The sequence below is a fragment of the Salinigranum halophilum genome (genome assembly GCF_007004735.1).
GTDB classification, from domain to species: Archaea; Halobacteriota; Halobacteria; order Halobacteriales; family Haloferacaceae; genus Salinigranum; species Salinigranum halophilum.
Window position 1 is genome coordinate 223,089 of record NZ_SSNL01000005.1, and the last position, 56,060, is coordinate 279,148.

A 56,060-nucleotide genomic window follows, 5' to 3' on the forward strand; every position below is an offset into this window, starting at 1 on the left:
GTCGCGACGCTGGTCGCGAGTGCCGTCGACCGTCGCGAGCGCGAGCGCGAACTGGAGCGGTACGAGACCATCTTCGAGACGCTCAGCGACGGGGTGTACGCCGTGGACCCCGCGGGGGAGTTCACGCTCGTGAACGAAGCGTACGTCGAGATGACGGGAGTACCCCGTTCGGAACTCCTCGGGTCACACGTCTCCCGGCTCGTCGACGAGCGCGTCCAGGCGGCGGCGAAGGAACTCGAGACGGCACTCGTGAGCGGGGCGCGCGAACAGGCCACCCTGGAGGCGGAACTCGCCGACGGCGACGGCGAGACGTTCCCGGCGGAAGCGACGTTCTCGGTCCTGGAGACGGCCGACGGCTACGAGCGGATCGGCGTCGTCCGCGACATCACCGAGCGCAAGCAGTACGAGGCGGCGCTACAGGACCAGCGCGACCGGCTCGAACGGCTCAATCGTCTCGCACTCGGCGTCTTCGACGCCCTCCGCGGAATCATCCGTGCGGAGACGCGCGAGGGCATCGAACAGGCGGTGTGCGAACGGCTCGTCGCGGGCGAACTGTACGACGAGGCCGCGGTCGGTCCGCGAGACTGGTCCTCCGAGGCGGTAACGACGGGGACCGACCGAGCGTGGTCGACGGACGGCTGGCGGGAGGGCGTGCCGCCGCTCGTCGAACGTGTGACCGACGGCACGGACGAGGTGGCGACAGACGAGGGGACGGTCGCGGTGGCGCTGACGTACGACGACCGGGCGTTCGGTGCGCTCGTGCTCCGGGCCGACCGCCCGAACGGGGTCACCGAGTACGAACACGCCCTGCTGACGGAGCTCGGCTCGGCGGTCGGCCTCGCAATCAGCGCCGTCGAGCGCAAGGACGTCCTCGTGAACGACAGTGTCGCCAGGCTCGACTTCGACTCGACGGTCCTCGCCGAGCCGTTCACCGCTGTCGCAGGGGCGGACGCCTCGTTCGAGTACATCGTCGACAGAATCGTCCCCGTCGGTGACGGCAGCTACGTCGTCCACTGCAGCGTCGACGGCATCGCGTCGTCGGAGTTCGTCGCGGCTGCGGAGGCGTTCGAGACCGTCGACGACGCCGAAGTGGTCGACCGCGGCGAGGCCGGGTGCCGGGTCAAACTCCTCACCACCGACGAGTCGGTTGTGACGCAGTTCCGACGGTTCGACGGCCGGGTGCGGTCGTTCAGCGTCGACGACGGCGTGTTGTCGCTGGCAGTCGACGTGCCGCTGGCGAACGTCCGCGACGCCGTCGAGACCGTCACCGAGACGTACCCCGACCTCGACCTGCGGGCACAACGGACGACCCACCGCGACGAGCGAACCACGGCCGAGTTCCGGTCGCTCGTCGACGACAGCCTCACCGAACGGCAGCGCGCCGCGCTCGAACTCGCGTACTTCGGCGGCTACTTCGAGTGGCCGCGGACGACAGACGGCGGGGCACTGTCGGAGACGATGGACATCTCCCCGCCCACGTTCCACAAACACCTCCGCGTCGCGGAGCGACGAGTCCTCGACGCGTTGTACCGCGGCCAGTAAGGCTAATCAGTTTGCCCATCGACTCATTCACGTCCGCGGGCAAGGAACGGACAGGTGACAACGCATCATGTCCTCCACGTCCGGTTCGAACCGGACACAGCTCCCGACGGCCGAGGTCGACCTCACCGCTGATGAACTGTTCAGTGTTCTCTCCGACAGGCGTCGTCGTTGCGTCCTCAGCGCACTCTATCGGGAGGACGACCGGCTGACACGGGAGTCGCTGACGGCGGAGCTCGCTCACGGCACGCAGGACGACCCACGCGAGGCTGCGGTGCACCTCCACCACCTGGTGTTGCCGAAGCTCGAAGGGACGACGCTCGTCTCCTGTCCGAACGACGAACTAGTCGCACTCACAAGCGATGGGTCCTCTGTCGCTACGTGGCTCGACGCAGTCACCTGAGACGCCACCCGCTCGACTCGCGCCGAGCAGACCCGCTGAGACGTCGGCCCTCCACCGGTTCGTCGGACCCACGCGTCCGCCTCGCTCCCATGCAGGAGAGCGGTCGTTTCGAAGTTCTTAACACCGTCACTGGGAAAGTACGGGTAACTCGCTGGCCTGCGGGCACGCCAGTGGGCACCCGTGAACCCGACGAGGGGTACGGGACGAAATGTGACGCGGGAGACGTGACGTCTCCGGGAGGCGGCCTCGCCGCCGACGTTGAATCGCAAGCGCCCGCGGTGAAACATATGGCACGAAGCTTCTACTCACACATCAAGGAGGCCTGGCGGAACCCCAAGGAGGGGAAACTCGCCGAACTCCAGTGGCAGCGAAAGCAAGAATGGCGCGACCAGGGTGCGATCGTCCGTATCGACCGACCCACCCGACTCGACAAGGCACGCGAACTCGGCTACAAGGCCAAGCAGGGCATCACCGTCGTCCGCGTCGCCGTCCGCAAGGGGAACGCCCGCAAGCAGCGGCACAAGGCCGGTCGCCGCTCGAAGCGCCAGGGTGTCAACCGCATCGGTCGTCGCAAGAACATCCAGCGCATCTCCGAGGAGCGCGCCGCACGCAAGCACCCCAACATGCGCGTGCTCAACTCCTACTGGGTCGGCGAAGACGGCTCGCAGAAGTGGCACGAGATCATCCTCGTGGACCCCGAGCACCCCGCCATCCAGAACGACTCCGAGCTCAACTGGATCTGTGACGACAACCACACCGGTCGCGCGTTCCGCGGACTGACCAACGCCGGCAAGTCGAACCGCGGGCTCAACAACCGTGGCAAGGGGACCGAACACGTCCGTCCGAGCCAAGGTGCGAGCCGCCGCCGCGGCAAGTAATCCGCGCCGTCTTCTCCCCCGTTTCTCGTCCGCGTAGTCACGGCTCCGCCCCGCCGAGCGAGCGTGACGGCTGCGAGTATGTGCCTTCTTTACCGGCCACGACCTGGACACGCACATGCCACCGGAGACACGGCTCGTCAGCCCCCAGCGGGTCGGTCCGCCGTTCGCCATCGGGGTGTTGGCCGTGCTCGGGACGATTCCGTTCGTCACAGCGCTGGAACCGCTGGCCGACATCCCACGGTGGCTCGCCGTCGCCGTCATCATCGCCCTCGGCGTCGGCAGCGTCGGACTCGCGACGGTGGCTGGTGCCGCGCTCGCTCGCGACATCGGGTTGCGGACGCTCGCGCCAGAGCGCCTCCCCGGCGACGGCGTCCGCGCGTATCGACTCCCCGTGGTGGTCGGCGTCGGCGTCGCCCTCGTCACACTCGGACTCCACGCGAGTGGCGTCGCACTCGGCGGTGACCCGGCCCTCCTCGACCGGTGGGTCGACGGCGGCTCGCTCGCACTCCTCGCGAGCGTCGCCAGCGCCGTCGTCACCGAACTCGTGCTTCGGTTCGGCGTGGTGACGGTCGTCGTCTGGGTCGCGTGGACGTCGCGGCCGGCGACGGACGGCGGGGTGACGCGACCGAGCGTGTGGGCGGGCGTCCTGGTCGCGGCGACCCTCAGCTCCGCTGTCGCGGTCGCCGTCGCCGTCGCAGCCGGTGGCATCCAGTCTCCCACGGTCGCCGCCGCGGCCGTCGGCCCGTTCGTGGGTGGCGTCGTGTTCGGCATCCTGTACTGGCGGTACGACCTCGCGGCCGCCGTCGTGGCCCACGCTGTCGCGAGCCTGCTGCGGGCGCTCGTCGCCACGGCGCTGTTCTGAGGGGAGTGACGGAGACTTATACGCGCGCACCGCGAATCCAGAGGTATGAGCCTCTCTCTCGATGCGACGCAGCTCGACCGGTACTCGCGGCATATCATCATGGACGAGGTCGGCCCGGAGGGGCAGAAGCGACTCCTCGACGGGAGCGTCCTCGTCGTCGGTGCCGGCGGGCTCGGTGCCCCGGTCATCCAGTACCTCGCCGCGGCGGGCGTCGGCCGCATCGGCGTCGTCGACGACGACGTGGTCGAGCGGTCGAACCTCCAGCGACAGGTCATCCACGCCGACGCCGACGTGGGCGTCCCGAAGGTCGAGAGCGCGCGGGCGTTCGTTGGGCGGCTCAACCCCGACGTCGACGTGGACGCGTACGAGACGCGTCTCGACAGTCGGACGGTGGACGTCGTCGACGACTACGACATCGTCGTCGACGCCTCGGACAACTTCCCGACGCGGTATCTCCTGAACGACTACTGTCAGCTCACGGAGACGCCCCTCGCCCACGGTGCCATCTACAAGTTCGAGGGACAGGCGACGACCATCCATCCGGGCGGTCCCTGCTACCGGTGTCTGTTCCCCGAGGCACCTGAGCCGGGGACGGTGCCCGACTGTGCGACGACGGGTGTGCTGGGCGTGCTCCCGGGGACGGTCGGCTGTATCCAGGCCACCGAGGCGGTGAAGCTCGCCCTCGACGCGGGCGAGACCCTCGACGGGCGGCTCCTCTTCTACGACGCGATGGACATGACGTTCGAGACGGTCCCCTACCAACAGAACCCCGACTGCCCCGTCTGTGGCGACGACCCCATCGAGAGCATCGCGGAGGTCGAGTACACCGGCGGCTGTACCGTGAGTCACTGAGCGGGAACGCCGAGAGAAGGGCGGAGCGGTCGATGCGGGGTGAAGCGCTCAGCGGTCGAAGTCGAACCCCGACCGGGACGCGCGGCGACGACCGCCGTCCGAGCGGGCCATCTGGGTGCCGTCGCCGTCGCCGACGTCGGCCGCCGAGTCGGCCCGCCCACAGAGCTGGTCGACCTTCTCCTGGAGGTCGTCGATGGCGACGGACTGGTGGCCCGTCGCGTCCGTGATGTCGCTGCTCGCGGCCTCGGTCTCCTGTGCGCGTTCGCGGACGGTCTGGATGGTCGTGGTCACCTCTTCGATGTTCGTCGCCTGGCCGTCGGTCGCGCGGGCGACCTCCTGGACGCCGTTCGCCGCGGCGTCAGCCGCCTCGACGATGTCCTCCAGGGAGTCGAGGACGTCCTCGATCTCGCCGGAGGCGACCTCGACCTGTTCGTGTGAGGCCTCGCTCGCGTCGACGGTCTCGTCGGCCTGCGCCTGCAGTTCTTCGATGCTCGTCGCGATCTCCTCGGTGTGCTCGTGGGTCTGGTTCGCCAGCTGTTTGACCTCGTCGGCAACGACCGAGAAGCCGTCACCGGCCTTGCCCGCGCGGGCAGCCTCGATGTTGGCGTTCAGCGCGAGCAGGTTGGTCCGGTCTGCGACCTCGGCGATGACCTCGACGACCTCCTCGATGGCCCCCATCCGGTTTTGCAGTTCGGTGACGCTCGTGAGGAGGTCGTCGGAGATGCCGATGACGTTGTCGGTAGCCACGCGGACGCCCTCACCGGCTTGCTGGCCGTCCTCGGCTGCGGTCCGCACCTGTTCGGCCGCCGAGGCGACCTCGTCGGAGGTGGCGGCGATCTCTTCCATCGACGCCGAGAGGTCCTGCATCTCCTCGGCACCCCGCCCGAGGAGGTCGTTCTGGTCGTGGACCTGCGACTCGATCTCGCCCGCGGCGTCGGCCGCGCGGTGGATGGCGTCCCCCAGCGTGTGCGCCGTCTCGTCGACCTCGGCAGTGAGGGTCTCGAACCGGGCGGCCATCTCGTTGAACTCCTCGAGGACCACCAGCAGGTCGTCCGAGAGGACGCCGCGCTCGTCGACGAACGACGCGCGGTCGGCGAGGTTTCCGTCGCCGACGGAGCGAATCGTCCGCCCGAGTTCGTCGACGAGCGCCTGTGTCTGTCGGCTCGTTTCGACCTCGTCGGTGCGGTCGTGGACCACCTCGACCACGCCGGCCAGTTCGTCCCCGTCGTACAGCGGCATCGCGTTGAAGCTGATGTGCCGGTCGACGCCGTGGCGGTCGGTCATGACGCTGGAGTCGGTGTAGAGGCGGGTGTCCGACGCCATCCGGTCGAGGCCGAACTCGCGGTCGGCGTCCTCGGGGTGGTCGAGGACCTTGTCCGCGAGCGTCTTCGCCCGGCGGCCGTCGGGGTAGAACGCCTCGCTGACGTGCTCGATTCCGATGGCCTGCTCGGCAGAGACGCCGGTCAGCGCTTCGACCGACGAGTTCCAGACGACGACGCGTCCGTCCGCGTCGAGGGCGAACAGCGGCGCGCCGACGCCATCGAGCAGCTGTGCGAGGTCGAACCCCCGTGCGCTCGCGGCGAGCGTCCCCTGCTCGTCCATCTGTATCCCGCCGTCGGGTTCGGCTTCGGGAGCGCCCCCCCACAGAGACACGGCCCACTCCCGCAGTACATCGAACATACAGTGGCTCATCGCGAAGAGGCGCATAAGTCCTCGCCGCTGGTTTTCAAAATTGAAATCTGATGGGCCGGGTTCGGTGGCCTCGTGAGCGCCGACACGGACCGCTCTGCCGGGTGGCAGCAGTGCGGAGGTCCGACGTGGTTCCAATAGATATATACTTCCGAGTCTCCTGGTCTGTCGAGGTCACAAATGGAAGTCAGAGAGGGACTCTCGTACGGCGACGTGCTCGTCGTCCCGAAGCGGTCACCGGTCGACAGCCGAAGCGACGTCGACCTGACGACGAACCTCACTCCGAACATCGAACTCGACGCGCCGGTGCTCTCGGCACCGATGGACACCGTCACCGAGACGGCGACGGCGGTCGCCCTCGACGCCGTCGGCGGACTCGGTGTCGTCCACCGCTTCCTCGACATCGACGAGCAGGCCGACGCAGTGCGTCGGGCCAGCGAGGCGGGCGCACAGGTCGGCGCGGCAGTCGGTATCGACGAGGATTATCACGCACGCACGACGGCGGTGGTCGACGCCGGTGCCGACTGTGTCGTCGTCGACGTCGCCCACGGACATATGGAGCGCTGTCTCGACGCCGTCGCGGAACTCGACGGGACGTTCGACGTCGACATCGTCGCCGGCAACGTCGTCACGGCCGCGGGCGTCACGGACCTCGCCGCCGCGGGCGCGGACGCGGTGAAAGTCGGTGTCGGCCCGGGGTCACACTGCACCACGCGGAAAGTGACGGGGGCCGGGATGCCCCAGTTGACGGCGGTCGACGACTGTGCCGAGGCCGCCGCGGACCTCGACGTCTGCATCGTCGCCGACGGCGGTATCCGCACCTCGGGCGACGCGGTGAAGGCGCTCATGGCCGGAGCCGACACCGTCATGCTAGGGAGTTTCTTCGCTGGCACCGACGAGGCGCCCGGTGCGGTCGTCACGGTCGACGGCCAGCGGTTCAAGCGGACGCGCGGCATGTCGACGACGGCCGCGAACGAGGCTCGCAGCGACAAGGCGGACAACAGCCCCGGCGCCGACGAGGGCGTCGAGGGCCTGACCCCCTACACGGGCCCGCTCGAGCCGAAGACGACCGAGTTCCTCTGGGGCGTCCGTTCCGGGGTGTCGTACTGTGGCGGGCACACGCTCGCGGAGGCGCGCGCGAACGCCGAGTTCGTCCGTGTCTCGCCCAGCGCCGCCGAGCGCGAGGGCGCTCACGGCGTCCGTCTCGAGCCCAGCCGCGGCCGCGAACACGATGGCGTGACCGGCCCCGACGAGAACGCCGACGAGGAGCGCACGAACGGCGAACGCGGCGGCGACGGCGAGAGTGGTGACGACGGCGACGAACCGCTGGCACCGCGTCACTGAACGCGGATTCTCCCGCGCACGCTTCGCCCCCGCACGGCCGAGTGTGTGTCGGGCGGGGCGGTCCCCGCGGTCGGCGGCGGAGCCCCCACACGTAATGGTCCCGGACCCATACCCCGCGGCATGGAGTCGAGATTCGCGGGTGCGCTCGTCGACATGGACGGGACGCTGTATCGCGGTGACACACCCATCGACGGGGCGGCGGAAGCGATCGACACCCTCCGCGAGGCCGGTGTCGAGGTCCAGTTCCTCACCAACAACCCGACGCGGTCGCCCGAGAACTACGTCGAGAAGCTGGCGGGGATGGGTATCGAGGCCGCCCCGGAGAACATCGTCACCGCGGGCGTCGTCACTGCCGACTACCTCGTCCGCGAATACGGGGACGAGCGCGTCTTCGTCGTCGGCGAACCGGACCTCGACGACGTGCTCACCGACGCGGGCCTCGCCGTCACCGACGACCCCGACGAGACGGAGGTGGTCGTCCTCTCGCTCGACACGGGCCTCGACCACGACCTCTTCGTTCGGACTCTGCGAGCCATCACACCCGAGACGCCAATCGTCGCGACGAACCCCGACCGCACCAAGCCCGGCACGGACGGCATCCTCCCCAGCGCGGGACTCGTCATCGGGGCCGTCGAGGGCATGACCGGCCGCGAACCCGACGTCGTCGCGGGCAAGCCCTCCGAGGTCGCCGCCCGGTTCGCGCTCGACCGCCTCGGTGTCCCCGCCGAGCGGTGTCTCCTCGTCGGCGACCGCCTCGACACCGACATCGAGATGGGTGCGCGGACCGGGATGACGACCGTCCTCGTCCGCACGGGCGTCACCGACGACGCGACGCTCGCGGCGTCAGCGGTCGAACCCGACGACGTCCTCGACTCCATCGCGGACATCGAGCGCGTGCTGGGGCGCGAACCGACGGAGTGAGCGCCCACCGTAGTCGAGGGAAACAACCCCACCGGTGGGTATTTACTTCGGCGTGCTGGACGAGAACACATGACAGGAATCACGTACGAGGACTTCCTCGACCTCGGGTACGAGCCGTCCGACAGCGACCTCGTCTGTGAGTTCCACGTCGAACCCGCGGCCGACATGGACATGGAGGCCGCCGCGTCCAGGGTGGCCTCCGAGAGTTCGAACGGGACGTGGGCCGAACTCAACGTCGAGGAGTTCGTCGACCTGAGCGCCACCGCCTGTGCCATCGACGGCTCCCGAGTGACGGTCGCGTACCCCACGGAACTGTTCGACCCGGGAAACATGCCGCAGGTGCTCTCCTGTATCGCGGGGAACATCATGGGGATGAAGGCCGTCGACCGGATCAGGCTCCTCGACTGCACGTGGCCCGCCGGACTCGCCAGGTCGTTCCCCGGCCCGCAGTTCGGGTCCGCGGTCCGACAGGAGGTCTTCGACGCGGGCGACCGGCCCATCCTCGCGACGGTGCCGAAGCCGAAGGTCGGCCTCCCCACGGACGAACACGTCCGCGTCGGCCGGGAGGCGTGGCTGGGCGGCATCGACCTCCTGAAGGACGACGAGAACCTCACCGACCAGTCGTTCAACCCCTTCGACGACCGTCTGACGGAGTCGCTGGCGGCGCGCGACGAGGCGGAGGAGGAGACGGGTGAGACGAAGTCGTACCTCGTCAACATCACGGACGAGACGTCGGCGATGCTCGAACGGGTGGACAGGGCGGCCGAGGAGGGCTGTGAGTACGTGATGGTCGACGTGGTGACGACCGGGTGGGGGGCCGTCCAGACCGTCCGCGACGCCTGTGAGAACCACGGCATCGCCATCCACGCCCACCGCGCGATGCACGCCGCGTTCGACCGCATCGAGGACCACGGCGTGTCGATGCGCGTCGTGGCCCAGGTCGCCCGGCTGTGCGGCGTCGACCAGATTCACACCGGAACCGCCGACCTGGGGAAACTCGCGAACGAGGACACCGTCGGCATCAACGAGTGGCTCTCTTCGGACCTGCACGGGCTGAACGACGTGCTTCCGGTGGCCTCCGGTGGGTTACATCCGGGGCTCGTCCCCGAACTCGTCTCGCGGGTGGGGACGAACGTCTGTATCCAGGCGGGCGGCGGCATCCACGGCCACCCCGGCGGCACCCACGACGGGGCGAAGGCGCTTCGACAGGCGACGGACGCGACGGTCGCCGGGGTTCCGCTCGACGAGTACGCGTCGGACCACCCCGAACTCGCCGTCGCGATGGAGAAGTGGGGGACGGAGACGCCGCGCTGAGGCGGGCTCAGACCCCGTCGACCAGTCGTTCGAGGTGTTCGGGGGGGACCGCACCGCGGGCGGCGTAGCCGTCGTACGCGAACGTCGGCACCCCGGTGACGCCCCGCTGCTGGGCGTCGGTGAACTGCTCGCGGACCGCGGCGTCGAGTTGCTCGTCCGAGAGCGCCGAGCGGACCTCCTCGCCGTCGACGCCGACCTCCTCGGCGAGTTCGACGAGCACCTCGGTGTCGCCGATGTCTCTCCCCTCGGTCCAGAGCGCCTCGAAGACCGCGACGTCGAAGTCGAGCCACGTCTCGTAGGGGTACTGCTCTTTGAGGTAGTACGAGACAGTCTGGGCGGGCAGGGAGTCGATGTCCGTGGCGAGTTCGAGCGTCATCTCCACGTCGTACTGCTCTTGGAGTCGTCGGACGTTCTCTTTCGCTTGCTCGAAGTAGTCGTCGTCCTTGCCGTCGTCGACCGAGTGGTCGATGCTCCCGTCGGAGGTGCGCTTCTGCGAGCGGAGGTCGAACGGTCGCCAGTCGATTTCCAGCGGTTCGTCGCGGGTCTCCTGGTACCGCCGGAGCGACTCCCTCCCCAAGTAACAGAACGGACAGACGTAGTCGGAGTAGACGGTGATGGTCGCTGCCGCGGTGTCCGCGTCGGAGCTCATACACGGCGGTGGGGGACGCACCCGCAAGAGCGTTGTCCGTTCGGGTGACGCTCACGCGGCGACGCCGCGTCTGGGACCTCTCGCCGGGGCCGTCGAGCGTCCGGGTCGAGAGCGACCCACAGCGTTTTAGCGGCCGAGCGCCGGACGTGTCTGTATATGCCGCAAGGGATCGTCGGAGAGTTTCTCTCGCTGAAGGAGGAGACGGACGCGGACCTGTTGGCGATGCAGTGCGGCGACTTCTACGAGTTCTTCGCCGACGACGCGGAGACGGTGGGACGGGAACTCGACCTGAAGGTCTCACAGAAGTCCTCACACGGCTCGTCGTACCCGATGGCGGGCGTCCCGCTCGACGACCTCACGCCCTACCTGAAGGCGCTCGTCGAGCGCGGCTACCGGGTCGCCGTCGCGGAGCAGTACGAGACCGCGGACGGCCACGCGCGTGAGGTGACGCGCGTGGTCACGCCCGGGACCCTGCTGGAGCCCTCCCGCGAGGACGCTCAGTACCTCGCGAGCGTCGTCCGCGACGACGAGACGTACGGCCTGGCCTTCGCGGACGTCACGACCGGCCAGTTCCTCGTGACGAGCGTCGAGGGTGCCGACGCGGCGCACTCGGAGGTGTACCGCTTCGACCCGGTCGAACTCCTCCCGGGTCCCGGCGTGCGGAGCGAGGACGCGTTCCTCCGGCGCGTCCGCGAGAGCGACGTGAACCTCACCACGTTCGAGACGGAGGCGTTCGCGCCCGGGCGGGCCCGCCACGCCCTCCGCGAGCAGTTCGGCGACGTCACAGCGAGCGTCGGCCTCGACGACGAGGTCGCGGTGCGGGCGGCCGGGGCCGTACTCGCGTACGTCACGGAGACGAACACCGCCGTGACGGCGTCGATGACGCGGCTGCGGACGTACGAACCGGCGGACCACCTGACGCTCGACGCGACGACACAGCGGAACCTCGAACTCACGGAGACGATGCACGGTGACCGGGCGGGGTCGCTCGTCGACACCATCGACCACACGGTGACGAGCGCCGGCGGCCGACTCCTGCGCGAGTGGGTGACGCGGCCGCGACGGGACCGAGACGAGCTCCGCCGGCGGCTGGACTGTGTCGAGGCCCTCGCCGCGCACGCCCTGGCCCGCGAACGCCTCCGGGACGCACTCGACGGTGCCTACGACCTCGAACGACTGGCCTCCGGGGCGGCAGGGGGGCGAGCCGACGCGTCGGACCTGCTCGCGATTCGAGACACGCTCGCGCTCGTGCCCTCGCTCGCAGCGGCCATCGAGGAGTCGCCGCTCGTCGACTCGCCGCTCGCCGCGGTGGTCGAGCGACCCGACCGCGAGGCCGCACGGGACCTCCACGCGGAGTTGACGGCCGCGCTCGCGGACGACCCGCCGAAGACGGTGCGGCAAGGAGAGCTGTTCCAGAGGGGATACGACGACGAACTGGACGACCTCATCGAACGCCACACCGAGATACGCGAGTGGCTCGACTCGCTCGCCGCCCGGGAGAAACGCGAACACGGCCTCAGTCACGTCACCGTCGACCGGAACCGGACGGACGGCTACTACATCCAGGTCGGGAAGTCGGTGGCCGACGCGGTGCCCGAACACTACCGGGAGATCAAGACGCTGAAGAACTCCAAGCGGTTCGTCACCGACGAACTCGAGGAGAAAGAGCGGACGGTGCTCAGGGTCGAGGAGGCCCGCGCCGACCTGGAGTACGACCTGTTCTGTGAGCTTCGGAGCCGGGTCGGGGACGCCGCCGAGTTGCTGCAGGACGTCGGGCGGGTGCTGGCAGAACTGGACGTACTGGCCTCGCTGGCGACGCACGCCGCCGGGCAGGACTGGACGCGTCCGACCCTCACGGAGCCGGGCCCACTCAGCATCGAGGCCGGGCGGCACCCGGTCGTCGAAGCGACGACGGAGTTCGTCCCGAACGACCTGTTCATCGACGAGGAGCGGAGCTTCCTCATCGTCACCGGCCCGAACATGTCGGGCAAGTCGACGTACATGCGACAGGCGGCGCTCATCACGCTCCTCGCACAGGTCGGGAGCTTCGTCCCCGCGCGAAGCGCCGAAGTCGGCGTCGTCGACGGCATCTTCACCCGGGTCGGCGCGCTCGACGAACTCGCCCAGGGCCGGTCGACGTTCATGGTGGAGATGCAGGAGCTATCGAACATCCTCCACTCGGCGACCGACGAGTCGCTCGTCATCCTCGACGAGGTGGGACGGGGAACGGCGACGTACGACGGAATCTCCATCGCGTGGGCCGCCACGGAGTATCTGCACAACGAGATTCGGGCGAAAACGCTGTTCGCGACCCACTACCACGAACTCACGTCGCTGGCCGAGCACCTCCCCCGGGTGGCGAACGTCCACGTCGCCGCCGAGGAGCGCGACGGCGACGTGACCTTCCTCCGAACCGTCGAAGAGGGTGCGACCGACCGCTCGTACGGCATTCACGTCGCCGACCTCGCGGGCGTGCCCGCCCCCGTCGTTTCGCGAGCGTCGGAGGTGCTCGACCGACTCCGCGACGAGAAGGCCATCGAGGCCAAGGGCGGGTCCGCCGAGCCCGTGCAGGCCGTCTTCGACCTGGGCAGCGGGAGCTTCACGGCCACCGCCGAGTCGAAGACGACCGAGCCGGCGGCGAACGGCGGCGCGGAGACGACGCCCGTGGCGGGTGCCGAGGTCGCCACGGAGCCGGGGACGGACCCCGCGACGGCGGACGTCCTGCGGGCGCTCCGCGAGACGAACGTGAACGAGACCTCCCCGGTCGAACTCATGGCGCGCGTCCAGGAGTGGCAAGAGCGGCTCGACGACGAGGGGTGACCGCCGCGAGACTCCGAGAGGCACTGGATTGATAAATGCCACTCCCGTCCGTTCACGCAATGAGCCAGACGCGACGGACGGCGCGGCGCAGGCGACGAGGGCCCCGATAATGGGCAAGAACATGTGGGCGAAGGTCGTCCAGCGCGGCATCCTCCTCCGCGAAGCGGACCAGCGCGAGGCGCTCGTCCTCCGGAACCCCGACGGGACGTGGGAGCTCCCCGGCGGGAAGGTCGAGTACGGCGAGACGGCGTTCGACAGCCTCGAGCGCGAAGTGCGCGAGGAGACGGGGCTGTCGGTGACGGCCGCAGAGCCCATCGAGACCACGGTCCGAAAGCTCAAGCGGAAGAAGAAACGCGGCAAGTTCGCCGTCGTCTACCGGTGTGCGTTCGAGGGCGAGACGGTCGAACTCAGCGACGAGCACGTCGGCTTCGCGTGGCGGGACGTGAGGGGACTCGCCGAGACGAACCTCAAGCAGGTCGACGAGTACCGGAGCCTACGGCGGGTGTTGACGGAGCCGAGCACCGAGCCGCGGTGGGAGCGGCCGGCAATCCACGCGGCCGGGTTCGGTCGACGCGGCGAGGTGACGAACGGCGAGGAGACGATGCGGGAGGCCGACGAGACGTGAGCGACGCGGACGACGGCGTGAGCGACGAAGCGACACCCGACCACGACATCCGCGCACTCGACGCACAGACGGTCCAGCGAATCGCGGCCGGTGAGGTAGTCGAGCGGCCCGCTTCGGTGGTGAAAGAACTCGTCGAGAACAGCCTCGACGCCGACGCCTCGCGCGTCTCGGTCGCCGTCGAGGGCGACGGGACGCGCGAGATTCGAGTCAGGGACGACGGCGTCGGGATGACGGAAGCGGCGCTCCGGACGGCCGTCGAGGAGCACACCACCTCCAAGATACGGGACATCGGCGACCTCGAAGCCGGGGTCGGCACCCTCGGCTTCCGCGGCGAGGCGCTCCACACCATCGGGGCCGTCTCGCGGCTGACCATCCGCTCGAAGCCGCGCGGCGGGACCAGAGGGACGGAACTCGTCTACGAGGGCGGCGCGGTCGACTCGGTGCGACCGGCCGGCTGTCCCGAGGGGACCGTCATCGAAGTGTGTGACCTCTTCTTCAACACCCCGGCGCGGCGCAAGTTCCTGAAGACCGAGGCGACGGAGTTCGACCACATCAACACCGTCGTCACGCAGTACGCGCTCGCCAACCCCGACGTGGCGGTGTCGCTCGAACACGACGACCGCGAGGTGTTCGCGACCGAAGGGCGCGGGAGCAGGGAGTCGGCCGTACTGTCGGTGTACGGACGGGCGGTCGCCGAGTCGATGACCGCGGTCGACAACGCGACGACCGGGGCGGGCGACTCGACGGCCCGGGTAGACGTCGAGGGCCTCGTCTCTGACCCCGAGACCACCCGGAGCACGCGGGAGTACCTCTCGACGTTCGTCAACGGGCGGTACGTGACGAGTTCGGTCCTGCGAGAGGCGGTCCTCGACGCCTACGGCGGGCAGTTGGCACCGGACCGCTACCCCTTCGCGGTGCTGTTCGTCGACGTTCCCCCCGAGACCGTCGACGTGAACGTCCACCCACGGAAGATGGAGGTGCGCTTCGACGACGAGGCGCAGGTCCGAGCGGCGGTCCGAGACAGCGTCGAGGCGGCGCTCATCGACTCGGGACTCGTCCGCTCGTCGGCCCCCCGCGGCCGGTCGAAGGCGGAGGAGACGGAGGTCCGGCCGGAATCACCCGACTCGGCAGCGGTCAGCGAGCCCGAACGGCGCGGGGGGCGGACCGACGGCCGCCGTTCGGATGCACGGGAGGAGTCTGTGACCGAGTCGCCACGTGAGTCCAGCGAAGACGGGACAGAACGAACCGAGGATTCCGGACCGGATGCAGCGACGAGTGACCGAGACGGCGCGGCGGCGGAAGTGACCACCGCAGCAGCCGGCGACGCTGCCGACGACACGCCGGCCGACGCGAACGACGAGCAGTCGGGACCGTGGCACCGACGAGAGGCGGTGAGCGATGCCCACGCGACGGCCGAGGCCGACGAGTCGAACGCGGGGGCCGGAGCGGAGTCGACCGAGGCGGCGGAGCAGGCCGACCTGCGGTCGGTGTCGACATCGTCGACGTCGAGTCAGTCCGAGCCGGAGCGCGTCGAGACCGGAGGCGACGACACCGGGGAGGGCGAGACCGACACCGGGCCCGGAGAGTCGACACGAGCCGCGTCGCCGGTGGCGGGAGGGGTGGTCGGCCCCGCGACGCAGCGGACGCTCTCCGGAGACGACGTCGACCTGGACAGGCAGTTCGACCGACTGCCGCGCCTGCAGGTCCTCGGGCAGTTACACGAGACGTACATCGTCGCCGCGAGCGAGGAGGGGCTCGTCCTCGTTGACCAGCACGCCGCGGACGAGCGGGTGCACTACGAGCGGTTGCGGGCCGAGTTGGAAGGTGACACGCCGACGCAGGCGCTGGCCACTCCGGTGGAACTCGAACTCACCGCGCGGGAGGCGGCGCTGTTCGACAGCTACCAGGAGGCGCTCGCGCAGGTCGGCTTCCACGCCGGCCGGGTCGACGAACGCGTCGTGGCGGTCCGGACCGTGCCGGCCGTCTTCGATGCGACGCTCGACCCCGACCGGCTCCGAGACGCGCTCACGGGGTTCGTGACCGACGAGGACGGCGGGGGTCGAGAGACCGTCGACGCGGCCGCCGAGGAACTCGTCGCCGACCTCGCGTGTTACCCGTCGGTCACCGGGAACACCTCGCTCACGGAGGGGAGCGTCGTCGACCTCCTGGAGGCGCTCGACGCCTGCGACAACCCCTACGCGTGTCCGCACGGCCGACCGACGGTCATCCGCATCGACCGCGAGGAGATCGAAGACCGGTTCGAGCGGGATTACCCGGGCCACGCAGGGCGGCGGCGCGAGGAGTGAGTCGGTGGCCGCGCGGGGAGTCGCCCCGGGGCGCGAGCGGCAGCGAACCGGCTGAAAACAGTTAATATCACGAGTTCGCTAGTGCCATCGTGGACAGCCCCTTCGACGTGCTCTCGATCGAACCAGACGCGAGCGAAGCGGAAATCGACCGGGCGTACCGCAAGCGCGTTCTGGAGACCCATCCCGACCAGGGCGGCTCGGCCGTGGAGTTCCAGCGCGTCAGGGCGGCGTACGAACAGGTCAAGTCCGGCGAACTGGTCGACCCCGAGGCCGAGTGGGAGGACCCCGCACCCCCGGCCTCGAACGGACACGACGACGGCTCCGAGGCCGAGGCGGCCGAATCGGCGGACGCGGCCGAATCGGAGGGGGCGGACGAGGCAGCCGGCGTCGACGGGGACGCGGACGCGGACGCGGACGTGGACGGGCGACGGGTCGAGTTCCTCAACTACGACGTCCTCTCGGACCACGGGTGGAGCCTCGACGACGACGACCTCTTCGAGAAGGCGTCGGCGGCGGACCTCGCGCCCGACGACTACGGGCGCGTCCTCGTCAGGCCACGGGAGTCACTCCTGGAGGCCGCCGAGGAGCGCGGCTTCACGTGGCCGTACTCGTGTCGCGGCGGGGCGTGTGCGAACTGTGCCGTCGCGGTCGTCGAGGGGGAGATGGAGATGCCGGCGGGACAGATTCTCACGCCGGAGTTCATCGACCAGGGCATCCGACTGTCGTGTATCAGCGCGCCGACCACCGACGAGGCGAAGGTCGTCTTCAACGTCAAACACCTGCCCGGGCTCGACGAACTCCGCCTCCCACCACGGCAGTTCGACCAGGCGCAGGCCAACGACTGACCCACGGGCGCAATCGCCCGGACTTTTGTACGGGAGCGTCGAAGCCGGGGGTATGACAGACCTCGTGACCTTCGGCGAGACGATGCTTCGACTCTCGCCGCCGCGCGGTGAGCGGCTCGAACGGACCCGTTCGTTCGACGTCCAGGCGGGCGGGGCCGAGAGCAACGTCGCCGTGGCGGCCTCGCTGCTCGGACTCGACTCGGTGTGGCTCTCGAAACTCCCCGACTCACCGCTCGGTCGGCGGGTCGTGCGCGAACTCCGCGGTCACGGCGTCCGGACCGGCGTCGTGTGGGACAAACGCGACGAGAAGCGCCTCGGGACCTACTACCTCGAACACGGCGGCGCGCCGCGCGGGACGGAGGTCATCTACGACCGGGCCGACGCCTCGGTGACGACGGCGACGCCCGAGGAGCTCGCGACGGGCGTCGTCGCGAACGCGGACACCTTCTACACCAGCGGCATCACCCCCGCACTCTCGGAGACGCTCCGAGAGACGACGGCCGCGCTGTTCGAGGTCGCGACGCAGGGCGGGACGACGACGGCGTTCGACCTGAACTACCGGTCGAAGCTGTGGTCGCCCACAGCGGCGAAGGAGACGTACGAGGCGCTCTTGCCCCACGTGGACGTGCTGTTCGCGGCCGAGCGCGACGCCCGCGAGGTCCTCGACCGCGACGGCGACGCGGTCCAGCTCGCACACGGCCTGGCGACGGAGTTCGGCTCCGACACGGTCGTCCTCACCCGCGGGGAGCAGGGCGCGCTGGGCATCCGCGGCGGCGAGGTGTACGAGCAGCCGGTGTTCGAGGCCGACACGTTCGACGCCATCGGCACGGGCGACGCCTTCGTCGGCGGCTTTCTCACCGCTCGGGCCGCGGGAGCCGACGTCGAGCGGTGTCTCACCTACGGCGCGGCGACGGCCTCGCTCAAACGGACCATCGACGGCGACCTCGCGCTGGTCACGCCCGCGGAGGTCGAGGCGGTCATCGCCGAGGACGGCGACAGTATCTCGCGGTAGACGGGGCGCGGGCGTCGCCGCGACGGCGCGGGTCGGCGTCCGAGACGCACGACCACCGCAACCACTTTCCTGCTCTCCGGCGGACTCGGGGTATGCACGTCGCGCTCATCGGTGCGTACGGGAGTGCCGGAACCGCCGTCGCCGGCCGCCTCGTCGACCACCTCGGGGACGAACTCTCGCGGCTGACGCTCGTCGACGATGGCGACCCCGGCGGGGGGCTCTGTATCCTCCGGGGCTGTATGCCGTCGAAGGAGGTCATCTCGGCCGCGGGCCACCGCTACAGCGCCCGCCACGACGACCGGCTGCGCGGGACGACACCGGAGTTGGACCTCGAACGAGTGGTCGAGACGAAGGACGGCCACGTCGAGAACTTCGCGCGCCACCGCCGGGCGGCCGTCCACGACATGGCCGAACGGGAGGGCGTCGAGTTCCGTCACGAGCGGGCGACGTTCGTCGACGACCGGACGCTCAGACTCGCCCCGAGCGGCGACGAACTCACCCCCGACTACGTCGTCGTCGCCACCGGGTCGACCATCAACGTCCCGGACCTGCCCGGCATCGACACGGTCGACCCGCTCACGAGCGCGGACGTCCTCGACGCCACCTCGCTGCCCGAGTCGGGCGTCGTCATGGGGTTCGGGTACATCGGGCTGGAGCTGGTGCCCTACCTGGCCGAAGCCGGCGTCGACCTCACCGTCGTCGAACACGACGCGCGCCCGCTGGACGAGGCCGACCCCGACTTCGGCGACGAGCTGCTCGACATCTACCGCGAGGAGTTCGATATCGAGGTGCTCACCCACGCGTACGAACAGCGGGTCGAGGCGACAGACGAGGGTGTCCGGATGCATCTCGAACACGACGGAGAGGCGGAGACGCGCGAGGCAGCGGCGCTCTTCGTCTTCACGGGGCGGCGGCCGGACGTGGACGGGCTCGGCCTAGAGAACACCGCCGTCGAGCCGGGACGAGGATGGGTCGACGACACGATGCAGGCGCGCGAGGACCCCCGGCTGTTCGTCGTCGGCGACGTGAACGGGAAAGAACCCATCCTCCACGTCGCCAAGGAACAGGGGTTCGTCGCGGCCGACAACATCCTTGCGCACGCGACGGGCACAGAGCTGGTCGAGTACCAGAACGTCCACCACCACGTCGTCTTCTCGGCGGCGGGCGTCTACCCCTACGTCCGCGTCGGCCACTCGGCGGCGTCTGCCACAGAAGCCGGAATCGACCACGTCACGGTCACGCGACGCGCCAGCGACGACGGCGTGTTCAAGACGAAGGCCGCCCCCCGGGGGCTGGCGACGCTCGTCGTCCGCGGCGACGGGACCGTGTTGGGGTATCAGGGGATGCACTATCACGCGGACGTGATGGCGAAGACGATGCAGTTCGCCGTCGAGATGGGGCTCGACGTCCACGAGGTCCCCGACCGGGCGTACCACCCCACGACCCCGGAAATCCTCGACGGACTGTTCCGCGAAGCGAAAGCCGAACTCGCAGAGCGGTAGTCACTAGAGCTCTGATTCGAGCGGTTCGATGTCGACCTGGCGGATGACGAAGAACGCGAGAATGAGCACAGCCAAGAGGAGCGTGAACGACCCCGCCGCGACGAAGGCGTCTTCGATGGAGGCGTACTCACCCGGACGGTAGCTGATGACCTTCCGGGCGATGGCGATGAGCGCCGCGTTGATGACGATGCGGATGACGGGCTCGTTCCGGCTGAAAGCGATTACGGTCTGGAACACCTCGACGATAATCAAGAGGAGGAGGACGGTGTCGATGAGGTCGATGACGGCGTTGGGGTCGGTGAATCGCCCCGAGACGAGCAGTTCGTACAGGGACAGTCCGAGGTCGAAGACGCCGATGGCAAACAGCGCCACCAGGAAGTACGCGGCCCCCATCTCTAGCCACCGCATCACGCGCTCTGACTGGATAGCGAACGACTCGATATCGAGCGGCACGGTCCGAGCGAGGGACCGAACCGTCCAAAGGGTTGTGGCAGCGCGCGGGACGAGGGCGGCCCGCCACGGTCGCAGCGTTCGTCGGGAGGTCAGCGTTCGTCGGCGTCAGGTGACACGTTCGACTGCGCCCCCGGGTCCGACGCTCTCTCCTCGGTCGCGCTCTCGTCACCGTCAGTTGTGGCCGCCGCGTCGTCGACGACCGGGCGGATGCGGACCCGGCGGATACGGTGACCGTCGACGCGCTCGACGTCAAGGGAGACGTCGTCGACGACGACGCTGTCGCCGACGTCGCCGATGCGGCCGAGTTCGGCGTTGATGAGCCCGGCGACGGTCTCGAACTCGCCCTCGGTGACGAGGTCGACGCCGAGGACGTCGTTCACCTCGCCCACGGTCACCTCGCCTTTGACCACGAGACCGTCCGTCGTGGGACGGATGAGCCGTTCCTCGCCCACCTCGAATATCTCCCCGACGATCTCCTCGAGGATGTCCTCGACGGTGAGAATCCCCTCGGTCTCGCCGAACTCGTCGCGGACGATGACCATCGTGACGCGTTCTTTCTGCATCTCGGCGAGGAGGTCGTCGATCTCGCGGCCCTCGGGGACCTGCAGGGTGGGGAGGAGGACGTCGTCGAGCGTGTCACCCTCGCGGCGGGCGCGCTCGGCGTCGCGGATGTCGGCAATCCCGACGACGTGGTCGAGCGTACCCTGGTAGACGGGGACCCGCGTGAGGCGGTTCGTCGCACACACTTCGATGACCTCGTCGAGGGGCGTCTCCACGTCGACGGCGACGAGGTTCACCCGTGGGACCATCACTTCCCGCGCGGTTGTCGAGCCGAGTTCGAAGACGCCCTCGACCATCTCGTGTTCGGTCTCCTCGATCGCGCCGACGCGCTCGCCCGTCTTCAGGAGTGCCTCGATCTCCTCGCGGGTGATGTAGGGGCGCTCGATGTCGCTGCCGCCGCCGGTGAACCGGTTGAGTCCGCGGGAGACGACGTCGAAGAGGGAGACGAGCGGGAAGAGCAGGCGCTCGATGGTCCGGAGCGGGCCCGCGACGCGGAGCGCGAGGCGTTCGGCGTTGGCGACACCGTACGACTTGGGCGTAATCTCGCCGAAGACGAGGACGAGCGCGCTCATACCGAGCGTCGTCGCGACGACGGCGAGTTCGGGCGAGAGCGTCGCCGCCAGGAGGACCGAGGCGATACTCGCCATCGCGATGTTGACCATGTTGTTTCCGACGAGGATGGTGACGAGGAGTCGGTGCGGGTCCTCGCGAAGTCGCTGGAGCACCACGGCGCGCGGGTCGACCTCCTCGTCGGTTTCGAGGAGAGCCGAGAGGCGGTGCCGTTCCATCGAGAAGATGGCGATCTCGCTCCCGGAGAAGAACGCGGAGACGCCGAGGAGCACGACGATGGCGGCTGCGCCGAGGACGGCCGTGGTCGGGGTGAGGACCGTATCGGTCGCCGTCTGTGCGAGCGCACCGGCCGTCGACGCGCGCTCGACGACGAACGGCAAGGCGGCAGTCATGTGTGCTCCACCCGAGTGGGCTGTCGGCGCGGTTGTCGCCGGTGCCCCGTCCGGACGAGGCGAGAAAGACCCGGGGGGCAGTCACGTGTCCGACGGAGAGTCATAGCCGAGGATGGAGCGACGAGCGGTTAGTTCCTATGGGTGACGTGGGTTCGCGCGGGCGACGGCCGGCCGAGACGACGGAGCGGGCCGCTCACCGGTTCTCTTCGAGAGAGAGGTACGACCCTTCCTGTGCGGTCAGCCAGGCTGTCGTCCGCGGGAGGTCCTCCGAGGGGACCCGCGGGAAGATGGTACACTCGTCGGGCGCGTCGTCGTACTCCTCGACGTGACCGCAGAAGTGTCTCACAGTGTCGGCGTCAGCGTCCGGTTCGGGCCCGAGGTCGAGACCGAACGGGGCTGCGTCCCGACTCGCCCCCCCGGTGGAGCCGGCGTCGCAGTCGTTCGTGTCAGACATATACAGTATCCTCGGTCCAGATTTTATCCATGGTCGTTAATGTAGTTTTCCATCGACGGACCGGATTTCAGGGCGAAACCACGTGACAGAGTACCGAAAACCACGATCAGGACGACGCGACGCCTCCGGCGTGGGCGGGACGGCGAGCGACGGACACCGGCGGAACGCGTTAAGTGTCGCCGCAGCGAACAGACGTCCATGCCGCCAGCCGACGACGACCGTACGCGGGAGGAGCGACTCACCACGTTCGACGTCGCCGTCCGCGAGGTGATGCGGCGGGACGTCGAGACCGTCACGCCGGACGCCTCGGCGCGGACGCTGGTCCGACAGCTCCACGAGGCCGACGTCGGGTCCGTCCTCGTCGTCGACAGGACGGGCGCGCCGGTCGGTATCGTCACCGACTCGGACGTCCTCGCGCTCGTCGTCGCCGACAGCCCGCTCGACGAGACGACCGCTGCCGACTGTCTGTCCGCGCCGGTCGTGACGGTCGACGCCGAAGCCGGTATCGAGACGGCCGCCGAGGCCCTCCGCGAACACGGCATCGACCAGGTCCCCGTTCTCGACGACGGTGCGCTCGCCGGCGTCGTCTCGGTCCGGGAGCTCTCGTACTATCTGCCGGGACTGTCGCTGTCGGACGTGACAACGCGAAGCGGCGGGGAGTACGCGTACGAGGACCGCGCCGCGCCTGGCATCGACGTCGGCGACGTCGCCCGGTTCTCGAAGCGGCTCGGCGACGGCGACGTCCGGGCGTTCGCCCGCGCGAGCGGCGACGAGAACCCGCTGCACCTCGACGCCGAGTACGCCGAGACGACCCGATTCGGACACCGAATCGCCCACGGCGTCCTCACGCTCGGTGTCGTGAGCGCCGCGCTCGCCCGGTTGCCCGGGCTCGTCATCTACCTCTCACAGAGCGTCCGGTTCGTCGGCCCGGTCGCGGTCGGGGACCGCGTGACCGCCGTCTGTGAGGTGGTCGACGCCCTCGGCGGGGGCCGGTTCCGGCTCCACACGACCGTGTACGACGACGACGGCGAGCAGGTCATCGAGGGCGAGGCCGTCGTCTTAGTCGAGCCCGACGAGGAAGCGCGCGCGTGAGAGGCCACAACTGTCGTTCCGTGTCCCGTCACGCTCTCGGAACGTTGCGGCGGGACACCAGTACTGGCGTACGGCACTGCCGACGACAGCGTCGGCACGGACAGAGGACCCACACCGAGACGGAACCACGCGCCGACGCATCTTTTATGTCGTCTCCGACCACGGATGAGGTATGTCAGTCGAGTACGATTTCGAGGGGCAGGTAGTACTGGTGACCGGAGCGGGCGGAGCACTCGGCGGGGGCGTCGTCGAGGCGTTCACCGCCGGCGGGGCGACCGTCGCCGCCGCGGACCTGCTGGAGCCGGACGAGGTCGACCTCCCCGACGGGGCGACGTACTACCAGGGAGACTTCACCGACGAAGAGGCAGTCGCCGACACCGTCGAACGCGTGGTCGACGCACACGGCGGCATCGACGCGCTCGTCAACGTCGCCGGGACCTGGCGCGGCGGGAGTCCCGTCGACGAGACGGACGTCGAACTGTTCGACTTCCTCTTCGACGTCAACCTCAAGACCATGTTCCTCGCGTCGAAACACGCGCTGTCTCACCTGCGGGAGTCCGACGGAGGAGCGATCGTCTCCGTCTCCGCGCGGTCGTCGCTCGAAGGAGGAACGGGCGACAGCGTCTACCGCGCGACGAAGGCCGGCGTCCGACTCATCACCGAGAGCATCGCCGAAGAGAACCGTGGCGAGGTGCGCGCGAACGCCATCATGCCGAGCGTCATCGACACCCCGGCGAACCGCGAGATGATGCCCGACGCCGACCACGACTCGTGGCCGACGCCCGCGGAGATCGCCGAGGTCATCTGCTTCCTCTGTAGCGACGCCTCTGGGGTGACGAGCGGGGCCGCCGTACCGGTGTACGGCGAGGCCTGAGTTCGCCCAGTCCCGGGGGCCGCCTCCGCAGTGTCACTCGGGAAGCGGACCGCTCGTTGTGCGCGATGAAGAGGCTGATAGCCGGCACTGATTCGGTCACACGGTGTGGTGCCGGACAGCCGCGGCCACCGTGTGTCGACGGTCAGGTCACGGCACAGGGTGGCCGCGGCTCCGTATTTGAGCGTTCGCCCGAACCCACAATCGTTTTGTCACGTCTAGTTGACGTGAGTGTATGAGCGAACTCACCGACGTCGAAGCGACGACACTCACGCATCGGGTGGTGCTGCTCGGAATCGCCGAGTTGGGCGGGAGCGACGCGGTCCCCGCACACGCGGGCGAGGTCGTGAGCGTCTGTATCGACAACCTCGGCGACGTCGACGGCGACGTCGTCGGACGGCTCTCGGAAGCCGACGTCGCCCGCGCGCTCAACGAACTCGAAGACACCGGACTGGTCGACCGCGCCGACGTCGGCGACACGTCCGCCGTCGGGAAGGGTCGCCCCGCGTACGTCCTCGCGATGGAGAGCGAGGCGCTGTGTGAGGCGCTCGAAGACGACGACCGGCTGACGTCGCTCGTCGACCACGTCGAGGCGGTCTGTCACTGAGACCCGCACGTCAGCGACATCCCTTTGGGTGCGATGGCACAACTGTGAGCCATGCGAGACGACGAGATCGACGACGTCGACCGGGCGATCCTCCACGCGCTGCAGGAGGACGCGCGGAACCTCTCTTCGGACGAGATCGCCGACCGAGCCGGTATCGCGGGGAGTACGGTTCGGAAGCGCATCAAACGCCTCGAGTCGAACGGCATCATCAAGGGGTACAGCGCCGACGTCGACTACGGGAAGTCGGGCTACCCCCTCCGGATGCTCCTGTTCTGTACGGCCTCGATTCCCGAGCGCGGTGAACGCATCCCCGACATCCTGGCCGTCGACGGCGTCGTCTCGGTCCAGGAGCTGGTCACCGGCGAGCGAAACCTGCTCGTGACCGCCGTGGGAGAGTCCGACGACGACATCACGCCGATCGCACAGGAGCTGCTGGATATGGGACTGACGGTCGCCGACGAGGTCCTCGTCCGAAGCCACGAGTCGACACCGTTCGGCGAGTTCGCTCCCGAGTGACGCGCGCCGCCGGCCAGGTGCGCCGTTCGACCCGCGAGAGGGGTCGCTCTTCGAGTACAACGCGACTCTAGCCTTCACCGTCCGACAGACGCGTCACAGCCGGTTCAGCTGGACTTCTCGTCCACACAGCCGCATCTGTCCGGGGAGGCCGTCTATCCGGTTGGAGTGTCTCTCCGTCGAACGAGAACGTAGGACAGAATAGTCCTAAATGATTTTTCAAAGAACGATTTGTTCGATTAGAGAGTTTTATTAGGCATTACGTTCCATAGAGAGGTAGCGTCGGCGAATCCGGACGCCCGGAGAACCGTGCGGAGGTCTCTCGGCGGCGTCGCCCGACGGTAGCTCGAACGATGAAAGGACCGAACCATACGCGGCTGGTGGGACAGCTCCCGACCGAGACGACGGAATCGACGACTGTGGTGCCGGCGGTGTTCACGCGACTCGTCTGGGTGCTCTGGCTACTGAGCACGGGTCTGCTCGCCGCTCGACTCACCGCCGGTGGCCCGTGGGACGTCGCCGGCGTGTTCGTCGTCGACGGCCTGACCCTCCTGATGTGGGTGGTCGTCACGTTCTTCAGCGGCATCGTCCACAGCTACTCGCGCCGGTACATGGCCGGGAGCCGGGACCTCACCCGGTTCTTCACGCGTGTGTTCGCGTTCACGCTGGCAGTGATGGTGCTGGTCGCAGCCGACCACGTCGTCGTGTTCGCGGCCGCGTGGCTGGCGATGGGGCTGGTGATGGCCGACCTCATCGGATACGCCCGTGACTGGCCGCAGGCGCAGGCCGCAGCGACGGTCGCACGCCGGTACTTCCTGGCGAGCACTGGCCTGCTCGTCGTCGCCGTCGCGGTGCTGTGGAACACGACCGGTGCGGTGACCGTCTCCGGTCTCGCGACGGCAGTCGACGGGGGCGCGTCGACCACGGTGTTGGTCGCGGCCGTGGCGCTCGTCCTCGCGGCGATGGTCCAGTCCGCGCTGTTGCCGTTTCACACCTGGCTGCTCTCCTCGATGACGGCACCGACGCCGGCGTCGGCGCTGATGCACGCCGGCTTCGTCAACGCGGGCGGCATCCTGCTGGTGCGGTTCGGCCCCGTGGTGACCGTCGACCCGACCCTGCTGCTGCTCGTGGTCGTCGTTGGGGCGGCGAGCGCCCTGGGCGGAAAACTCGCGAAATCCGTTCAGTCAGACGTCAAGCGCCAACTCGGCTGCTCGACGGTCGGGCAGATGGGGTTCATGATTATGCAGGTCGGCCTCGGCTTCTTCGGCGCCGCGATTACCCACCTCATCCTCCACGGGTTCTACAAGGCCTACCTGTTCCTCTCCTCGGGTGAGCAGGTGAGCCGGACCGCGCCGGCCGCGTCCAGGTCGGGGTCGGAGACTCCCGGCCTGGTCGGCACCGCAGTCGTCCTGTCGACGGCACTCGTCGGCGGGGCGCTGTTCGCGATTCTCACGGGCAAGGGCACGAGCCTCGACAGCGGCGTGTTACTGGCGCTGCTCGTCGTGTTGATGACCCTGCAGGCGGCCCGGACCGTCGTCGGGCGCACCGCGCTCCCGGCGACCGTCCGCTACGGCGCGGTGCCGCTCGTCTTCCTTCCCGCCATCGCGGTGTACGCGGCGGTGTACACCGCGGTCACGCGGCTGCTGGCCGACCTCGCCATCGTCACCGCACCGCTACCGCTGAGCGTTCCCGTCGGTGTCGTCGTCGCCGCGTTCGTCGTCACCTACGTGGTCACCGAGACCGGCCGTTACCAGCACAGCCAGCGGCTGTACGTCGCGCTCTTGAACGCGACGCAGCCACCGAAGCGTACCCTGCTGACGAAGACGGAGGAGTACAATGAGTACTGAGACGGAGATCCACGACAGCATCGAACGGGCGGCAACGAGTGTCGGCCCGGTGTGGCCGCTGCACTCGTTCGTGACCGCCAACCCGCTCGCCGGGTTCGAATCGCGCCCCTTCCACGAGGCCGTTCGGATGGGCGGACGGCTGTTCGGTGGGCACGGCTACCCCAGCGCGGACGTGTTCCGTCGCGCCTGGGAGAGCGGCCAGATCGACCCCGACATCCTGGCGGCCGAGTTGGCCGACCACGGGTACACGAACGACCCCGACGCGCTCTTGACGCGGATGGCGTCGGCAGAGGCAGAGGCAGAGGCGGAGGCGGAGGCGGAGGACGGAGCGGACGACGAACGGGACGAGACCCCCGAGGACCGCGTCGACCAGGTGCTGACGAAGTGGCTGGCCGCGTTCCTCGACGAGGGACAGGCCGACTGGCCGATGCCGAACCGCGAGCAGGGGTTCTACCACGCCGTCCGGACACTCGCCCGCTACGACGGCGAGCTGCCGGACCGGGCCGCGTTCGGCTCCCTCCCCGACGACCCCGTCGACGCGCTCGAACGGCTGCTGTCGGACCATCCGAAAGCGGAGTGGGAGCACGTCTTCGAGTACCACCTCGCCGCCCTTCCCGGATGGACGGGGCTGGTCAGACAACGTGTCGCGAACGGCGGCGCGTGGCAGTCCAGCTATCCGATAACCCTGGCGGGGTATCTGGCCGTCCGCCTGGCGCTAGCAGACGGGTTCGGTTCGCCGCTCGCCCCACCGGAGGGCGCAGACACCGAGGCCACCGCCCGCGCTGCGGTCGACAGCGCCAGTGACGAGGGCGACGACGGGGACGACACCGTCCCGCTCCCCGAGGTCTGGCTCACGGCGTGGGAGACGACCTATCGGGAGGAGCTGGTCGCGGCGGTGACCGACGAGGCCGAGGCGGACACCGAGGACGCCGACAGGCCGGCCGCACAGTTGGTGTTCTGTATCGACACGCGGTCGGAGGTCATCCGCCGGCACGTCGAGGCAGCCGGGCCGTACGAGACCCACGGCTACGCCGGCTTCTTCGGTATCCCGATGCAGTACAAAGGGTACGACGCCGACGTTGCCGTCGACGCGTGTCCGCCAATCGTCGACGCGACGCATCGAATCACGAACCGCCCCGCCGGAGACGCCGCCTGTACGCGGGACGACTACGAGGGCTGGCGGCGCCTCCGTGAGGCGGGCCGGAAGGCGTTGAAGGACCTGACGTCGAACGCCGTGACCGCGTTCAGCTTCGTCGAGAGCGCGGGCGCGGGCTACGGCGCGGCGCTGGCCGCCCGGACACTGCTGCCCGCTCGCGTCGCCGACGCGCTCGAAGCCGCCGACCGGGCACCGGGCGAACACGAGTTCTGCGAACCCTCCGTCGCGTACAACCCGGACGCCCACGGGCCGCTGCGGGAGGGCCTCACGGTCGACGAGCAGGTCGAGTACGCCGCCACCGCCTTCGAACTGATGGGCTGGACGGAGTTCGCCCGCGTCGTCGTCTTCACCGGCCACGCCAGCGAGACGGCGAACAATCCGTTCGAGTCGAGCCTCGACTGCGGCGCCTGCGCCGGCAACCCCGGCGGGCCGAACGCCCGCGTGCTCGCGGCCATCTGTAACGACGAGGCGGTCAGAGAGGCCCTCCGCGACCGCGGGTTCGACATCCCCGCTGACACCGTCTTCGTCGCCGGCGAGCACAACACGACGACGGACGAGGTCACCCTCTACGACCGGAGCGTTCCCCAGAGTCACGAGGCCGATATCGAACGGCTCCGCGAGTCGCTCGCGACGGCGCGCACGGCGGCGGCGGCAGAACGGATGGGGTCGGCGGACGATGACCCCTCCACCGGCGTCCGCGAGACGGAGCGCCGCGCCGCCGACTGGGCGGAGACCCGCCCCGAGTGGGGTCTGGCCGGCAACGCGTCCTTCGTGGTCGGCCCGCGTGACCTCACCGCCGACCTACACCTCGACGGACGGTCGTTCCTCCACTCGTACGACCCCGCCGAAGACCAGGGCGGAGCCGCGCTGGAGTCGATCATGACCGGTCCGATGGTCGTGACGCAGTGGATCAACACCCAGTACTACTTCGCGAGCGTCGACAACGCGGTGTACGGCAGCGGGTCGAAGGTGACGCAGAACCCCGTCGGCAACGTCGGCGTCTATCAGGGCAACGGCGGCGACCTGATGACCGGCCTCCCGCTCCAGTCGTTGCTGGCGGCGGACGACGTCCCGTATCACCAGCCACTGCGGCTGTCGGTCGTGCTCTACGCGCCGGTCGACCGGGTGACCGAGGTGCTCGACCGTCACGCGCACCTCGCCGGACTGGCAGCCAACGGCTGGCTGTCGCTGACGGTCGTCGACCCCGAACAGGACGACAGAGCGTTCCACTACGACGGTGAGCTGTCCTGGGTCGCGCGGGAGCCGGCTCGGGCGGCGGTCGAGACCGAGCCAGCGCCGACGAAGCCGCGCCCGGTCGCCGACGACTGACGAGTGACGACGGACGGTTCGGCGGTCGGAAGAGCGCGAGGCCGGGGGAAGACGAGAAGGGGGGAGGGGCTGGGGTCGCGATTCGATCGGGCCTGTGGGGTTCGAACCGGTTCCAGACGTGTTCGTTCACTGCGTTCGCCGCGCGCGACTGGCAGGGCTCGAACCTCCAGCGGTGCAGCAGTCGCTGCTCGCATCGCTCGCAGCAGAACTCATAGGCCCGCCGAGGAGACGTTCGGCCCTCGCTGTCGCTCGGACACTCAGATGGGCCCTATGGGGTTCGAACCCATGACCACCCGGTTATGAGCCGAGCGCTCTGACCACTGAGCTAAGGGCCCGTGTCTCGGGAGAACAGGCCACCCGTCTTAGAACTAGCGACTCGAACAGCGTTCGGGAGGCTGTTTCACGACACACCCAGAGGGACGGGACGCTGTGGTGCCTACCGGACGGTCCGAAACGACCCGCGAAACCGACCGAGAGAGGAGCGCCATCGCCAGGACTCGAACCTGGGACCACCTCGTCTCTGCGGCGACCAGCCAGGGACTGACTCACCGTAACAGCGAGGCGCTCTACCAGCTGAGCTACGATGGCAGGCGTCTTCGCGTATTCGAGAGGTACTGAAAGTGATTTCGCTTTCCCTCACGCGACTCCAAGCACCGTCCACTCGTCTGGTGTGACGATGACCGACGACGCCAGCTACTTCGCACGGCTGGACGGCCACACCTCCGTGGACAGGCGACCGAGGCACTCGTCACAGCCGAACACCTCACACGCGGAGTTCCGGTTGTCTTCCCGGCGTACGACAACGACCCCTCCGACCGGGTCGTCGACTACAGAAACGGGTTCTATCGGGTGCAGTCGAGGACGGGGGGCGAACGGACGTAACCGTGACGTTCGAGACGGGCAGTACCCGCTCACGAGCGGAGGGGGCCGAGAGCGAAGCCGACGACCGCGACGACGTCGTCGACAGCTCTGTCCTGGACGGACGTCTCTCGTCGACGTGGACGACGTGTCGGCAGGAAAGATGCGACTCCCGGACGAACCCCCCGCGAACAGTCAGCGAGTCGGAATCAACTGGCACACGGAGTGCGCGCTCGACACAGCGTTGGGACGGTCGAACGAAGCGGAGTGAAGAGAAGCGCCATCGCCAGGACTCGAACCTGGGACCACCTCGTCTCTGCGGCGAACAGCCAGAGACTGATTCACCGTAACAGCGAGGCGCTCTACCAGCTGAGCTACGATGGCTCGCGTCACGTTCGACGCACTCTCTCGTACTGGAGTTGATTTGATAGGGCTTTCGTTTTCACCCGCCCGCGCCAGGGTGGCGCACACAGTCGAGCGAGGGAGGACCGACACGCTTTCGCGCGACGGCGGACAATCGGGGGCGATGACCGAACTCGAGGACGTCGTCGCTACCGTCGACGAGCAGGTGCGACCCGACGCGGCCGAACGGGAGCGACTCGCGGCCGCGGTCGACACGCTCACAGAGCGGGTCGCGCACGCCCTCGCGGAGTCCGACATCCCGGCCGAGGTCGTAGCCGCGACCGACGTGCTCCAGGTGGGGTCGACGGCGCGCGGGACGTGGCTGTCCGGCGACCGCGACATCGACCTGTTCGTCCGGTTCCCGTCGACCATCGACCGCGAGGCGCTGGAGACGTACGGCCTCGTCGTGGGGAGGGCCGTCCTCCCCGAGGGCCACGAGGAGTACGCCGAACACCCGTACGTCACGGGCACGTTCGACGGCTTCGACGTCGACCTGGTCCCGTGTTACGACGTCGACGACGCCTCGAAGACGCAGTCGGCCGTCGACCGGACGCCGTTTCACAACGCCTATCTGACCGCGCGCATCACCGACGACCTCGCCCGGGACGTCCGCGTGTTCAAGCGCTTTCTCAAGGGCGTCGGCGCGTACGGCTCGAACCTGCGAACCAGGGGATTCTCCGGCTATCTCACGGAGCTTCTCGTCTTGGAGTACGGCGGTGTCGTGGCCCTCCTGGAGGCCGCGGCAGACTGGCACCCACCCGTCGAGTTCGACCCCGAGGGACACGGCACCCGCGACCACGACGACCCACTCGTGGTCGTCGACCCGACCGACCCCGCGCGGAACGTCGCCGCGGTCTGCTCGGCCACGAACGTGGCCCGCCTCCAGCACTACGCCCGCGACCTCGTCGACCAGCCGCGGACGGACCGCTTCTTCGAGCGCGACCCTGCGCCGCTCACCGAAGACGCGGTTCGTGCCCACCTCCAGCGGCGGGAGACGACCCCGCTCGCCGTCAAGTTCGACGCGCCGGACCTCGTCGACGACCAGCTGTACCCCCAGCTGACGAAGTCGCTGGGCGGAATCGGACGCGAACTCGACAGCCTCGGCTTCGGCGTCCTCAGGAGCGCGGCGTTCGCCGACGCGCACGCGGTGCTCCTGTTCGAGGTCGAGACACGAACGCTCCCCGCGGTGGCGCGACACGAAGGGCCACCGGTTCACGTCCGGGCGCACGCGGAGGGGTTCTTCGAGGCGTACGCGGACGACGAGGACGTGTACGGCCCGTTCATCGAGGGGGACCGGTACGTGGTCGAGCGTCCTCGGGGGTGGACGGACGCTCGCGCGTTCCTCGCGAGCGACGCGGTGTTGGACGTGGCTCTCGGCAAACACGTCGAGTCGACGCTCGAGACGGGCTACGACGTCCTCGCCGGCGACGCGGTGGCGACGCTGGCCGAGGAGTTCGGCACCGAGTTGGCGCGGTACTTCGAGCCGCGGCCCTGAACAGGCAGCGACGTCAGAGGTCGAACGCGTCGCGGACGTCCTCGACGAGGAGTTCCGTCTTCTCGTTCGGTCCCTCGTCGGGGTCGATGGGCCGGCGGCCGTCGAACGTCTCGTGGACCGTGGCGACCCCGTCGGAGAGCGTGTCGAGCCCGTAGCCGCCTTCGAGGACGAACGAGAGGCCGGCGTTCGAGGCGTCGGCGACGTCGCGGACGCGGTCGGTGAGGAGGGCGTAGCCCTCGGTCGAGACGCGCATCCGCGAGATGGGGTCGTGGCGGTGGGCGTCGAAGCCGGCGCTGACGATGAGGAGGTCCGGGTCGAACCGCTCGAGAGCGGGCGCGAGCGTCTCGTCGACAGCGTAGAGGTAGTCGCCGTCACCCGCGCCCGCGGCGAGCGGAACGTTGAGGTTCGTCCCTTCGCCCGCACCCTCGCCCGTCTCGGATACCTTTCCGGTGCCGGGGTAGAGGCCGTCCTCGTGGAACGAGGCGTAGAAGACGTCGCCGCGCTCGTAGAAGATGTCCTGCGTCCCGTTGCCGTGGTGGACGTCCCAGTCGAAGATGGCGACGCGGTCGGCCTCGCCGTCGTCGAGAAGTGCCTGGGCGGCGACGGCTGCGTTGTTGACGAAACAGAAGCCCATCGCATCGTCCTCGACGGCGTGGTGTCCCGGGGGGCGGCCGAGCGCGAAGGGCGTCTCGCGGCCGTCGGCGCCGGCGACGGCCTCGCGGGCGGCCCACTCGGCGAGGCCGGCGCTCGCGAGCGTCGCCTCCCAGGTCGACCCGCTCGCGACGGTGTCGGGGTCCCAGTTGCCGCCGCCGTCCTCACAGAACTCCTTGATTTCGGCGATGTAGTCGGCGTCGTGGACGGCTTCGAGGCGCGCCTGTTCGACGGGTTGCGACTCGACGTAGTCGACGCCGTGGCGCTTCGCGAGCGCGCGCCGGATGGCGCGCAGGCGGTCCGGCGTCTCCGGGTGTCGGTCCCCCGTGTCGTGTTCGAGACAGGTCTCGCTGTAGCCGAACTGCATGGCTACGTGAAGAGGGCGAAGTACGTCTCGATGTCCTCCGCCTGGATGGTTCGGCGGTCGGCGTGACGAGCCAGGATGGCTGCCGCCGCCGCGACGTTGTCGGCGTAGTCCTCGAGCACGTCGGCCAGGGCGATGCGCGCCTCCATCGACACCCGGTACCGGTCGTCGATCTGGAGGCGGGCGATGCGGTCGACGGGCGCGACGGGGAGTTCGAGCGTCCCCCGGTCGACGACCTGTTCGACGTCGAAATCCGAGGCCATCAACGTCTTCCGGCCGTCCGTCGTCGCGCGCTCGGCCGCGTCGATGGCCAGCGTCGACCCGTGCTCTTGGATGCGCCGAGCGAGTTCCTCCGCGGCATCGGCGCTCACCCGAAGCTCACCCGCGTTCCGTCGGATGATGGAGTCGACTGGGGCGAACGGGAGCTCGACACTCATACACAATTATCCAGGTTACCCGCCGTATAATCCTTTCCGTCGGCAGACGAGCGTGGCTCAGAAGACGTCTTCGGCGTCGATGCGCCCGTCACGGACGCGACCGCGGACGGTGACCTCCTCGCCGAGACGGAGGCTGGCGTCGGTGTCGACGCTGTACGTCTCCGTGCCGTCGTCGAGTACCACCGGACTGCCGGCCTGGACGACGGTCCCGGTGAACTCGATCTCGGCGGGGTCGGCACCGGCGTCGTCCGTCTCGGTCGTGGGGGTCTCGGCCGAGGCGTCCGACGCGGACGGAGAGCCATCGGCGGAGGCGTCCGACGCGTCGAACGAGGCGAGGCTTCCCTGTCCCTGCGCGCTGGACGCGGTCTCGGCGGTCGCCGCGCCGGCGGGTGCCTCGTGTGTCGGGGCGTCGTCGGGTCGCTCGTCGAGGACCGAGACGGTCGAGCGCCAGTTGGCCGAGCACTCCAACTCGTCTTGCCATCCGTCTTTGACCTGGACGTCGGTGAACACGGCGTACTGCCCGAGGTCGATGTCGGCGTCGGCCTTGTCGCCCCAGAGCGCGACGCGGATGTCGCCGGTCTCGTCCTTGATGCGGACGTTCCGCACCTGCCCCTGCGAGCCGTCGTCGCGGTCGAACGTCCGCTTCTCGTCGAGTTCGATGACGCCGCCGGCGACGTCGACGGTCTGGCCGATTTCCAGCCCGCCGATGGGGGCCGTCTCCGGCACGTACTCGATGTCCTCGTCGACGCGTTCGATGCTCCCACGGTTGCCGACGTGGAGTTCGAGGTCGCCGTCGCGTTCGCGGACGTAGCCGTCGACGACTTCGACGGATTCGCCCTCGGAGAACTCGGTCGCGAGGTCCGCGCGCTCGTCCCAGAGTGTGACGCGGACGCGCCCGGTGGGGTCACCGAGCACGACGTTGGCGACCCGTCCCTCGGAGCCGTCGTCGCGGTCGAACGTTCTGATGGAGTCCGTCGCGAGGACGCGCCCGGCGAGGTTGACGTCCGAGAGCCCGAGCGAGAGGTCCTCCACCCGGTAGGTGTCGAGCACCTGCACGTCGACCTCGGTGTCGGCGTCGGGTTCGACGCGGTCGACGTTCACTTCGACGCCGTTGTACCCCTCCTTGGGTCGGCCCGCGATGCGGAGCACCTGGCCGACCTCGAGCTCGTCGACGGCGGCCTCGGCGGCCTCGTCCCACAGCGCGGTGCGGATACGGCCGGTCTCGTCGGCGACTTCGACGTTCACGACCTTGCCGTCCTCGTCCTCGCCGTCACGCTCGAACGTCCGGAGTTCGCCGACGCTGACGACCTTGGCGACGAACTTCACCTCGTCCATTCCGGGTTCGACGTCGGCGATTCCCGACACTTCGCCGCCGGCGTCCTCCAGCTCGTGGGCGACGAGCATCGCGGCCGTCTCCTCGTCTGCGAGGCCCCCCATCTGTTCCACCTTCTCCTGGACGGCGGCCTCGAACTCCTCGAAGCCGACGTCGGGCGAGACGTCCTCGTAGACATCCTCGATGACACCCATAATCTGTTCACGACCAGGGTGGAGTCGCGCTTAAGGCTTGTCTTTGCTCGCGTAGAACGGGCCTGATAGCCCTCACGTCCGTCGATTTCGATTGATTCGCTCGGAAACGCATCGAGCAGAGGTAGCCGCGGCTTCGTACTTGAACCTCCGTCCGGCCCGCCCCGGTATCGAGGGTGGTCGCCGTCTCCGCGAGTCGAGCCGTGCGACCGGCCGACGAGCGCGTGAGATTGCCTGCCGCCGACCGAGTGAATCGTAACCGTCTTATGTGGGACGGCGGTATCGATAGATGAGTCCTGGTAGGGTAGTGGACTATCCTCTTGGCTTGCGGAGCCAGGGACCGGAGTTCAAATCTCCGTCAGGACGCTCATTTCATTCGCGACCTGACGTGCCCCACACTCACTGCGTTCGTGTGGGACTCCGTCAGGACGTCATTCTTCCGAGTGCAAAGCGGTGAGCGACCTCCGTGTCACTCGCCTCGACCGAGGACGTGGAGCGTTACGCAGGCGAGCCACACGTCACGTAAGACTGTGACAACAGTTCGCACGATGAGACAGTCACGACCACCCCGAAAAATGTATATCTTCTTTCACGTCGTACGACGAGGGATGGTGTACCTTGAGACACCGGACGGCGTCCCGCTGTACTACGAAGAACACGGGGAGGGGGAGACACTGCTTCTGGTACACGGGTGGACGTGTAACGCCGAATACTGGTGGCAGAAGAACGTCCCGGCGCTCGCGGAGTCACATCACGTGGTCGCGCTCGACCTCCGGGGTCACGGTCTCTCGGGAAAGACCGACGACGGGCACACACTGGCGCAGTACGCGCGCGACGTCCGTCATCTCGTCGAGTCGCTCGACCTGGAGGACGTGACCCTGGTCGGCTGGTCGATGGGGACGCACATCGCACTGCGTTACTTCGAGCAGTTCGGGGACGCGGACGTCCGCGCGTTCGGCTTCGTTGACATGAGTCCGTACTGGCACGTCGACGGTGGGTGGGAGTACCCGCTGTTCGGCGAGTTCTCGCCCGAGGCGGTGACGGGGGTCGTCGAGGCGCTCCGGACCGACCGTGCGGGATTCGTGAAGGGACAGCTCCTTCCGGCGTTCTTCGTCGAACAGCCGTCGGATACGACCGTCGACGAGATGTACGCGGAGATGCTGAAGACGCCGACGTCGGTGGCGGTGTCCATGTTGGAAGAGATGGCGGCCGCGGACTTTCGGGAACTGGTGGGCGAGGTCGACGTGCCGACGCTCCTCCTCTACGGCGGACAGAGCGCGATATTCCCGGGCCCACTCGGCGAGTGGATGCACGAGCAGATGCCGGCGTCGGAACTGGTGACCTTCGCGGAGAGCAGTCACTGTCCGTTCTGGGAGGAACCAGAGCGGTTCAACCGTGAACTCGGCGACTTCGTCTCCGGACTCACTGGACGGGACGTGGGCGTCGCTGGCGCGCCGTAGGCGACCGCTCGGTTCGACGGCGGCGAGCGGGGACCGTCGGTCACGCCGAAGCGTACGTGTCGTCGGGGTCGTCGGTCCCGTTGGTCTCGTCGTCGGGGTCCTCGTCGGCTTCGACCACCGGACGACGGGAGGGACCGAGCCGCGGTGACGGCGGTGTCGTGGAGTCGTCGCCCCGGTGCCGGGCGACCCACGTCTCGTGACACGCCGGACAGTAGTTGCCCTTGTACGTGTTCGTGACCAGGTAGCGGGTCCCGCAGTCGATGCAGACGCAACCGCCGGGGCCGCGCCGGCCGGTGCGGCGAGTGTGACGTGCTACCACAACAGTTCGAGGCGACGCGGACACATAAGTATATCAGCGGGAGCGACCGAGGTGATAATAACTGACACGATGTCGAGTATAGAGCACGCGCTGACCGCTGGCGTCGCCGTCTACAACGCCGGGGAGCATCACGCGGCCCACGACGCCTGGGAGGCGACGTGGCTCGAACTGGAGCGGGGGACAGCGGAGGAGCGGTTCCTCCACGGCCTGATCCAGTTCACCGCCGTCGTCTACCACGGTCGGCGGCGCAACTGGAGCGGGGCGCGAAAACTCGCAACGTCGGCGGGAGAGTACCTCGAAGGACTGAACCCGGAGTACCGCGGGGTGGACCTCGCGACGGTCCGAACGTACCTCTCGCGCGTCGCGGCCGACCCCGAGTCCACGGAGCGTGCGTCGCCACCGGGACTCCGCTACGAGGGGGAACGACTCACCGCCGAGACCCTCTCACTCGACGCGCTCGCGATCGCGGCCGACGTCGTCGCGGAGGAGTACGGCTTCGACGAGGAGGTGCTGGCGCGGGCGGTCGACTACGCCCGTGCGGAGGAAGCGACCGCCCGGTCACAGTTCCGAAGTCTCGTCGTCGACTTCGTCGGAACCCCCGAACGGCGCAACCTCGTCTACACTCGACTCCGCGACCACGTCCGGCGGCGGCGACGAGAAGAGACCGACGTCGAGGGGTTGTTCGAGTGAGCGTCCCGGCGTGACTACTCCGCGAGGTGTTCTTTCGGCGTGCCGTCGTCGTGGTAGTCCGCGGAGTTGTCCCGTGGGTCGTACCCCAGCACCGTCTTCGCGCGCTCGATGGAGTAGTACTTCCGGTCGTTGTCCGAGATACCGTAGACGACCTCGTACGCGTAGTCAGCCTGCAGACAGCGGTCGAAAAGGTGAGCGCAGTCGCGGTACGAGAGCCACATCGCCTGGCCGCGCTCGTAGTTCCGCGGTGGGTGCCCGCGGGTGAGGTTGCCGATGCGGACGCAGACCACGCTCATCCCCGACTGGTCGTGGTAGTAGCGTCCGAGCGTCTCGCCGGCAGCCTTCGAGACGCCGTAGAGGTTCCCCGGTCGGGGGAGTTCGGAGCCGTCGAGGCGGAACTGGTCGTCGGTTCGGTACATGTCTGGGGTGCGGTCTTCCGTCTCGTACGCGCCGACGGCGTGGTTCGAGGAGGCGAAGGCGAACTTCTCGACGCCGGCACCGGCGGCCGCTTCGAGCATCGTCTGCGTCCCGTCGATGTTGTTCCGAAGGACGGAGTCCCACGGCGCCTCGGGCCGGGGGTCACCCGCGAGGTGGATGACTGCACCGACGCCGTCGACCGCGTTCCTGACGGCGTAGTCATCCGTGACGTCAGCGACGAACACGTCGGCATCCGACACGGTTTCGGGAATCTTGTCGCTCGACAGGGGTTCGCGGTCGAGCAGTCGCCAGTGGTAGCGGTCGCCGAGGTGGCCGAGGATGGCCTGCCCGACGCGACCGCCCGCCCCTGTCAAGAGAACCGGCTTGTCCATTCGAGTTGTGGTTGTGCATGGGGGGCGTAAGTAAGGTGCGGTTCGAACGAGACTGCGCGTGTCGAGCGACCGAGACCCGTGGACTCTTGGAGCGCCGGCGCGCAGTGTCGCCATGGCTACCGACGCGGAGCAGGCGTGTTTCGAGGCCGGCATCAAGTTCGGGTCGCTCTATCACCAGTTCGCCGGGACGCCGGTCTCGCCGCGGAGTATCGACAGCCTCGAACGGGCGATGGAGGAGTCGATCGAGAACCAGCCGTACTGCGTCGCCGTCACCGTCGACATCCACGAGGAGCGCGTCGCCGCCGCCATCGACCACGAGAACGACTACACCGAGCTCACGGGGAGCCTGATGGACGTCGAGATGCGCATCGAGTACCGGGCGTCGGTGGTCCGAACGCGGATGGAGATGGAAGACGGGTACCCGCTCATGAAGCTCGTCTCCGTCGAGTGACCCCGTCGGCCGTAGACCGCCGATACCGGGACGCTCGCGGCGCTGTTCACTTTCACTTCGCGGCAGGTGTTTAACTCGAACCGGGTCGAACCCGTGGTATGAGCAGTCAGGCCCAGCTCGGCGACGACGACCTGTTCGGCGAAGCCGCGGCGGAGATGCGCGAGGACGTCGAAGCACACCTCGACGCGGCACGCGCGGAGCTTCCCGCCCCCGACGACGTCTGGGAGACCGACGCGGACAACGTGCTCGGCGTCCTCAACGGACTGAAGTCGTCGCTCGACGTCGGCGACGCCACCGAGGAACTCCGACAGGCCAAGAAGTGGTACGTCATCGGCTCTCGCGCCGACGCCTTCGAGGACGCGGAAGATCTAGAAGAGGAGATAGAGACGCTCGAGGCGCTCATCGAGACGGTCACCGAGGCGCGCGAGCAGGTCGCCGAGTTGACCGGCGTGATGCCACAACTGCGGGGCGCGCTCGAGGACGCGGCCGAGATCGAAGAAGAGGAAGAAGAGGAAGAAGAGTAAGGCGACGAGCCGCGTCGTCGCTGTCTCGCCGTCTCAGTCGTCGCTATCGACCTCGACGCGAGCGCCCCGTCCCCGCGCCCGCTCGACGAACTCCTCCGGAAGGTCGTCGATTTCGCCGGCCTGCACGCCCCAGAGGTGTGCGTACAGCCCGTTCGCTTCGATGAGTTCCTCGTGTGTGCCGCGTTCTGCCACCCGGCCGTCCTCGACGACGACGATCTGGTCGGCGTCCTTGATGGTCGAGAGTCGGTGGGCGATGGCGAACGTCGTTCGGTTCTCGGTCAGTCTGTCGAGCGACCGCTGGATGAGCATCTCGGTCTCGGTGTCCACGTCCGAGGTCGCCTCGTCGAGGACGAGGATGTCGGGGTCACGCAGGACGGCGCGGGCGATAGCGATCCGCTGCCGTTGGCCGCCGGAGAGTTTGACGCCGCGCTCGCCGACCATCGTGTCGTACTCGTCGGGGAGGTTCTGGACGAACTCGTGGGCCTCGGCGGCCTTCGCGGCGGCGACGATCTCCTCGTCGGTGGCGTCGAAGCTCCCGTAGGCGATGTTCTCTTTCACGGTACCGTGAAAGAGGAACGTCTCCTGGCTGACGTAGCCCATCGACCGCCGGAGGCTCGACACCGAGACGTCCCGGACGTCCTGCCCGTCGATCTCGATGGAGCCCTCGTCGACGTCGTACAGGCGGAGCAGGAGCCTGAGAAGCGTCGACTTGCCCGCCCCGGTCGGGCCGACGAGCGCGACGGTGTCGCCTCCCTCGACGCTGAAGGAGACGTCCTCGACGACCTGGTGCTCCGAAGAGTCGTAGCCGAACGAGACGTGGTCGTACTCGACGCGCCCCGCGCGCACGACGAGGTCGGGCGCGTCCTCGCGTTCGGGGATGCGGGCGGGTTCGTCCATGAGGCCGAAGACGCGTTCGGCACTGGCGTAGGCGCGCTGGTACATGTTGATTATCTGTCCGAACTGCGCGAGCGGCCAGACGAACCGCTGGGTGAAGAGGACGAAGACGACGAAGTCACCGGGCGAGAGGGTCCCGGTGAAAATCCACGGTCCCTGACCCTGGAAGACCCAGAGGCCGCCGACGGTGAAGGTGAGGAGGAAGCCGATGCCGGCGAGGACGCGAAGCGCGGGGAAGAAGACGATACGCGTCTCGATGGCGTCCCAGTTGGCGTCGTAGTAGTCGAGTGAGACGTCCTCGACGCGGTCGGACTCGTAGGACTCGGTGTTGGCGGCCTTGATGACCGAGATGCCGCCGAGGTTGTTCTCCAGCCGGGAGTTCACCGTTCCGACCGCCGAGCGCACGGCGGCGTACTTCGGCTGGATGATTTTGATGAAGAAGTAGGTGAAGAGGGCGATGAGCGGTACGGGTAAGAGCGCGACGACGGCCAGTTGGGGATTGAGCCAGAAGAGCACGCCGGCGATGCCGATGACCATGATGCCCAGCCGGAAAGCGGAGTTGAGGCCGTCGTTAAGGAAGCTTTCGAGCCTGTTGACGTCGTTCGAGAGGATGGACATCATCTCGCCGGTCTGCTTGTCGGCGAAGAAGGCCATGTTGAGCCGCTGCATCGACTCGTAGGTGTCGACGCGGACGGCGTGTTGGACGTGCTGGGCGAAGCGGTTCCACCCCCAGTTGCGGACGTAGTGGAGTCCCGCCCCGCCGAAGAAGCCGAGGCCGACGAGGCCGATCGTGAGCCAGAACTGCGCTTCCCCACCCTCGGGGAGCCACGCGGCGGGGACGAGCGGGAGGTCGTACGCCTTGTTGTCGAGGAAGACGGCGTCGATGGCGACACCGAGGAGGAGCGGCGGAAGCAGGTCGAGGAGTCGAGCGCCGACGCTGGCGGAGAGGCCGAGGGTGAACGAGCCCGCACGTTCTCGGCCGTACGCGAGGAACAGGCGACGCATCGGGTTCTGCACGTTGCCGCGCTGCTTCTCGAACGGGTCGTCGTCGTCGAGGCCGACGTCCATTACCGTCCGTCAGGCGTGCGCGAGTAAAAGGGTTTCAGCGTCATCGGCGAGGACGACGCCGTCGAACGGCCTCAGACGACCCGTGCCTCGACAGCGGGGTCGATGTCGGCCTCGCGGAGGTCCTGCCGGACGCGCTTGCGCAGGGGGTCCGGCACGGTCTCTCGCCCGACGGGGACCGCCACCTCGCCGTCGCCGCGCACCTTCCAGTAGAGGACGCAGTCCGAAGGCGCGTAGTACTCGATGCTGTAGCGGTCGTCCGCGCCCCGGTAGTGGACCCGTGCCGCGAACCCCTCGACCTGCCACCCTTCCTGCGCGCCGAGCGCGTCGAGCGGGTCCACACCCGAGTCCGGGTCGGCCTCAGTCATGACACGACGAGGTACGGCCGCCACCACCAGAGGGTTTCGGTTCAGCGGTGGCGAAACGGGTCGTTAAGCCGGTCGACACGACGGAACGAGGCGTTTGCGGAGGTTGTTATCAGTGGAGTAACTAATGTCGGTCGAGGAGTGCTGGTGGTATACGTCGTCGAGTACGAGCCGGACAGCAACGCCGAGGCCGTGTGCTCGTCGTGTCGTGTGACTCCGATCCAAGATGAACCCTTCACTGTATCAACCCGGTCTGCTCTCACCGCTCGGCCCAGTGGCCGCCGCGGTGCGAGAGCAACTCCCGTTCATCCCGGCGCTCGTCGTCGCGGGTGTGGCCGTCGCGGCAGTCGTCGCCGTCGCGCTCAGCGACCGACCCGGCGTCCGTCCAGCGTTCCTCTCGCTGTTCTTCTCCGGTCTGCTGGTGGTGAACCTGGTCGGCCTGCCGGTGTTACCGTTCATGCACTGGCACAAGTTCACCGACGTCCAGTCGCCCGAGCGGACGTTCTACGACTACCGACTCGTCACCGCCGACGGGAGCGAGGTTCGGTTCGAAGAGCGCTCCTTGACCAACGTCGACGGGGCCTACATGATCCTCATCACCGACGAGATGCGTGTGGCCGACGACGCTCGTCGGAGCGAACTCAGTGCGTACATGCTCGAGCGCGCCCGGATACATCGCGTGAAGGTCGAAGAGCGGTCGCCGCTGCACTACCTCCGGTTCCCGCCACACAGCCTCGAGGAGTGGACGGCCGACGAACTGGCGGGACACGCCAAGTTCGTGGGGCTGCGAACCTACGAGCGAACGGTCGTGCTGACCGATGAAGGGACGGGAGTCGTCTCCGACACCGAGACGCTGGTCTTCGAGTACAGAGAGCCCGCCTCGGCCGTGCGACAGCCACCACTGAGCGAGTCGTCCGCACCGAGGTCGCTTCGCGTCCCCATCATCGCGGGAGGGGTGCGATGATCGTCAACTACGTCCGCGACGCCACGCGCGACTCGCCCGTCAACATCGCCGTCGCGCGCGTCGTCCTCGCGGGCTACCTCGTCTGGAAGACGCTCCCGTACGACTGGCTGCTCGTCGCTCAGGCACCCTTCGCCGGCTTCGCGACGTACCGGTTCGCCATCCCGCCCTGGCCCGAGCTCCTGGTCGTCGAGAAGTGGCTCCTCATCGCCCTGTTGTGCTGCTTCGCGGTCGGATACCGCATCCGCGTGACCGCGCTCGGGGCCGCCCTCATCGTCGGGCACTTCGGGATGGTCCGGTTCGTCCTGAACACCTCCGGCGGGGCGACGGCCCTGTTCTTCAGCGCGTGGTATCTGCTGTTCTTCGCGCTGTACGCCGGCGACGAGGCGGACGGGCTCTCCGTCGACGCCGTGCGTCGGACGGGGACCCGGTCGCTCGACGAGTTGCGGGCGGTGCTGAAAGACGACGGCGGCGAGCGGACGTACACGATGGCACCGCTCCGGTGGTCGCTGCTGGCGTTCGCCATCATCTACTTCGGCTCCGGCGTCTCCAAGCTCTACACCGCCGGGCTTGCCTGGTTCGCGCCCAGCAACCTCTCGCAGAACCTGTACTTCTTCAACGTGGTGGGGACGCACCCGCTCGGAATCGGGGCGGCGCTCGTCGAGTACCCCTTCGTGGTGAGCGCCCTCGCCGTCGGAACGGTCGTGCTCGAGGTCGGGCTCCTGCTCGTCATCCTCCTGGGCCTGCCCGTCTGGCCGGTGGTGTTCGGCCTCCTCGGGATGCACACGGGCGTGGCACTCTTCATGGGTATCGTGTTCTTCGACGTCGTCCCGATGTTCGCCCTGTTCGTCGCGTGGGACCGCCTCTACGCCCGCGCGGTCCGAACCGACAGGCTGGACGTCGTCTACGACGAGTTCTGTTACTTCTGTTCGCGGAGTCTCTACCCGTTCAAACTCCTCGACGTGAACGGAACGGTCCGGTTCCACTCGCAGTCGGACCTCCCCCGGCAGTACCGCGAACGTGACGGTCGGGACGGCATCGACTTCGACCGGGCGATGTACGCGTTCCGCGACGGCGTCGCCTACGAGGGGTACGACGCGTTCAGACAGCTCCTCCGACAGTTCACCGTCTTCGCCCCCCTCGCGTGGGTGATGGGACGCGCTCCCGTGCGTGCCGTCGGTGAGCGCATCTACCGCCACGTGGCCGCGAACCGGAGCCAGTACTTCGTCTGCCGGGTCGCTCTCGACGACTCCGAGTCGGCGTCGGCGACCGAACAGACCGAGTACCGCTCCACCCGCTAACCGACTGAGTCGGGGATGACGACGCGGTCGCCCGCGTCAAGTCCGGTCTCGTTCGCGGTTCCGCGCGGGAGTTCGAGCACGTACCGTCCAGTCCCCCGGTAGCGCGTGAGGTCCGCGCCGCTCGTCCCCTCGGGCGGGAGCGACGCGTGGTGAATCGTCGTCACCGTCCCGTCGGGAGCGACGAAGACGATGTCGAGCGGGAACGCCATGTCGCGCATGACGTACGCGTACTGCCCCTCGGCGTCGTGGACGAACAGCATCCCCTCCCGAGCGTCGAGCGACTCGGTGGCGGAGAGACCGAGGTAACGCTTCTCGGCCGTGTCGGCGATTCGGACGTCGACCTCGGCGAGTCGTTCGCCGGAGGCGTCGACGAGAGCGACCGTGGTCCGGTCGTACTCGTCGTCGGCGGGCGGGTCGATGGTCGCGAGCAACCCCGACTGGACCGCGAGGACGCCCGCCGTCAGGAGGATGAACGCGATGGCGACCCCGAGGAGTTGCCGGGTCGAGCGGGCCATGTGGAGGGACAAGACAGGGAGGCGCGTAAGCGTTCCGTCGGTCGGGAGAATCAGAAACCGTTATTCGGGCGAAGCGTGTTCGTCGGTGTACGGGCTCGTGGTCTAGTTGGTTATGACGCGGCCTTTACAAGGCCGAAATCGGTGGTTCGAATCCGCCCGAGCCCATGATTCTTGCCGAACGCCAGTGAGGCAGAATCATCTCCGCGAGGGCGGTTCGAACCCAGAGGACGAGCGGAGCGAGTCTCGCTCCGGTCCGAATCCACCCAGGTTCGCTCGCTCTGCCATCGGTCGCTCGGCGGGCGCGAAGGAGTCCACCACCACGAGTTCCGCCTCGGCATCGACAGCGCGGTGGACCACGTCACTCGGTCGGTGGGGACCCTCACCGGGGCGAGTCCAAGAACCGGCGAAAACGGTCGATTCAATCCGAAATCCTTTTTTCTCCCATCGGCTTCGTTCGATACGCGCCGCCTTAGCTCAGACTGGGAGAGCACTCGACTGAAGATCGAGCTGTCCCCGGTTCAAATCCGGGAGGCGGCATCCCGATTCTACACGATTTCGGCTCGAATCACGTCCTCGCTCGACCGAAAGGAGTGACCTGTTAACACGCGTGAGCAGCGGTCATATCCCCCCGTTCACGGCCCCTTTTTTTACCTCCAACCCAACCCCCGTCCGATGGTAGTAGAATCCGACACCGCACCGACCTTCACCGCGACGCTCGCGAACGGCGACGTCGAGGCGTTCGACCTGGCCGACCACCTCGGCGACGGCCCGGTCGTCCTCGCCTTCTTCCCCGGCGCGTTCACGCCGCCCTGTTCGAACGAGATGGTCGCGCTGCAGGAGCACCTCGGCGAGTTCGAGGCCGCGGGCGCGACCGTGTTCGGTATCAGTGCCGACTCGGCGTTCTCGCTCAACGCCTTCCGCGAGGAGCACGACCTCGGGTTCGACCTCGTGAGCGACATGGGCCGGGAGGCCATCGACGCGTACGGGCTGGAGATCGACATCGAGGACCTGGGCCTCCTCGGCGTCGCGAACCGCGCCGTCTACGTCGTCGACGGCGACGGCACCGTCAGCTACGCGTGGACCACCGACGACCCGACGGTCGAACCCGACTACGAGGAACTGCTCGCGGCCGTCGAGGCCGCCGCGTAACTCGGGTCGCAGCCGACCGTCCCGCGCCCCTCGATTCTCTCGCGAGGCGCCCGACCGAGTGACGCCGACGTCCGAGCGGCAGGAACGATATTCGGACCATCAAACATATACCATTCTACACGAAACTCCGGGCCACAGTCATGCGACGACGCCGATTCCTCCAGGCGTCCGGCGCGGTGGCACTCGGTGCCGCTGCCGGATGTCTCGGCGACAGCTCACCGCCACCCCGCAAGTCGAACGCCCTCTCCGACGTCGAACTCCGCACGACAGACACGACAGAAGCACGGGCCGAACTCCGCGTCGACCTGGCCAACGACCCGTGGGTCGTCTCCCGCTACGACAGCGGGTCGTCCGCCTCACTCGACGCCCCGCTCGCCCTGCTCGGTCGCCTCAGCCCGGTTGGGCGGGCCCGCGGAGCCAAAGGCGGCGGCGGGAGCGGCGGAAGCGGTGCCACCGGACGCGGGACCGGCGGATACGCCTCCGCACCACGGACGCACAACGGCTACGCGTGGTACCACGGGACCGACGACAGCGACGACTGGTACGACGACCACGCGGACGAGGTGACGCGCTACGGTGCGGTGGTCGGTACCGTCGGCTTCGCCGCGCTCGGTCGCAACGCCCAGTACGTCGACGACCCGCCGGCCCCGGGGGCGGTCACCTGGGACCGGACCGTCGAGGACCCCGCGAACGAACTCGGCTTTCAGGCCGACGGCGAGGGCTGGTATCGAGTCGGTGCCGAACTCGTCGGCGAACGGGTCGACCACTCGTTCGGCTGGGCCAGCGTCGACGTCCGCGTCGAGGAGGACACCCTCGGCGGCGGGATGACCATCGAAGAGGAGTGGAAGGTCTCCCCGCGCGTCTGACCACGCTGCTCGTCGGCCACCCCACCCTCACCCCCTCCGATGTCACGCACCGCCCGCACCGAGGTGTTCGCCCTGCTCGCGCTGACGTTCGTCGTCTCGTTCTGTAGCTTCGCCTACGAGTTCGTCTACTCGGAGTTGTTGACGGTGATGTACGGCGGCACGGTCACCCAGTACGTCATCACCATCGGGCTGTACTTCGTCAGTCTCGGCGTGGGGGCGGCGCTGTCGGACGACCTCACGGGCGAGCGCGCCTCGAACCTCTTCCGGACCGAGGTGTACCTCGCGCTCGTCGCGCCCGCCGGGTTCCTGCTCATCGTCGCGCTCAACAGCGTCCGTCTCCCCCAGGCCGTCCCGGCAGAACTCGTCTGGGCCGTCGCGCGGTCGCCCGTCGTCGCCGTCGGCTTCCTCTCGGGGTTCGAACTGCCGTTGCTCACGCGGATGGTCGACGAGACGGGCGGCGGCTCGGCCGTCCTCCCGCCCGCGGTGACCCACGCCGCAGAGAGCCTGCATCGAGGAGTCGTGCGAGTGCTCGGCGTCTTCTGGCACGCGGAGCCAGCGACGGACGCCCGGAGCGGCCTGTCGCTCGTGCTGGCGATGGACTACGTCGGCGGCCTCGCCGGTGCCGTCGTCTACGCGCAGGTGCTCTACCCCGGACTGGGGCTCATTCCGACGGTGTTCGTCCTCGCCCTCCTGAACGGGCTCGCCGCGCTCGCGCTCCTGGGTGGGTACAGCACTCGGTGGAGCGTCGGCGGAGCGCGGGGACGCCTCGTGAGCCGGGAGTCGGCGACGCTCGTCGTCGTCTGTCTCCTCGTCACCGCCTCGTGCGGCGTCGCCGTCGCGAACTCGTCGGCCGTCGACCGGGAGCTCTCCGAACTGTACCTCGAACAGCAGGTCGAGAACGACTACCCGCCGGGCGCGATGGACGCGGAGGTGCTCGGCCAGCGGACGACCCCGTACCAGCACGTCGTCGAGTACGAGCGGACCTGGACCGGCGCGGGGCCGAACCCCCACTTCGCCGGCGAGACGGAGCGCTGTCTCCGTCTCGGTGGTGCCGTCCAGTTGTGCGAGTCGTGGGCCGACCCCTACCACCAGGGGCTCGTCGACGTGCCGATGTCGCGGTTCGCTCACTCGCCCGAGACCGACGTGCTCGTGATCGGCGGCGGCGATTTCGTCGCCGTCGACGCCCTCCGCGAGTACGACGTCAGCGTCGACCAGGTCGACCTCGACGCGGCGTTCATGTCCTACGCCAGAGAGGACCGGTTCCTCTCGCGGTGGCACGAGGACGCGTACGAGTACGACCGGCTGAACACGACCGTCGACGACGGCTACGCGTTCCTCTCGGAGACGGAGAAACGCTACGACCTCGTCCTCCTCGACATCCCCGGCGCGACGGACGACGACCTCCTCCCGCTGTACTCGACGGAGTTCTACGGGTCGCTCCGGGACAACCTCTCGCCGGACGGCGTCGTGGCCGTCTGGGTCTACGACGAGAACGCCTACGCCCAGCACAACAAGGCGTTCGTCAACACCGTCGGCGACGCCGGCTTCACCCAGTACGCCCCCTACTGGGCGTGGGCGGACGTCGACGCCGACGGCACCGAAGAGCGCGTCGAGCGCTTCTACCTCCTCGCGCCGGGCGACCGGTCCGCGTTCGACGCCGAGGAGGGCACGGCGTACGTCCGCCAGCACCGCGACCGCTACCGTGACCTCCGGTGGCGTGAACTCCCCCGGTACAACGGCGTCGAAGTGAACTCCATCTTCGACCCGAACTACGACGTCCTCATCGACACCTGATATGACACCCGCACCGACCACCCCAGACAGCACGGACTCCACCGAGACGGCCGACACAGCCGACCCAGCCGACCCAACCGACCCGACCGACACGGCCGAACTACACGTCGCGTACCCGACGGGGCCACCCGACTTCGCGTCGTTCGACGTGAAGACGCTCACGCCCGGGACGCTCCTCGGCGAACCCTGCACCGTCGCCGTCGTCGGCCAGTCACACGTCGTCACTGCGCCGGCGCTCGACTACCACGAGGTCTGCTCGTGTCTCTCTCAGCCAGTCGAGACGAGCGAGACCGTCGCGCTCGACGCTGGCGTCACCGCACAGGTCGAGACAGCAGACGACAGGACCACGCGGGCGACGACCGACCTCTCGGTCCGACCGCTCGCGTCGTTCCCGGGGCCCGACGACGCGACCATCGCGTATCGGTTCGGTCCCGACGCGTGGACCACGGTCAGCCTCGCGCCCGACGCGCCACGCTACGAGACGTACCACACCTACCCGGAGCGCGACGTCGCCGTTCACACGGTGACGCGACTCGCTGGCGGACCGAGCACCGAGCGGTCCGAGCCGTGGGGACAGGGGGCCGACCGATGACGGCCGACCGGACCCTCGCTTCGGAGGGCGACCTGTCGCTCGCCGGGTCGGAGGTACCACCCGTCTCCGTCACCGACACCGCGGACGTGTTCCTCCGGACGGGCGGGGTCGGGGGTGACGTCCACGTGACCGACGCGGAGTACGTCTTCACCCACCAGTCGCTCGGCCAGACCGCGGGGCCGCCGGAGCCCCAGACCCGGATTCACGGCGACGAGGACGCCTACGTCGAGCGCGAGGGCGTCGACGGCGACCTGACGCTCGCGGACGTCGCGGACGTGTTCGTCCCGCGAGCGGCCGCCGACGGGACCCTCTCGGTACTCGGGTCCGAGAACGTCTACTCGGCGACGGCACCCGACCTCGACCCCGACGCGTGCGACGTCGTCAGCCACGGGTGGGAACAGCGCGTCAGAGAGTCGGACCCGGACACCGGCGTCTACCTGACGGGGGCGGGCCACGACGTCACGGTCGAACAGGTGCGGGGGGACGTCGACGTCTACGTCGTCGGGTGGGGTCACGAGGTCGAACTCACCGGACGCGGCGCAGCGGTGTCGGTCCACTTCTGCGGCTACGACAACACCGTCAGCGTCGGGCCGTATCTCGAGTCGAGCGTCGAATCGGACGCCGGTTTCGACAACGCCGTCGACGAGGCACCGTTCCCGGTCGAGGACCTGATCGAGCAGTCGCGGCGCGAGGCGTGTAAGACGGCCGGCTTCGGCCGCCACAGGGTCATCTTCCAGGAACCCGCCTCGGACGAGGAGTGGTGTCGGAACTGCGGCGAACCCGCCGACGCCATCGTCGAGCGCCACCAGATGGAGGCGTTCTTCTGCTTCTCGTACCCGGTGTGGGTGTACGAGCAGAGCACGAACCCGGCGGTGGAGTGCGAACACTGCTCGCCGAACGCCCACGACCCGTCGCTGACGAGCCAGGAACGGCGGGAGGTGTTCCGGTGACCGGCGAGCAACGACCGCCCGACGCTGTCACGCCCACCAGACGCGCGGTCCTCGCGGCGGTCGGTGCGGGCGTCGCCAGCACGGGTCTGACCGGGGCGGGCCGCGTCCGCGCACAGACCGACACCGCCGCCTCGACACCAGCTTCGACCGCCGACCCGCCCTCGGCCGGCTGGACTCAGCGGTACGCGGCCGACAGCGCGCCGGCGCTGTTCCGGACCATCGTTCCGGCTGGCGACGGCTACGTGCTCGGAGGGGTCACGGGGGGACACGACGACCTGCGCGGCCTCGCCGTTCGGACGGACGCGCAGGGCCGCACCCGCTGGCGACGCACGTACGGTGCGGTGAAGTCGGGGGTCGCCGCGGGCACGCCCCACGCCGAGGGCGGCGTCGTCCTCGCCGGGGCGACCAACCTCGACGACGCCAGCCCGTTCGCCGAGACACCGCCCTCGGCCGACCCCTGGGTTCTCCGGGTCGACGAGGGAGGCGACGTCGGATGGGCCCGGACGCTCCAGCCGACCGCCGCAGCCGGCCAGGTCGACGCGCTCGTCGGTGTCGACGACGGCTACCTCGTCGCCGGGCGACGCCGCGAGCGACGGGGGACGCCTCCCCGACCGTGGGTGGCGCACCTCTCGCCGGCCGGTCACCGCCGCTGGGCGGCCACGCTCGGACGCGAGGGGACACAGGGCGCTCTGACCGCCGTCGCCGCGGACGACGACAGCTGGTACGTCGGCGGGTCGACGTCACCGGCCGACGACGACAGCCAGCCGTCGGGCGCTGCCGAGACGGCCCTCGTCGCCCGACTCGACACCGACGGGACGGCCCGGTGGCGGCGGTCGCTCGGCGGGCCGGGTGGGAGCCGTCTCGAGTGTCTCCACGCGGACGCGTCGGGCGTTGTCGCCGTCGGCAACCGGGGCTTCGCCGCCGACGACGACGGTCGGGGGTGGCACCTCCGTCTCGACGCCGACGGCGACCGCACGTGGGAGCGGACTCACTCGCGCGGTCCCTGGAACTGGCTCACCGGACTCGCCCCGGCAGACGACGCGGGCGAGGACGGATACCTCCTCGTCGGGACGCGAGAGCGCCCGCCCGAGGGCGACGACCCGAACGGGCGCCGGGGCGCCTGGGTCCTCCGCACCGGCCCCGCCGGCGAGGTGCGCTGGGCGACCACCTACTTCGACGGCGACTGGAGTCACGGCGAGACGGTCCACAGCCTCGACGGGGGCCTCCTCGTCGCGGGGTCGACCGAGACCGACGCCGGGCGGGCGGCGTGGCTCCTCGGCATCGGCGACGTCCCGGCCGCCGACACCGCATCCGGCGTGGCTCGTCACCTCGAGTCGCTCGCACGGGCCGTCCCGCCGACGGCGGACGACGTCGGTCTCGGCGTCCTCGTCGGGGCCGGTGCGGTCGTGCTGGCGCGGCGGCTACGTACGGCGCGGTGACACGGCCGCCGCCCACACCCCGACATTGATGTACAGTGCGGGTGAACTGTCGTGAAATCCGGCCATTCGGCGCGAACGAGACCCAGCCCCTCCACCATGTCACAGCAGTCAACGGAACGGAACGGAAGCATCGGCGCGGCGACGCAGTGCAGCTACACGTTCGACCCCGCCCGTCGGACGGACGCCAGCCTGCGGACGACGTGGGAGTGCCCACACCCCGCCCACGAGGAGAGCGACTACTGCGTCTTCCACATGTCCGCCGACGAGCGGGCCGCCCACGACGTCGATTCGGACGACGTGGCCGAGCGCCTCCTCGACAACCTCGCGGTCGACGACCCGCGACGGAACGAGTACGTCGGCGCGAGCCTGCCACACCTGTCGCTCACCTATCGGCAGGTCGACGGCGACACGAACCACGTCCTCAACTTCCAGCACGCCGAAATCGAGGGAATCGACCTGACCCACGGCCGACTCGACCAGGGGCTGAACCTCCGGGAGGCCACGGTGAGGCGGCTGACGCTCGAGGACGCGACGGTCACCGGCGACGTCGACGTGAGCGACGCCGTCGTCGAGCAGTTCGAGGCGTCGGAGGGGACGTTCCGCGAGGACGTCGACTTCAGCGGCGTGACGTTCACCGGGAGCGTCGACTGCACCGAGACGCGGTTCGACGAGGGGGCCGCCTTCGACGGGGCGACGTTCGAGGGTGTCGCCGACTTCCGGAACGTCTCGTCGGCGGGTGACAGTCACGTCCTCGACGACCACCTCACGTTCGCGGCGGCGACCTTTCACGACGCCGCGAAGTTCAGACAGGCCTCGCTCGGCTACGTCAGCTTCGCCGAGGCGACGTTCGAGGCGAGCACGGACTTCGAGCACGTCGACTTCGAGGGCGACACGCGGTTCGACGGGGCCACGTTCGAGCGCATCGCGGACTTCGACGAGGCGCGCTTCGACCACGACGCGAGCTTCACCGGCACGCAGTTCAGACGGCTCGCGGAGTTCCGTGGCGTCCGGTTCGACGGCGGGAGCCGGACCGCGAGCGACGACGTGACGTTCGAGAACGCGGTCTTCGAGGACGAGGCCGACTTCAAACTCGCGACCTTCCGCTTTGCGGACTTCAAGCGGGCCGAGTGCCGCGGCGAACTCAACTTCGACAGGGCGGTGTTCCGCGCGCGAGCGGACTGTCACGACCTCGCGGTCGCCGGCGTCACGAACCTCGAACGGACGACGTTCGAAGAGCCCGTCGTCTTCGACGGGTCGACGTTCGGCGGACGTGTCGTGGCGCAGGAGGCGACGTTCGAGGGTGACGCCGACTTCGTCGACGCGCGCTTCACGCGCCGCGCGACGTTCGACGAGGCGCGCTTCCGTGCCGACGTCGACTTCGGCGAGGCGACGTTCGAGGCGACGGCGTCGTTCTGCGGCGCGGCGTTCGAGGGGGAGGCGAACCACGTCGAGCAGAACGCCTCGTTCGACGGCGTCGCGTTCGAGGGCGACGCCGACTTCCGCGACGCACGCTTCACCCGTGGGTCGTTTCGGGGGACGACGTTCGACGGGACCTGCGACTTCCGGGCGGCGACCTTCCGCGAGGCGGCGGCGTTCGAACTCGTCCCCGGCGGGTCGGACTCGTACGTCGACCTGACGGACGCCGTCGTCAGCGGGGGGACCATCGTCGAGGGCGGTGCGCCCGTCCCGTACGACCTGACGCGCGCCACCCTCGGCGACGTTCGGCTGGAGGGGTCCGGGGACGGCCACGAACTCCTCGACCACTTCCGCTTCTGTCTCACCGAGTTCGACGAGTTCGACTTCAGCGACCACCACGCCTACCTCGAGCGGAACGACTGGACCATCCACGACTTCGTCGAGAACGACGCCACCGGGTCGTACGCCGTGCCGCTGACGAACGAGACCATCGAGGAGACCTACCGGAAGGCCCAAGACAGCGCGAACGCCGTCGGCGACACGCCCGCCAGCCGGGAGTTCGAGTTCAAACGCTACTACTACAACCGCCAGAAGAACGCGGACATCCTCCTCAACGAGTACTCGCTCAACGCGTGGGGGCGGGTGAAGAAGACGGCGAGCGTCGGGCTGAACTACGTCATGCAGGTGACCTGTGGGTACGGCAACCGGCTGCCGCGAATCGCCGCGTGGACCTTCCTGCTCCCCGCGCTGTTCGGCGTGCTGTACGTCCTCGGCGGCCCGTTCCTGACGCAGGCGGGGAGCATAGTCGCGCCGGGTCCCGACACGACCACGGGAGAGGTCCTGTTCAACGGACTCTACTACAGCTACATCAGCTTCAGCACCATCGGGTACGGCGACATCGGCCCCGTCGGGTGGGCCGCGAAACTGCTCGCGGCCAGCCAGGGGATGCTGAACGGGCTGTTCTTCACCCTCCTCACCTTCACGCTGTTCAAGCGGGTGCTCGGGGGGAGCTAGGCCTGCCCCTCGGCGGCGGCCTGCGCCGCGGCGAGCCACTCGGGGTCGTCGACGGTAGTCGACCCCACCTTCGTCAGCGTGTACTCCCACTCGCCGGTGATGGTTTCGCCGTCGTCGGTCTCGCCCTCGAACGACCACGACTCGTAGCGCGGGAGGCCGTCGGCGTCGACGAGCACGGTGTAGTGGAAGTCGGTGACGCGAACGTTTCCGGAGCCGGCCCCGGCGTCGACGGCCGACCCGGCCTGGACGAGCTGCGAGCTGGCCTCGGAGAGTTCGTACCGCTCGACGGAGACGCCGTCGTACGTCTCGCGCCCCTCGAACGACAGGTCGTCGTTGGCGCTGTACGCGCGAGCCTGCGAGAGGCCGATGGCGGTCGCCAGGGGGTCGGTAGTCTGCTGTTCGTACGAGAAGTACGTCGGTGAGTCGGCCGGACCCGACCGGACGTACGTGACGCCGTCGGCAGTGAACTGCTGCATCGAGCCGCCGTCGGGCTGGCCGTCGCGCGTCGACGAGAGGACGGTGAGCGACCGCTCCTCGTCGAGGTTCACGTAGAGCTCGCGGGAGACCTCGGTCTCGACGCCACGCTCGTCGACACCGCGGTACGTCCAGGTGGTGGTGAAGCTCCCCGCGTCACGGAGCGCCTGTTCGGCGTCGGTCAGTTCCAGCTCTTCGGTTCCGGACGTGTCCGCCGCGTCCGCATCCGCCTCGGCATCCCCGTCGTCCGACGGGTCTGCCCCGCTGCTATCGTCGACGGCATCCGACCCACCGCCGCCGAGACAGCCGGCAGACAGCACCAACACCGCGAGTATCACCGCGACCGTTCTCGTCGAGAACATGACACACGTACGATGCTAACTGAGATAAAATATCGTATACGTTTGAGCACACGGAGCACGGGACAGAGGCGGGCCGACGCGGCGCGTGCCGGTGTGGAGACGGCCGGTCCGCTCGGCCGTCTGGGTCGCGTGGTCACGCGGTCGTGGCGCTCAGTATCGGTCCTCGGGACCCGGCGGGTCGGTCGCGGCGGCGAAGAGGACCTGGTGGACGTTCATCGGCCAGACGTCGAGCGGGTCGCGGGTCCCCGTCGCGACGAAGGGTTCCTCGAAGAGTCTGTGCCGCTCGACGGTGTCGAAGCCGCGGTCGGCGAGGCGGGCCGAGAGGTCCGGCCGCGGCGTGAGCCCCGGGGACGCGTCTAGGATGTCGCGGACGTAGACACCCTGTGCAGTGAGTCGCGCCAGTTCGTCGAGGACGGCCTCCAGCGGGTCGTCGCCGAGGACCTCGAACAGCCCCATCGCGAGGGTGTGGTCGAAGAAGTCGGCTCCGTAGTCGAGCCCGGCGACGGCGTCGCCCGTCTCGAACCGGAGTGTGATCTTCTCGTGGGGCGAGCGGGTGTGACGACGGGCGTTCTCGACGCGAGACTCGGAGAGATCGACGCCGACGATTTCGAGCGGGAAGCCGTCGTAGCCGGCGCTCAGCCACTGTCCCGCGACGAAGTCGGCCACGCGCTGGGTCTGGTCGCCGTCGCCGCAGCCGAGGTCGAGGACGCGCGACGTCCCCGGCGCGGCGAACCGGTTCCACCCGACCGGTGGTTGGAACCAGGCCTTGCGGCGTTTCAGATACGACCACTTCGTCCGGTCGATGGGGCGGTCCATCGACCGGTAGTACGCCTGGCTGTCGGCGACGAACTCGGCCGAAGCGTTGTCTTCCTGTTCGCGACGCCGCCGCTGGTGGCGGTCGTTCTCCGTCCGCCGGCGTTCGCGTTCGGCGGAGTAGTCGTCGATAGCTGCGAAGGGACGTTCGACGAGCCCCCAGTCGGTGAGGGCGCGGAAGTCCTCAGGTGTTGGGACGTGCATACCAGAGCCGTCGGCACCGAGGTCGTTGACTGTTGGGATGGCGAGCCTGCGGACACACGAGACGCGAGTCGGCGTCGGAAGCCCCTACGAATCGGACAGCGGCGTCTCGGCGCGGTACCACAGACACATCTGGAGACCCGTCGCGTCGCGTGGCGGCTCTCGCGGAAGCGACCGGAGCGTTCCCGGTCCGGGGCGGGCGGTGTACGCGAGGACGACTGCGTCGAGGACGTCCGGAACGGCGACGGCGGCACCCGCCGTCGACTCGGCGACGTTCTGGACCGTCACGGGGCCGTCGGGGTCGTACTCGGCGAGGGTGCGGAGGCGTTCGGCGTAGCCCGCAGCGACGTCTCGGGGATAGTCGAGCGGACGCCCGGCGACGGCGCGGAAGCAGACCTCCGGGTGGGCCTCGCCGACGACGTCTCGCGCCTCGGGGAGTTCCTGGAGGAGTTCGTCGACGGCGGCGATGGCCTCGCTGGCCTCGAACGCGCGGCGGGAG

At 68.8% G+C, this 56,060-nt stretch carries 50 protein-coding genes, 6 tRNA genes and 1 pseudogene (2 of these 57 cut by a window edge); 38 read left to right on the forward strand and 19 right to left on the reverse strand.

What is annotated here, in order from left to right; translation table 11 throughout:
- The 5 genes from E6N53_RS13295 to ubaA form a co-directional block, all read left to right on the forward strand.
- Positions 1 to 1,542 carry the 3' portion of a PAS domain S-box protein gene (locus E6N53_RS13295; protein WP_142860001.1) on the forward strand. The gene continues 978 nt to the left of window position 1, outside the view, so the window shows 1,542 of its 2,520 coding nt (coding positions 979–2,520); the start codon falls outside the window, past its left edge; its stop codon occupies positions 1,540 to 1,542.
- Positions 1,543 to 1,609: 67 nt separating this feature from the next.
- Positions 1,610 to 1,942, forward strand: coding sequence for a hypothetical protein (locus E6N53_RS13300; RefSeq protein ID WP_142860003.1), 333 nt, complete (start codon positions 1,610 to 1,612; stop codon positions 1,940 to 1,942).
- 287 nt (positions 1,943 to 2,229) lie between these two features.
- Positions 2,230 to 2,820: a 50S ribosomal protein L15e gene (locus E6N53_RS13305; RefSeq protein WP_142860005.1), complete on the forward strand. Its 591-nt coding sequence runs from the start codon at positions 2,230 to 2,232 to the stop codon at positions 2,818 to 2,820.
- Between the two features lie 115 nt (positions 2,821 to 2,935).
- Positions 2,936 to 3,682, forward strand: coding sequence for a CPBP family intramembrane metalloprotease (locus E6N53_RS13310; protein ID WP_142860007.1), 747 nt, complete (start codon positions 2,936 to 2,938; stop codon positions 3,680 to 3,682).
- 45 nt (positions 3,683 to 3,727) lie between these two features.
- Entirely contained in the window at positions 3,728 to 4,534 is an 807-nt protein-coding gene (gene ubaA / locus E6N53_RS13315) for an SAMP-activating enzyme E1 (protein ID WP_142860009.1), read from the forward strand.
- Between the two features lie 48 nt (positions 4,535 to 4,582).
- Here the strand turns inward: ubaA and E6N53_RS13320 are convergent, their stop codons facing one another.
- Positions 4,583 to 6,214: a methyl-accepting chemotaxis protein gene (locus E6N53_RS13320; RefSeq protein WP_394344758.1), complete on the reverse strand. Its 1,632-nt coding sequence runs from the start codon at positions 6,212 to 6,214 to the stop codon at positions 4,583 to 4,585.
- Positions 6,215 to 6,403: 189 nt separating this feature from the next.
- Here E6N53_RS13320 and E6N53_RS13325 point away from each other — a divergent pair, with 189 nt between their 5' ends.
- The 3 genes from E6N53_RS13325 (at position 6,404) to rbcL (ending at position 9,802) form a co-directional block, all read left to right on the forward strand.
- On the forward strand, positions 6,404 to 7,567 hold the full coding sequence (locus E6N53_RS13325) for a guanosine monophosphate reductase (RefSeq protein WP_142860011.1): 1,164 nt from the start codon (positions 6,404 to 6,406) through the stop codon (positions 7,565 to 7,567).
- A 120-nt stretch (positions 7,568 to 7,687) separates the two neighbouring features.
- Entirely contained in the window at positions 7,688 to 8,488 is an 801-nt protein-coding gene (locus E6N53_RS13330; protein ID WP_142860013.1) for an HAD-IIA family hydrolase, read from the forward strand.
- Between the two features lie 69 nt (positions 8,489 to 8,557).
- Positions 8,558 to 9,802, forward strand: a complete 1,245-nt coding sequence (gene rbcL / locus E6N53_RS13335) for a type III ribulose-bisphosphate carboxylase (RefSeq protein ID WP_142860015.1) — start codon at positions 8,558 to 8,560, stop codon at positions 9,800 to 9,802.
- Positions 9,803 to 9,809: 7 nt separating this feature from the next.
- Here the strand turns inward: rbcL and E6N53_RS13340 are convergent, their stop codons facing one another.
- Positions 9,810 to 10,451 (reverse strand): DsbA family oxidoreductase, encoded by a 642-nt coding sequence (locus tag E6N53_RS13340; RefSeq protein ID WP_142860017.1) that lies wholly within the window; start codon positions 10,449 to 10,451, stop codon positions 9,810 to 9,812.
- Positions 10,452 to 10,607: 156 nt separating this feature from the next.
- Here E6N53_RS13340 and mutS point away from each other — a divergent pair, with 156 nt between their 5' ends.
- The 6 genes from mutS to E6N53_RS13370 all read left to right on the forward strand — a co-directional run bounded on the left by mutS (position 10,608) and on the right by E6N53_RS13370 (position 19,561).
- The gene (gene mutS, locus E6N53_RS13345; RefSeq protein WP_142860019.1) at positions 10,608 to 13,271 is read left to right on the forward strand and encodes a DNA mismatch repair protein MutS; all 2,664 of its coding nucleotides are present in this window, start codon (positions 10,608 to 10,610) and stop codon (positions 13,269 to 13,271) included.
- A 109-nt stretch (positions 13,272 to 13,380) separates the two neighbouring features.
- Positions 13,381 to 13,896: an NUDIX domain-containing protein gene (locus E6N53_RS13350; RefSeq protein WP_142860021.1), complete on the forward strand. Its 516-nt coding sequence runs from the start codon at positions 13,381 to 13,383 to the stop codon at positions 13,894 to 13,896.
- Positions 13,893 to 16,202, forward strand: coding sequence for a DNA mismatch repair endonuclease MutL (gene mutL, locus E6N53_RS13355; protein WP_236642364.1), 2,310 nt, complete (start codon positions 13,893 to 13,895; stop codon positions 16,200 to 16,202). The genes E6N53_RS13350 and mutL overlap by 4 nt, the downstream gene beginning before the upstream one ends.
- A gap of 89 nt (positions 16,203 to 16,291) precedes the next feature.
- A complete protein-coding gene (gene fer / locus E6N53_RS13360; protein WP_136590592.1) occupies positions 16,292 to 17,047 on the forward strand; it encodes a ferredoxin Fer in 756 nt (251 codons plus the stop codon).
- A gap of 52 nt (positions 17,048 to 17,099) precedes the next feature.
- Positions 17,100 to 18,059 (forward strand): bifunctional 2-dehydro-3-deoxygluconokinase/2-dehydro-3-deoxygalactonokinase, encoded by a 960-nt coding sequence (gene kdgK1 / locus E6N53_RS13365; protein ID WP_142860023.1) that lies wholly within the window; start codon positions 17,100 to 17,102, stop codon positions 18,057 to 18,059.
- Positions 18,060 to 18,151: 92 nt separating this feature from the next.
- Positions 18,152 to 19,561, forward strand: coding sequence for a dihydrolipoyl dehydrogenase family protein (locus E6N53_RS13370; RefSeq protein WP_142860026.1), 1,410 nt, complete (start codon positions 18,152 to 18,154; stop codon positions 19,559 to 19,561).
- Positions 19,562 to 19,564: 3 nt separating this feature from the next.
- Here the strand turns inward: E6N53_RS13370 and E6N53_RS13375 are convergent, their stop codons facing one another.
- From E6N53_RS13375 to E6N53_RS13385, 3 genes are all read right to left on the reverse strand, one after another.
- Positions 19,565 to 19,969: a phosphate-starvation-inducible PsiE family protein gene (locus E6N53_RS13375; protein ID WP_142860437.1), complete on the reverse strand. Its 405-nt coding sequence runs from the start codon at positions 19,967 to 19,969 to the stop codon at positions 19,565 to 19,567.
- A 134-nt stretch (positions 19,970 to 20,103) separates the two neighbouring features.
- Complete coding sequence (locus tag E6N53_RS13380) at positions 20,104 to 21,537, reverse strand: hemolysin family protein (RefSeq protein WP_142860028.1); 1,434 nt, start codon at positions 21,535 to 21,537, stop codon at positions 20,104 to 20,106.
- A 193-nt stretch (positions 21,538 to 21,730) separates the two neighbouring features.
- On the reverse strand, positions 21,731 to 21,991 hold the full coding sequence (locus E6N53_RS13385; protein ID WP_142860030.1) for a DUF7511 domain-containing protein: 261 nt from the start codon (positions 21,989 to 21,991) through the stop codon (positions 21,731 to 21,733).
- A 198-nt stretch (positions 21,992 to 22,189) separates the two neighbouring features.
- On the opposite strand from E6N53_RS13385, the gene E6N53_RS13390 reads away from it, so the two are divergent.
- From E6N53_RS13390 to E6N53_RS13415, 6 genes are all read left to right on the forward strand, one after another.
- Positions 22,190 to 23,083, forward strand: a complete 894-nt coding sequence (locus tag E6N53_RS13390; RefSeq protein WP_236642366.1) for a CBS domain-containing protein — start codon at positions 22,190 to 22,192, stop codon at positions 23,081 to 23,083.
- 172 nt (positions 23,084 to 23,255) lie between these two features.
- Positions 23,256 to 23,957, forward strand: a complete 702-nt coding sequence (locus tag E6N53_RS13395) for an SDR family oxidoreductase (protein ID WP_142860032.1) — start codon at positions 23,256 to 23,258, stop codon at positions 23,955 to 23,957.
- A 232-nt stretch (positions 23,958 to 24,189) separates the two neighbouring features.
- On the forward strand, positions 24,190 to 24,561 hold the full coding sequence (locus tag E6N53_RS13400; RefSeq protein ID WP_142860034.1) for a Cdc6/Cdc18 family protein: 372 nt from the start codon (positions 24,190 to 24,192) through the stop codon (positions 24,559 to 24,561).
- Between the two features lie 51 nt (positions 24,562 to 24,612).
- The gene (locus E6N53_RS13405; protein WP_136590599.1) at positions 24,613 to 25,077 is read left to right on the forward strand and encodes an Lrp/AsnC family transcriptional regulator; all 465 of its coding nucleotides are present in this window, start codon (positions 24,613 to 24,615) and stop codon (positions 25,075 to 25,077) included.
- A gap of 350 nt (positions 25,078 to 25,427) precedes the next feature.
- Entirely contained in the window at positions 25,428 to 26,921 is a 1,494-nt protein-coding gene (locus tag E6N53_RS13410; RefSeq protein ID WP_142860036.1) for a proton-conducting transporter transmembrane domain-containing protein, read from the forward strand.
- Positions 26,911 to 29,406: a DUF2309 domain-containing protein gene (locus E6N53_RS13415; RefSeq protein WP_142860038.1), complete on the forward strand. Its 2,496-nt coding sequence runs from the start codon at positions 26,911 to 26,913 to the stop codon at positions 29,404 to 29,406. The genes E6N53_RS13410 and E6N53_RS13415 overlap by 11 nt, the downstream gene beginning before the upstream one ends.
- Before the next feature lie 262 nt (positions 29,407 to 29,668).
- Here E6N53_RS13415 and E6N53_RS13420 read toward each other — a convergent pair.
- Both E6N53_RS13420 and E6N53_RS13425 read right to left on the reverse strand, forming a co-directional pair.
- Positions 29,669 to 29,741, reverse strand: a tRNA-Ile gene (locus E6N53_RS13420).
- Positions 29,742 to 29,888: 147 nt separating this feature from the next.
- A tRNA-Asn gene (locus tag E6N53_RS13425) sits at positions 29,889 to 29,994 on the reverse strand.
- A 141-nt stretch (positions 29,995 to 30,135) separates the two neighbouring features.
- On the opposite strand from E6N53_RS13425, the pseudogene E6N53_RS21640 reads away from it, so the two are divergent.
- A pseudogene (locus E6N53_RS21640) lies at positions 30,136 to 30,288 on the forward strand (group I intron-associated PD-(D/E)XK endonuclease); the annotation flags it as partial.
- Between the two features lie 254 nt (positions 30,289 to 30,542).
- Here the strand turns inward: E6N53_RS21640 and E6N53_RS13430 are convergent.
- A tRNA-Asn gene (locus E6N53_RS13430) sits at positions 30,543 to 30,648 on the reverse strand.
- A 142-nt stretch (positions 30,649 to 30,790) separates the two neighbouring features.
- Between E6N53_RS13430 and cca the strand changes: the two genes are divergently transcribed.
- Complete coding sequence (cca, locus tag E6N53_RS13435; RefSeq protein ID WP_142860040.1) at positions 30,791 to 32,161, forward strand: CCA tRNA nucleotidyltransferase; 1,371 nt, start codon at positions 30,791 to 30,793, stop codon at positions 32,159 to 32,161.
- A 13-nt stretch (positions 32,162 to 32,174) separates the two neighbouring features.
- Here cca and E6N53_RS13440 read toward each other — a convergent pair whose 3' ends face one another.
- Genes E6N53_RS13440 through E6N53_RS13450 form a run of 3 tightly spaced genes read right to left on the reverse strand, consistent with a single transcriptional unit; the run spans position 32,175 to position 35,140 of the window.
- Positions 32,175 to 33,179, reverse strand: a complete 1,005-nt coding sequence (locus E6N53_RS13440; protein WP_142860042.1) for a histone deacetylase family protein — start codon at positions 33,177 to 33,179, stop codon at positions 32,175 to 32,177.
- 2 nt (positions 33,180 to 33,181) lie between these two features.
- Entirely contained in the window at positions 33,182 to 33,613 is a 432-nt protein-coding gene (locus tag E6N53_RS13445; protein WP_136590614.1) for a histone, read from the reverse strand.
- A 57-nt stretch (positions 33,614 to 33,670) separates the two neighbouring features.
- A complete protein-coding gene (locus tag E6N53_RS13450) occupies positions 33,671 to 35,140 on the reverse strand; it encodes a single-stranded DNA binding protein (RefSeq protein WP_142860044.1) in 1,470 nt (489 codons plus the stop codon).
- Positions 35,141 to 35,430: 290 nt separating this feature from the next.
- On the opposite strand from E6N53_RS13450, the gene E6N53_RS13455 reads away from it, so the two are divergent.
- Positions 35,431 to 35,503 (forward strand) — tRNA-Arg (locus E6N53_RS13455).
- A gap of 242 nt (positions 35,504 to 35,745) precedes the next feature.
- Positions 35,746 to 36,597, forward strand: coding sequence for an alpha/beta fold hydrolase (locus E6N53_RS13460; RefSeq protein WP_142860046.1), 852 nt, complete (start codon positions 35,746 to 35,748; stop codon positions 36,595 to 36,597).
- Between the two features lie 40 nt (positions 36,598 to 36,637).
- Here the strand turns inward: E6N53_RS13460 and E6N53_RS13465 are convergent, their stop codons facing one another.
- Entirely contained in the window at positions 36,638 to 36,916 is a 279-nt protein-coding gene (locus tag E6N53_RS13465) for a DUF7564 family protein (protein WP_142860048.1), read from the reverse strand.
- 78 nt (positions 36,917 to 36,994) lie between these two features.
- Between E6N53_RS13465 and E6N53_RS13470 the strand changes: the two genes are divergently transcribed.
- Positions 36,995 to 37,606, forward strand: coding sequence for a DUF309 domain-containing protein (locus E6N53_RS13470; RefSeq protein WP_142860439.1), 612 nt, complete (start codon positions 36,995 to 36,997; stop codon positions 37,604 to 37,606).
- A gap of 14 nt (positions 37,607 to 37,620) precedes the next feature.
- Here the strand turns inward: E6N53_RS13470 and azf are convergent, their stop codons facing one another.
- A complete protein-coding gene (azf, locus tag E6N53_RS13475) occupies positions 37,621 to 38,415 on the reverse strand; it encodes an NAD-dependent glucose-6-phosphate dehydrogenase Azf (RefSeq protein ID WP_136590618.1) in 795 nt (264 codons plus the stop codon).
- A gap of 112 nt (positions 38,416 to 38,527) precedes the next feature.
- Here azf and E6N53_RS13480 point away from each other — a divergent pair, with 112 nt between their 5' ends.
- Positions 38,528 to 38,866, forward strand: a complete 339-nt coding sequence (locus E6N53_RS13480) for a dihydroneopterin aldolase family protein (RefSeq protein ID WP_142860050.1) — start codon at positions 38,528 to 38,530, stop codon at positions 38,864 to 38,866.
- 98 nt (positions 38,867 to 38,964) lie between these two features.
- A complete protein-coding gene (locus tag E6N53_RS13485; protein WP_142860052.1) occupies positions 38,965 to 39,390 on the forward strand; it encodes a DUF5790 family protein in 426 nt (141 codons plus the stop codon).
- A gap of 33 nt (positions 39,391 to 39,423) precedes the next feature.
- Here E6N53_RS13485 and E6N53_RS13490 read toward each other — a convergent pair whose 3' ends face one another.
- Both E6N53_RS13490 and E6N53_RS13495 read right to left on the reverse strand, forming a co-directional pair.
- Entirely contained in the window at positions 39,424 to 41,352 is a 1,929-nt protein-coding gene (locus E6N53_RS13490) for an ABC transporter ATP-binding protein (RefSeq protein ID WP_142860054.1), read from the reverse strand.
- A gap of 71 nt (positions 41,353 to 41,423) precedes the next feature.
- Complete coding sequence (locus E6N53_RS13495) at positions 41,424 to 41,717, reverse strand: DUF7538 family protein (RefSeq protein ID WP_136590622.1); 294 nt, start codon at positions 41,715 to 41,717, stop codon at positions 41,424 to 41,426.
- A gap of 223 nt (positions 41,718 to 41,940) precedes the next feature.
- Here E6N53_RS13495 and E6N53_RS13500 point away from each other — a divergent pair, with 223 nt between their 5' ends.
- Entirely contained in the window at positions 41,941 to 42,678 is a 738-nt protein-coding gene (locus E6N53_RS13500) for a hypothetical protein (protein ID WP_142860056.1), read from the forward strand.
- Positions 42,675 to 43,976 (forward strand): thiol-disulfide oxidoreductase DCC family protein, encoded by a 1,302-nt coding sequence (locus E6N53_RS13505; protein WP_161596566.1) that lies wholly within the window; start codon positions 42,675 to 42,677, stop codon positions 43,974 to 43,976. The genes E6N53_RS13500 and E6N53_RS13505 overlap by 4 nt, the downstream gene beginning before the upstream one ends.
- On the opposite strand, the gene E6N53_RS13510 is transcribed toward E6N53_RS13505, so the two are convergent.
- Complete coding sequence (locus E6N53_RS13510; protein WP_142860058.1) at positions 43,973 to 44,491, reverse strand: DUF192 domain-containing protein; 519 nt, start codon at positions 44,489 to 44,491, stop codon at positions 43,973 to 43,975. The genes E6N53_RS13505 and E6N53_RS13510 overlap by 4 nt on opposite strands.
- A gap of 91 nt (positions 44,492 to 44,582) precedes the next feature.
- Between E6N53_RS13510 and E6N53_RS13515 the strand changes: the two genes are divergently transcribed.
- The 9 genes from E6N53_RS13515 to E6N53_RS13555 all read left to right on the forward strand — a co-directional run bounded on the left by E6N53_RS13515 (position 44,583) and on the right by E6N53_RS13555 (position 53,711).
- Positions 44,583 to 44,656: transfer RNA gene (locus tag E6N53_RS13515), tRNA-Val, on the forward strand.
- Between the two features lie 298 nt (positions 44,657 to 44,954).
- Positions 44,955 to 45,028, forward strand: a tRNA-Phe gene (locus E6N53_RS13520).
- A 135-nt stretch (positions 45,029 to 45,163) separates the two neighbouring features.
- On the forward strand, positions 45,164 to 45,640 hold the full coding sequence (locus tag E6N53_RS13525; RefSeq protein WP_142860060.1) for a redoxin domain-containing protein: 477 nt from the start codon (positions 45,164 to 45,166) through the stop codon (positions 45,638 to 45,640).
- Between the two features lie 140 nt (positions 45,641 to 45,780).
- Positions 45,781 to 46,506 carry a hypothetical protein gene (locus tag E6N53_RS13530; protein ID WP_142860062.1) on the forward strand — a complete coding sequence of 242 codons (726 nt, stop codon included), beginning with the start codon at positions 45,781 to 45,783 and terminating at the stop codon, positions 46,504 to 46,506.
- A 39-nt stretch (positions 46,507 to 46,545) separates the two neighbouring features.
- A complete protein-coding gene (locus E6N53_RS13535) occupies positions 46,546 to 48,300 on the forward strand; it encodes a spermidine synthase (protein ID WP_142860064.1) in 1,755 nt (584 codons plus the stop codon).
- Position 48,301: 1 nt separating this feature from the next.
- The gene (locus tag E6N53_RS13540; RefSeq protein WP_142860066.1) at positions 48,302 to 48,892 is read left to right on the forward strand and encodes a DUF2617 family protein; all 591 of its coding nucleotides are present in this window, start codon (positions 48,302 to 48,304) and stop codon (positions 48,890 to 48,892) included.
- Entirely contained in the window at positions 48,889 to 49,842 is a 954-nt protein-coding gene (locus E6N53_RS13545; RefSeq protein ID WP_142860068.1) for a hypothetical protein, read from the forward strand. Before E6N53_RS13540 ends, E6N53_RS13545 begins: the two co-directional genes overlap by 4 nt.
- On the forward strand, positions 49,839 to 51,281 hold the full coding sequence (locus E6N53_RS13550) for a hypothetical protein (RefSeq protein WP_142860070.1): 1,443 nt from the start codon (positions 49,839 to 49,841) through the stop codon (positions 51,279 to 51,281). The genes E6N53_RS13545 and E6N53_RS13550 overlap by 4 nt, the downstream gene beginning before the upstream one ends.
- Positions 51,282 to 51,377: 96 nt before the next feature.
- A complete protein-coding gene (locus E6N53_RS13555) occupies positions 51,378 to 53,711 on the forward strand; it encodes a pentapeptide repeat-containing protein (RefSeq protein ID WP_142860072.1) in 2,334 nt (777 codons plus the stop codon).
- Here E6N53_RS13555 and E6N53_RS13560 read toward each other — a convergent pair.
- The 3 genes from E6N53_RS13560 to E6N53_RS13570 form a co-directional block, all read right to left on the reverse strand.
- Positions 53,708 to 54,547, reverse strand: coding sequence for a DUF7537 family lipoprotein (locus E6N53_RS13560; protein ID WP_142860074.1), 840 nt, complete (start codon positions 54,545 to 54,547; stop codon positions 53,708 to 53,710). The two genes, E6N53_RS13555 and E6N53_RS13560, sit on opposite strands and share 4 nt — an antisense overlap.
- Positions 54,548 to 54,697: 150 nt before the next feature.
- Complete coding sequence (locus E6N53_RS13565) at positions 54,698 to 55,564, reverse strand: class I SAM-dependent methyltransferase (RefSeq protein ID WP_142860076.1); 867 nt, start codon at positions 55,562 to 55,564, stop codon at positions 54,698 to 54,700.
- 84 nt (positions 55,565 to 55,648) lie between these two features.
- Positions 55,649 to 56,060, reverse strand: partial view of a DUF429 domain-containing protein gene (locus E6N53_RS13570; RefSeq protein ID WP_142860078.1) — the 3' portion only. Its footprint extends 335 nt past the window's final position; 412 of the gene's 747 nt are visible here — the last part of the coding sequence; its start codon lies off the right edge, out of view; it ends in the stop codon at positions 55,649 to 55,651.

What these genes read in the sequence shown, in the direction of transcription:
- E6N53_RS13300 (WP_142860003.1), top strand. Translation starts at nt 1,610, where the DNA reads ATGTCCTCCACGTCCGGTTCGAACCGGACACAGCTCCCGACGGCCGAG.
- E6N53_RS13305 (WP_142860005.1), top strand. Translation starts at nt 2,230, where the DNA reads ATGGCACGAAGCTTCTACTCACACATCAAGGAGGCCTGGCGGAACCCC.
- E6N53_RS13310 (WP_142860007.1), top strand. Translation starts at nt 2,936, where the DNA reads ATGCCACCGGAGACACGGCTCGTCAGCCCCCAGCGGGTCGGTCCGCCG.
- ubaA (WP_142860009.1), top strand. Translation starts at nt 3,728, where the DNA reads ATGAGCCTCTCTCTCGATGCGACGCAGCTCGACCGGTACTCGCGGCAT.
- E6N53_RS13320 (WP_394344758.1), bottom strand. Translation starts at nt 6,214, where the DNA reads ATGTTCGATGTACTGCGGGAGTGGGCCGTGTCTCTGTGGGGGGGCGCT.
- E6N53_RS13325 (WP_142860011.1), top strand. Translation starts at nt 6,404, where the DNA reads ATGGAAGTCAGAGAGGGACTCTCGTACGGCGACGTGCTCGTCGTCCCG.
- E6N53_RS13330 (WP_142860013.1), top strand. Translation starts at nt 7,688, where the DNA reads ATGGAGTCGAGATTCGCGGGTGCGCTCGTCGACATGGACGGGACGCTG.
- rbcL (WP_142860015.1), top strand. Translation starts at nt 8,558, where the DNA reads ATGACAGGAATCACGTACGAGGACTTCCTCGACCTCGGGTACGAGCCG.
- E6N53_RS13340 (WP_142860017.1), bottom strand. Translation starts at nt 10,451, where the DNA reads ATGAGCTCCGACGCGGACACCGCGGCAGCGACCATCACCGTCTACTCC.
- mutS (WP_142860019.1), top strand. Translation starts at nt 10,608, where the DNA reads ATGCCGCAAGGGATCGTCGGAGAGTTTCTCTCGCTGAAGGAGGAGACG.
- E6N53_RS13350 (WP_142860021.1), top strand. Translation starts at nt 13,381, where the DNA reads ATGGGCAAGAACATGTGGGCGAAGGTCGTCCAGCGCGGCATCCTCCTC.
- kdgK1 (WP_142860023.1), top strand. Translation starts at nt 17,100, where the DNA reads ATGACAGACCTCGTGACCTTCGGCGAGACGATGCTTCGACTCTCGCCG.
- E6N53_RS13370 (WP_142860026.1), top strand. Translation starts at nt 18,152, where the DNA reads ATGCACGTCGCGCTCATCGGTGCGTACGGGAGTGCCGGAACCGCCGTC.
- E6N53_RS13375 (WP_142860437.1), bottom strand. Translation starts at nt 19,969, where the DNA reads ATGCGGTGGCTAGAGATGGGGGCCGCGTACTTCCTGGTGGCGCTGTTT.
- E6N53_RS13380 (WP_142860028.1), bottom strand. Translation starts at nt 21,537, where the DNA reads ATGACTGCCGCCTTGCCGTTCGTCGTCGAGCGCGCGTCGACGGCCGGT.
- E6N53_RS13385 (WP_142860030.1), bottom strand. Translation starts at nt 21,991, where the DNA reads ATGTCTGACACGAACGACTGCGACGCCGGCTCCACCGGGGGGGCGAGT.
- E6N53_RS13390 (WP_236642366.1), top strand. Translation starts at nt 22,190, where the DNA reads ATGCCGCCAGCCGACGACGACCGTACGCGGGAGGAGCGACTCACCACG.
- E6N53_RS13395 (WP_142860032.1), top strand. Translation starts at nt 23,256, where the DNA reads ATGTCAGTCGAGTACGATTTCGAGGGGCAGGTAGTACTGGTGACCGGA.
- E6N53_RS13400 (WP_142860034.1), top strand. Translation starts at nt 24,190, where the DNA reads ATGAGCGAACTCACCGACGTCGAAGCGACGACACTCACGCATCGGGTG.
- E6N53_RS13405 (WP_136590599.1), top strand. Translation starts at nt 24,613, where the DNA reads ATGCGAGACGACGAGATCGACGACGTCGACCGGGCGATCCTCCACGCG.
- E6N53_RS13410 (WP_142860036.1), top strand. Translation starts at nt 25,428, where the DNA reads ATGAAAGGACCGAACCATACGCGGCTGGTGGGACAGCTCCCGACCGAG.
- E6N53_RS13415 (WP_142860038.1), top strand. Translation starts at nt 26,911, where the DNA reads ATGAGTACTGAGACGGAGATCCACGACAGCATCGAACGGGCGGCAACG.
- cca (WP_142860040.1), top strand. Translation starts at nt 30,791, where the DNA reads ATGACCGAACTCGAGGACGTCGTCGCTACCGTCGACGAGCAGGTGCGA.
- E6N53_RS13440 (WP_142860042.1), bottom strand. Translation starts at nt 33,179, where the DNA reads ATGCAGTTCGGCTACAGCGAGACCTGTCTCGAACACGACACGGGGGAC.
- E6N53_RS13445 (WP_136590614.1), bottom strand. Translation starts at nt 33,613, where the DNA reads ATGAGTGTCGAGCTCCCGTTCGCCCCAGTCGACTCCATCATCCGACGG.
- E6N53_RS13450 (WP_142860044.1), bottom strand. Translation starts at nt 35,140, where the DNA reads ATGGGTGTCATCGAGGATGTCTACGAGGACGTCTCGCCCGACGTCGGC.
- E6N53_RS13460 (WP_142860046.1), top strand. Translation starts at nt 35,746, where the DNA reads ATGGTGTACCTTGAGACACCGGACGGCGTCCCGCTGTACTACGAAGAA.
- azf (WP_136590618.1), bottom strand. Translation starts at nt 38,415, where the DNA reads ATGGACAAGCCGGTTCTCTTGACAGGGGCGGGCGGTCGCGTCGGGCAG.
- E6N53_RS13480 (WP_142860050.1), top strand. Translation starts at nt 38,528, where the DNA reads ATGGCTACCGACGCGGAGCAGGCGTGTTTCGAGGCCGGCATCAAGTTC.
- E6N53_RS13485 (WP_142860052.1), top strand. Translation starts at nt 38,965, where the DNA reads ATGAGCAGTCAGGCCCAGCTCGGCGACGACGACCTGTTCGGCGAAGCC.
- E6N53_RS13490 (WP_142860054.1), bottom strand. Translation starts at nt 41,352, where the DNA reads ATGGACGTCGGCCTCGACGACGACGACCCGTTCGAGAAGCAGCGCGGC.
- E6N53_RS13495 (WP_136590622.1), bottom strand. Translation starts at nt 41,717, where the DNA reads ATGACTGAGGCCGACCCGGACTCGGGTGTGGACCCGCTCGACGCGCTC.
- E6N53_RS13500 (WP_142860056.1), top strand. Translation starts at nt 41,941, where the DNA reads ATGAACCCTTCACTGTATCAACCCGGTCTGCTCTCACCGCTCGGCCCA.
- E6N53_RS13505 (WP_161596566.1), top strand. Translation starts at nt 42,675, where the DNA reads ATGATCGTCAACTACGTCCGCGACGCCACGCGCGACTCGCCCGTCAAC.
- E6N53_RS13510 (WP_142860058.1), bottom strand. Translation starts at nt 44,491, where the DNA reads ATGGCCCGCTCGACCCGGCAACTCCTCGGGGTCGCCATCGCGTTCATC.
- E6N53_RS13525 (WP_142860060.1), top strand. Translation starts at nt 45,164, where the DNA reads ATGGTAGTAGAATCCGACACCGCACCGACCTTCACCGCGACGCTCGCG.
- E6N53_RS13530 (WP_142860062.1), top strand. Translation starts at nt 45,781, where the DNA reads ATGCGACGACGCCGATTCCTCCAGGCGTCCGGCGCGGTGGCACTCGGT.
- E6N53_RS13535 (WP_142860064.1), top strand. Translation starts at nt 46,546, where the DNA reads ATGTCACGCACCGCCCGCACCGAGGTGTTCGCCCTGCTCGCGCTGACG.
- E6N53_RS13540 (WP_142860066.1), top strand. Translation starts at nt 48,302, where the DNA reads ATGACACCCGCACCGACCACCCCAGACAGCACGGACTCCACCGAGACG.
- E6N53_RS13545 (WP_142860068.1), top strand. Translation starts at nt 48,889, where the DNA reads ATGACGGCCGACCGGACCCTCGCTTCGGAGGGCGACCTGTCGCTCGCC.
- E6N53_RS13555 (WP_142860072.1), top strand. Translation starts at nt 51,378, where the DNA reads ATGTCACAGCAGTCAACGGAACGGAACGGAAGCATCGGCGCGGCGACG.
- E6N53_RS13560 (WP_142860074.1), bottom strand. Translation starts at nt 54,547, where the DNA reads ATGTTCTCGACGAGAACGGTCGCGGTGATACTCGCGGTGTTGGTGCTG.
- E6N53_RS13565 (WP_142860076.1), bottom strand. Translation starts at nt 55,564, where the DNA reads ATGCACGTCCCAACACCTGAGGACTTCCGCGCCCTCACCGACTGGGGG.